At 33.2% G+C, this 49,954-nt stretch carries 46 protein-coding genes; 20 read left to right on the top strand and 26 right to left on the bottom strand.

Going from position 1 to position 49,954, the window contains the following annotated elements:
• Positions 1-135 precede the first annotated feature (135 nt).
• From guaB to tsf, 4 genes are all read right to left on the bottom strand, one after another.
• Complete coding sequence (gene guaB, locus QO190_RS09025) at positions 136-1,596, bottom strand: IMP dehydrogenase (protein WP_069798834.1); 1,461 nt, start codon at positions 1,594-1,596, stop codon at positions 136-138.
• Positions 1,597-1,695: 99 nt separating this feature from the next.
• On the bottom strand, positions 1,696-5,865 hold the full coding sequence (locus QO190_RS09020; RefSeq protein WP_371462547.1) for a gliding motility-associated C-terminal domain-containing protein: 4,170 nt from the start codon (positions 5,863-5,865) through the stop codon (positions 1,696-1,698).
• 53 nt (positions 5,866-5,918) lie between these two features.
• Positions 5,919-9,014: a choice-of-anchor L domain-containing protein gene (locus tag QO190_RS09015; protein WP_371462549.1), complete on the bottom strand. Its 3,096-nt coding sequence runs from the start codon at positions 9,012-9,014 to the stop codon at positions 5,919-5,921.
• A 100-nt stretch (positions 9,015-9,114) separates the two neighbouring features.
• Entirely contained in the window at positions 9,115-9,939 is an 825-nt protein-coding gene (gene tsf / locus QO190_RS09010) for a translation elongation factor Ts (protein WP_069798828.1), read from the bottom strand.
• 122 nt (positions 9,940-10,061) lie between these two features.
• Between tsf and QO190_RS09005 the strand changes: the two genes are divergently transcribed.
• The gene (locus QO190_RS09005; RefSeq protein ID WP_371462552.1) at positions 10,062-10,637 is read left to right on the top strand and encodes a DUF6759 domain-containing protein; all 576 of its coding nucleotides are present in this window, start codon (positions 10,062-10,064) and stop codon (positions 10,635-10,637) included.
• 36 nt (positions 10,638-10,673) lie between these two features.
• Here QO190_RS09005 and QO190_RS09000 read toward each other — a convergent pair whose 3' ends face one another.
• Together QO190_RS09000 and gltX are read right to left on the bottom strand one after the other, a co-directional pair.
• On the bottom strand, positions 10,674-11,630 hold the full coding sequence (locus tag QO190_RS09000) for an acetyl-CoA carboxylase carboxyltransferase subunit alpha (RefSeq protein WP_213189937.1): 957 nt from the start codon (positions 11,628-11,630) through the stop codon (positions 10,674-10,676).
• Between the two features lie 52 nt (positions 11,631-11,682).
• The gene (gene gltX, locus QO190_RS08995; RefSeq protein ID WP_371462554.1) at positions 11,683-13,194 is read right to left on the bottom strand and encodes a glutamate--tRNA ligase; all 1,512 of its coding nucleotides are present in this window, start codon (positions 13,192-13,194) and stop codon (positions 11,683-11,685) included.
• Between the two features lie 110 nt (positions 13,195-13,304).
• Between gltX and QO190_RS08990 the strand changes: the two genes are divergently transcribed.
• Positions 13,305-13,649: a phosphomannose isomerase type II C-terminal cupin domain gene (locus QO190_RS08990; RefSeq protein WP_104793905.1), complete on the top strand. Its 345-nt coding sequence runs from the start codon at positions 13,305-13,307 to the stop codon at positions 13,647-13,649.
• A gap of 31 nt (positions 13,650-13,680) precedes the next feature.
• Here QO190_RS08990 and rocD read toward each other — a convergent pair whose 3' ends face one another.
• From rocD to pdxA, 6 genes are all read right to left on the bottom strand, one after another.
• Positions 13,681-14,919 carry an ornithine--oxo-acid transaminase gene (gene rocD, locus QO190_RS08985; RefSeq protein ID WP_371462557.1) on the bottom strand — a complete coding sequence of 413 codons (1,239 nt, stop codon included), beginning with the start codon at positions 14,917-14,919 and terminating at the stop codon, positions 13,681-13,683.
• Between the two features lie 103 nt (positions 14,920-15,022).
• Positions 15,023-16,381, bottom strand: a complete 1,359-nt coding sequence (gene accC, locus QO190_RS08980; protein WP_104793907.1) for an acetyl-CoA carboxylase biotin carboxylase subunit — start codon at positions 16,379-16,381, stop codon at positions 15,023-15,025.
• Between the two features lie 96 nt (positions 16,382-16,477).
• Positions 16,478-16,963, bottom strand: a complete 486-nt coding sequence (gene accB / locus QO190_RS08975; RefSeq protein ID WP_371462559.1) for an acetyl-CoA carboxylase biotin carboxyl carrier protein — start codon at positions 16,961-16,963, stop codon at positions 16,478-16,480.
• 116 nt (positions 16,964-17,079) lie between these two features.
• A complete protein-coding gene (gene rpmF, locus QO190_RS08970) occupies positions 17,080-17,280 on the bottom strand; it encodes a 50S ribosomal protein L32 (protein WP_069797844.1) in 201 nt (66 codons plus the stop codon).
• A 31-nt stretch (positions 17,281-17,311) separates the two neighbouring features.
• Positions 17,312-17,836: a DUF177 domain-containing protein gene (locus QO190_RS08965; RefSeq protein WP_371462561.1), complete on the bottom strand. Its 525-nt coding sequence runs from the start codon at positions 17,834-17,836 to the stop codon at positions 17,312-17,314.
• A gap of 48 nt (positions 17,837-17,884) precedes the next feature.
• On the bottom strand, positions 17,885-18,973 hold the full coding sequence (gene pdxA / locus QO190_RS08960) for a 4-hydroxythreonine-4-phosphate dehydrogenase PdxA (RefSeq protein ID WP_371462563.1): 1,089 nt from the start codon (positions 18,971-18,973) through the stop codon (positions 17,885-17,887).
• A gap of 107 nt (positions 18,974-19,080) precedes the next feature.
• On the opposite strand from pdxA, the gene QO190_RS08955 reads away from it, so the two are divergent.
• The 3 genes from QO190_RS08955 to QO190_RS08945 are packed head-to-tail and all read left to right on the top strand — an operon-like array spanning position 19,081 to position 21,850.
• Positions 19,081-19,665: a riboflavin synthase gene (locus QO190_RS08955; protein WP_213189928.1), complete on the top strand. Its 585-nt coding sequence runs from the start codon at positions 19,081-19,083 to the stop codon at positions 19,663-19,665.
• Between the two features lie 51 nt (positions 19,666-19,716).
• Positions 19,717-21,120: a PAS domain-containing sensor histidine kinase gene (locus QO190_RS08950; protein WP_371462565.1), complete on the top strand. Its 1,404-nt coding sequence runs from the start codon at positions 19,717-19,719 to the stop codon at positions 21,118-21,120.
• 34 nt (positions 21,121-21,154) lie between these two features.
• Positions 21,155-21,850, top strand: coding sequence for a tRNA1(Val) (adenine(37)-N6)-methyltransferase (locus QO190_RS08945; RefSeq protein WP_371462566.1), 696 nt, complete (start codon positions 21,155-21,157; stop codon positions 21,848-21,850).
• Positions 21,851-21,853: 3 nt separating this feature from the next.
• On the opposite strand, the gene QO190_RS08940 is transcribed toward QO190_RS08945, so the two are convergent.
• Positions 21,854-22,564 carry a cell division ATP-binding protein FtsE gene (locus QO190_RS08940; RefSeq protein WP_069797856.1) on the bottom strand — a complete coding sequence of 237 codons (711 nt, stop codon included), beginning with the start codon at positions 22,562-22,564 and terminating at the stop codon, positions 21,854-21,856.
• A 179-nt stretch (positions 22,565-22,743) separates the two neighbouring features.
• Positions 22,744-22,899 carry a 50S ribosomal protein L34 gene (rpmH, locus tag QO190_RS08935; RefSeq protein ID WP_069797858.1) on the bottom strand — a complete coding sequence of 52 codons (156 nt, stop codon included), beginning with the start codon at positions 22,897-22,899 and terminating at the stop codon, positions 22,744-22,746.
• 290 nt (positions 22,900-23,189) lie between these two features.
• Between rpmH and QO190_RS08930 the strand changes: the two genes are divergently transcribed.
• The gene (locus tag QO190_RS08930) at positions 23,190-24,194 is read left to right on the top strand and encodes a bifunctional oligoribonuclease/PAP phosphatase NrnA (protein ID WP_371462567.1); all 1,005 of its coding nucleotides are present in this window, start codon (positions 23,190-23,192) and stop codon (positions 24,192-24,194) included.
• Positions 24,195-24,197: 3 nt separating this feature from the next.
• On the opposite strand, the gene QO190_RS08925 is transcribed toward QO190_RS08930, so the two are convergent.
• From QO190_RS08925 to hypA, 7 genes are all read right to left on the bottom strand, one after another.
• Complete coding sequence (locus tag QO190_RS08925) at positions 24,198-25,073, bottom strand: hypothetical protein (protein ID WP_371462569.1); 876 nt, start codon at positions 25,071-25,073, stop codon at positions 24,198-24,200.
• Positions 25,060-25,416 (bottom strand): hypothetical protein, encoded by a 357-nt coding sequence (locus QO190_RS08920; RefSeq protein ID WP_371462571.1) that lies wholly within the window; start codon positions 25,414-25,416, stop codon positions 25,060-25,062. The genes QO190_RS08925 and QO190_RS08920 overlap by 14 nt, the downstream gene beginning before the upstream one ends.
• A 58-nt stretch (positions 25,417-25,474) precedes the next feature.
• The gene (gene hypE / locus QO190_RS08915; protein WP_371462573.1) at positions 25,475-26,476 is read right to left on the bottom strand and encodes a hydrogenase expression/formation protein HypE; all 1,002 of its coding nucleotides are present in this window, start codon (positions 26,474-26,476) and stop codon (positions 25,475-25,477) included.
• 23 nt (positions 26,477-26,499) lie between these two features.
• The gene (locus QO190_RS08910) at positions 26,500-27,258 is read right to left on the bottom strand and encodes a nicotinamide mononucleotide transporter (RefSeq protein ID WP_371462575.1); all 759 of its coding nucleotides are present in this window, start codon (positions 27,256-27,258) and stop codon (positions 26,500-26,502) included.
• Between the two features lie 64 nt (positions 27,259-27,322).
• Complete coding sequence (locus QO190_RS08905) at positions 27,323-27,577, bottom strand: HypC/HybG/HupF family hydrogenase formation chaperone (protein ID WP_104793918.1); 255 nt, start codon at positions 27,575-27,577, stop codon at positions 27,323-27,325.
• 66 nt (positions 27,578-27,643) lie between these two features.
• Positions 27,644-28,513, bottom strand: coding sequence for a hydrogenase nickel incorporation protein HypB (hypB, locus tag QO190_RS08900; RefSeq protein ID WP_371462577.1), 870 nt, complete (start codon positions 28,511-28,513; stop codon positions 27,644-27,646).
• An 11-nt stretch (positions 28,514-28,524) separates the two neighbouring features.
• Positions 28,525-28,866 (bottom strand): hydrogenase maturation nickel metallochaperone HypA, encoded by a 342-nt coding sequence (hypA, locus tag QO190_RS08895; RefSeq protein ID WP_371462579.1) that lies wholly within the window; start codon positions 28,864-28,866, stop codon positions 28,525-28,527.
• Positions 28,867-29,108: 242 nt separating this feature from the next.
• Here hypA and QO190_RS08890 point away from each other — a divergent pair, with 242 nt between their 5' ends.
• From QO190_RS08890 to QO190_RS08840, 11 genes are all read left to right on the top strand, one after another.
• Entirely contained in the window at positions 29,109-30,245 is a 1,137-nt protein-coding gene (locus tag QO190_RS08890) for a hydrogenase small subunit (protein ID WP_104793977.1), read from the top strand.
• 11 nt (positions 30,246-30,256) lie between these two features.
• Positions 30,257-31,993: a nickel-dependent hydrogenase large subunit gene (locus QO190_RS08885; protein WP_371462581.1), complete on the top strand. Its 1,737-nt coding sequence runs from the start codon at positions 30,257-30,259 to the stop codon at positions 31,991-31,993.
• A 17-nt stretch (positions 31,994-32,010) separates the two neighbouring features.
• The gene (gene cybH / locus QO190_RS08880; protein WP_213189916.1) at positions 32,011-32,763 is read left to right on the top strand and encodes a Ni/Fe-hydrogenase, b-type cytochrome subunit; all 753 of its coding nucleotides are present in this window, start codon (positions 32,011-32,013) and stop codon (positions 32,761-32,763) included.
• Between the two features lie 72 nt (positions 32,764-32,835).
• The gene (locus QO190_RS08875) at positions 32,836-33,351 is read left to right on the top strand and encodes a hydrogenase maturation protease (protein ID WP_371462583.1); all 516 of its coding nucleotides are present in this window, start codon (positions 32,836-32,838) and stop codon (positions 33,349-33,351) included.
• A 94-nt stretch (positions 33,352-33,445) separates the two neighbouring features.
• A complete protein-coding gene (gene hypF, locus QO190_RS08870; RefSeq protein WP_371462585.1) occupies positions 33,446-35,848 on the top strand; it encodes a carbamoyltransferase HypF in 2,403 nt (800 codons plus the stop codon).
• 25 nt (positions 35,849-35,873) lie between these two features.
• Positions 35,874-36,500 (top strand): FKBP-type peptidyl-prolyl cis-trans isomerase, encoded by a 627-nt coding sequence (locus QO190_RS08865; protein WP_371462587.1) that lies wholly within the window; start codon positions 35,874-35,876, stop codon positions 36,498-36,500.
• Between the two features lie 66 nt (positions 36,501-36,566).
• Positions 36,567-36,968: a nickel-responsive transcriptional regulator NikR gene (gene nikR / locus QO190_RS08860; protein ID WP_213189912.1), complete on the top strand. Its 402-nt coding sequence runs from the start codon at positions 36,567-36,569 to the stop codon at positions 36,966-36,968.
• Positions 36,969-37,050: 82 nt separating this feature from the next.
• The gene (locus QO190_RS08855) at positions 37,051-39,306 is read left to right on the top strand and encodes a TonB-dependent receptor (protein WP_371462589.1); all 2,256 of its coding nucleotides are present in this window, start codon (positions 37,051-37,053) and stop codon (positions 39,304-39,306) included.
• Between the two features lie 37 nt (positions 39,307-39,343).
• The gene (locus tag QO190_RS08850; RefSeq protein WP_371462591.1) at positions 39,344-40,189 is read left to right on the top strand and encodes a Bro-N domain-containing protein; all 846 of its coding nucleotides are present in this window, start codon (positions 39,344-39,346) and stop codon (positions 40,187-40,189) included.
• A gap of 13 nt (positions 40,190-40,202) precedes the next feature.
• Positions 40,203-41,279 carry a hydrogenase formation protein HypD gene (gene hypD / locus QO190_RS08845; RefSeq protein WP_371462593.1) on the top strand — a complete coding sequence of 359 codons (1,077 nt, stop codon included), beginning with the start codon at positions 40,203-40,205 and terminating at the stop codon, positions 41,277-41,279.
• 106 nt (positions 41,280-41,385) lie between these two features.
• Positions 41,386-41,991: a hypothetical protein gene (locus tag QO190_RS08840; protein WP_371462595.1), complete on the top strand. Its 606-nt coding sequence runs from the start codon at positions 41,386-41,388 to the stop codon at positions 41,989-41,991.
• A gap of 3 nt (positions 41,992-41,994) precedes the next feature.
• On the opposite strand, the gene QO190_RS08835 is transcribed toward QO190_RS08840, so the two are convergent.
• The 3 genes from QO190_RS08835 to QO190_RS08825 all read right to left on the bottom strand — a co-directional run bounded on the left by QO190_RS08835 (position 41,995) and on the right by QO190_RS08825 (position 44,330).
• Positions 41,995-42,777 carry an alpha/beta fold hydrolase gene (locus QO190_RS08835; RefSeq protein WP_371462596.1) on the bottom strand — a complete coding sequence of 261 codons (783 nt, stop codon included), beginning with the start codon at positions 42,775-42,777 and terminating at the stop codon, positions 41,995-41,997.
• Between the two features lie 58 nt (positions 42,778-42,835).
• A complete protein-coding gene (locus QO190_RS08830; protein ID WP_371462597.1) occupies positions 42,836-43,339 on the bottom strand; it encodes a hypothetical protein in 504 nt (167 codons plus the stop codon).
• Positions 43,340-43,403: 64 nt separating this feature from the next.
• A complete protein-coding gene (locus QO190_RS08825; RefSeq protein ID WP_371462599.1) occupies positions 43,404-44,330 on the bottom strand; it encodes a YeiH family protein in 927 nt (308 codons plus the stop codon).
• 112 nt (positions 44,331-44,442) lie between these two features.
• Here QO190_RS08825 and QO190_RS08820 point away from each other — a divergent pair, with 112 nt between their 5' ends.
• Positions 44,443-44,829, top strand: a complete 387-nt coding sequence (locus tag QO190_RS08820) for a rhodanese-like domain-containing protein (protein WP_371462600.1) — start codon at positions 44,443-44,445, stop codon at positions 44,827-44,829.
• Between the two features lie 79 nt (positions 44,830-44,908).
• On the opposite strand, the gene QO190_RS08815 is transcribed toward QO190_RS08820, so the two are convergent.
• Complete coding sequence (locus QO190_RS08815; RefSeq protein ID WP_371462601.1) at positions 44,909-46,954, bottom strand: cytochrome c biogenesis protein CcdA; 2,046 nt, start codon at positions 46,952-46,954, stop codon at positions 44,909-44,911.
• Between the two features lie 109 nt (positions 46,955-47,063).
• Complete coding sequence (gene tilS / locus QO190_RS08810; protein WP_371462603.1) at positions 47,064-48,014, bottom strand: tRNA lysidine(34) synthetase TilS; 951 nt, start codon at positions 48,012-48,014, stop codon at positions 47,064-47,066.
• An 88-nt stretch (positions 48,015-48,102) separates the two neighbouring features.
• Between tilS and QO190_RS08805 the strand changes: the two genes are divergently transcribed.
• Both QO190_RS08805 and QO190_RS08800 read left to right on the top strand, forming a co-directional pair.
• A complete protein-coding gene (locus QO190_RS08805; protein ID WP_371462605.1) occupies positions 48,103-48,939 on the top strand; it encodes a flagellar motor protein MotB in 837 nt (278 codons plus the stop codon).
• Between the two features lie 115 nt (positions 48,940-49,054).
• Complete coding sequence (locus QO190_RS08800) at positions 49,055-49,699, top strand: O-methyltransferase (RefSeq protein ID WP_213189895.1); 645 nt, start codon at positions 49,055-49,057, stop codon at positions 49,697-49,699.
• The last annotated feature ends 255 nt before the right edge of the window (positions 49,700-49,954 follow it).

Here is a 49,954-nt window from a genome sequence, read left to right as displayed (position 1 = left end):
GCAATTGGAATTTTTGAAATTTTCTTCTTTGTTGACATATTATCTAATTTTTAGTCAACTTTTTTCAGGACAAGACAGATATAAAAAAATCTCTCAAAAATTTTTGAGAGATTTCTATTTTAAAGTTTCTAAGAATTATAGTGAATAATTCGGAGCTTCTTGTGTAATAATTACATCGTGAGGATGAGATTCTTTCAATCCAGAACCTGTAATCATCACCATTTTTCCGTCTTTTTGTAAAGTTTCGATATCTTTTGTTCCGCAATATCCCATTCCAGCTCTGATTCCACCAGTTAATTGGAAGATTACGTCTTCTAATTTTCCTTTGTATGGAACTCTTCCTTCGATTCCTTCTGGAACAAATTTTTTGGCTTCACTTTGGAAATATCTTTCTTTTCCACCACGTTTCATAGCAGAAAGACTTCCCATTCCTTGATAAGATTTGAATTTTCTACCTTGGAAAATAATTTCTTCACCTGGCGCTTCTTCCGTTCCTGCTAAAAGTGAACCGAGCATTACTGCACCAGCTCCAGAAGCGATAGCTTTTACAATATCACCAGAAAGTTTAATTCCACCATCTGCAATTACGGCTACATTATATTCTTTAGCTTTTTCGTAAACGTTATAAATCGCCGAAAGTTGAGGAACACCAACTCCAGCTACAACTCTTGTAGTACAAATAGAACCAGGACCAACTCCTACTTTTAATACGTTAGCTCCAGCTTTAATTAAAGCTTCAGCTGCATCTGCAGTAACAATATTTCCTCCTACAATATCTAAATCTGGGAAAGCATTTCTAATTTCTGTAATTTTATCGAGAACACCTTTAGAATGACCATGCGCAGAATCTACTGCGATAATATCTACACCAGCTTCTACTAATGCTGCAACTCTAGTCATCGTGTCATCTCCTACACCAACTCCAGCTCCTACGATTAATCTTCCGTTTTGGTCTTTATTGGCTTGAGGATATTCTAATTGATTGTCGATATCTTTTATGGTAATTAATCCTACCAAATGATTTTCTGAATCTACAATCGGAAGTTTTTCTATTCTGTTTTTAAGCAAAATTTCTTTGGCTTGCTCTAAGTTGGTAGATTTATCAGAAGTGATAAGATTTTCTTTGGTCATCAATTCTTCTACTTTTGCAGAAAGATTTTCTTGATATTTTACATCACGATTGGTGATGATTCCAATTAATTTATTGTCTGTATCTACTACTGGAAGTCCAGAGATTTTATATTTCGCCATAAGTTCCTTAGCTTCGGCTAAAGTATGATCTTTAGAAAGCGTAACAGGATCAGCAATCATTCCGTTTTCTGAACGTTTTACACGGTTTACTTGTGCCGCTTGTTCTGGAATAGGCATGTTTTTATGAATAAAACCTAAACCTCCAACTCTGGCAATAGCAATAGCCAAATCTGCTTCTGTAACGGTGTCCATCGCTGCGGAAACGATAGGAACATTAAGCGTGATTTTGTCTGAAATTCTAGATTTAAGAGAAACTTGGTTGGGTAAAACTTCTGAGTAAGAAGGGATAAGAAGCACATCATCGAAAGTGATGGCGGTTTCTACGATTTTGTTGTGAATAGACATCTTTACTTTCTTTGCAAAATTAAACGTTTTTTTCTAATCATGAAAATTAAATTTTCTTAATAGAAAAGCTCCCTAAATTTTAGGAAGCTTTGTGTCGTATTAATTCCTGTTTTTTACAATAATCCAGTTTTTATAAGTAACCTTAGTGTTGGTATCAGGTTCTGTCCATTCTAAAACATACCAATATGTTCCCGTGATAATACTTCTTCCGTTTTCTGTTCCATTCCAAATGTAATTGGATTGTTTTTCGCTGGAATACACTTTTTTCCCAAATCTATCAAAAATAGAAATTTTCACGTCTTTTTTCACTCGTAAATCTGAGTAATCTAGAACGTCATTTATTCCATCACCATTTGGAGTAATGGCATTAATAATATTAATAATGGCGAATTCATATTCAACAGGTGTACAAACATAAGCATCTCTTATGTATACTTTTTGTACTCCATGTCTCAGATTGTAAAACACATTAGAATTCTGCCAATTGATTTGGTCTAGAGAATATTCATAAGGTGCAGTTCCACCCGAAACATTTACGGTAATGCTGTTTCCTTGTTCTATCACGCTGTCAATTACAGGGTCTACTGCTTCTGAAATCGTAAAAGATTGTTTGTAAACACATCCATTTTTAGAAGTAAGTTCTACATAATGCGTTCCTATTCCATAAATAGCATTGTGGAGTGTTTCTCCTTCGGTTCCATTGCTCCATTTGTAATAGGTAAAATCAGTACCAGCGTCTACAACAGTAGTTGTATTCTTACAAATTGTTTCATTTTGAAGAGTAGTTGAAGCTTTTGGAGTTTTAATATTTACCGTAATTTTCGCCCAATTCGGACAAGAATTTGCTTGTTGTAATCTTAAGAAATAAGTTCCAGTGGAAGTAATATTTTGAGTGCTTGAAATAGGATTGATATTATTTTTCGCATCATTTTCAGAGTTGAAATAAGTTATGGAAACGCTATTATCCGTGGTAAAGAAAGATTCAAATGTTTTAAGATTTACAGATTTTATAGCGTCTAAATCATCATCACACACCTCTTGAGAAAGAGTAGAAGTCAATAAAGTTACTCTATTTCCAAATTTAAACTCTAAAGGATAAATTAGAGCAGGACAATAATCAGATTCTACTCTTACAAAAATAGTGGTGTCTGTAGAAAATGACCAAGAATTGTTTAAAACATTTGCGTTTCCAGCATTTGCATCGGTAATATTTGCGTAATATTTAACTCGATAGATTCCTGGATTGAGAAGAATTGCAGCAGTAACATTGTTGAGATTTACTTCGATGGTTCCATCTAAATTTTGGTCACAAACTGTAGTATTGAATTTGGAAATATCTATAATGGCTTTTGGGGATTCTACTACGCTTATTTTTTGGGTATAAGTACAATTGTTTTCAGAAGTCAAAATAACATAATAATCACCTTTTCCCACATTTTTAATTTGGTGAGAGGTTTCACCATTACTCCATAAGTATGCGGAGAATTCTAGTCCAGCATCAAGATTTGTGGTTTCTCCTTCACAAACGGTAATGACTGGAGGTAAATTTGATTTTTTAGGCTGTCCAAACTTAAATGTAAGAACAGCAATGTTATCACAAATTCCAGATTTTTTGATTCTTACATAGAAAGTAGTAGTTGCGGTTAAATTCTGTGAAGGAGCAATAGGGTTTTGTTCTAAATCTGCATCATTTTTGGTGAGATAAAATTGATGAGTATAACCTGTTTCTGAGGTAAGTTGAGGTAAATAATTGTCTAGATTTACCGCTTCTGTATTGTTAAAATCTCCATCACAAATTTGAGAAGTAGCATCTGTAACCGAAAGTTTGTTTCCAATTTTAAAATCCAAAAAGCCAGTTGCATTGGTACAGCCATTTCTAGAAGCTACTAAAATGTAAATTCGGGTTGGTGTAGTATAAGTCCAATTTTTTGGTAACGCAGGGAAATTAAATCCAGGGTTGTCAAAATAATAAATGTCAAAATCTGCTGAATTATTGACAATGGTTTTAGAAATTTCATCGAAATCAGGTTCGTAAAGTCCGTCAAAATCAGTATCGCATAAAGTTGAATCAAATTTTAGCGTATCAATATTGGGAATAGGATAAAAATTCAAATTTATTTCTGCCATTTCTGTACAGCCATAGCTGTTTGTCACTTTTGCATAAATGGTTTTTGGGATAGAGTTATAGCTGGTGAAATTGGAAATGTGATTAGAGAACGTTTTCGTTGCGGCATCATAATTTTCAAAATATTCTACCTTGGTAATGTTGGTATCATTAGAAACTTTGGCTTGTGTAAGGTCAAAATCCCCTGTTTTATCAGGTTTAATACAAGCAAGCGCTTCACCAGTGATGGTTTTTAATCTATTGACATTAATATTTACTGTTACAAATTCTGTATCTGGATAATTAGGGTCTGTGCCAGAAAAAGAATAGGTAAAAGTATCTGAAATTACAGTAGTATCCGTTAAAGTATAAGTTATTTCGCCTGTAGTAGCATCTATAGTAGCGGTTCCGTAAGATGGGGCTTTTGTAATTTTTATAGAGCTAATATCTATATTTTGGGTAGATGTAGAAAATTTAGGCGTTATTTTATAGGTAGGAGTACAGTCGCTTACTTCTATCGCTAATGTTGTTTTAAAAGGGCATCTTTGAAATTTAAAAATAGGAGAGTCTAGGCTTCCACAACTGGCTTTGGTAATTTTCACATAGTAATCTCCACTTTCTGTGGGAGTGATGATGTAGGTATTTGCTCCAGGTCCTGTATAAGGATTTCCGTTATAATACCATTGGTAACCATCATAAGTATTATCTACTTCTAGTGTTACGTTTCCTTTTTCGCAATCGCCTCCTTTGGAAATAATGGGAACGGAATTGAATCCTGCGAAATAACCACCATAACCTACTGCACCATTACCAGCAGCAATACCAGCCGTAACAGCTTTGTTGGATTTTATAGAAATATTATCAGATACGTTGGGAATAACATAAGTTTCCCAAGCTGAATTTCCACTTAACGCAAATGGTCCATAACTTGAGCTAATTGGAAGTCCGTTGATAGAAATTGTTGCGCCTTTTTCTGTAATAATATTAAGTTTTGTGTTTTTATATTTTGCAAAAGAATTTCTATATGGCATTTCATTTACATACCCAATTTCATCTATACTATTCGGAAGATAGCAACTAAGTGCAGGAATAAAATTAAAACCTCCTGTTGCAAATTCTGATGTACCATCACTACCGTCTGTTCCTGCTAAAAATTGATAAACATAAATAGGTTTTGTAGACTTTACGTACAAATTATAAACATTTGTACTTGGATTATTAAAGCCACCTCTTATAAAATGATATTGTCCTTTATTAAGGCTAATAGGTATATTACTTTCATTTACATAAACTTGGGTATTGTCTTCTGTTGCAATTACCAGAGTCTTTTCAGTGTAACCTTCATTTAAACCATTTGCAGTACCATTCCCTTTAAGGATTACATATTCTGTACCTATTCTTTCTACAGGGACTGATTGGTCCATTAATACATCATAATTAACTTTATTTTCGGCTACACTTAGAAAGTTTCCATTGGTGACAGATATAGGCTTATCAGAAGTTATAATGGATCCAATAAGCCCTTCTAGATTAGCGTTGGAATCAGCTACTAAAGTTTCGAATATATAAGATTCTCCTTTCTTGAGTACTATTACTTTTTCATCATCTGTGGTATTGTCTGAGAAAATAACGTCTTTATTATAATCACTTAGTTTTACAGTTGTATTATCTTCTGTTGCAATTACACTTACTACTGCGTTAATTCCCCTTATGTTTCTTATATCGCTAGGAATATATTGTTCTCCCATTCCAATAAAAAAAACATTTCCCAATGCGGATTTTCCTTTTGATGTTATAATTTCTGCATGATTAAAAACTGAGAATCTTAAATTAGCAAAAAATTTTTTCTCACCAATTACATGTAATCCTAGAGTGGTTTTTTTATTTATTTCTTCACTATTAGTAGTGATAATATAATCTCTAGGAATATAAAATTTTTGAGGATTTCCTTTACTAAGATTGCTAATAGTTCCAATAACACTATTATTGTTATAAATTTCCACATTAAATGGAGTGCTCTCATTAGTAGAAACGTAAATGTATTGTTGGGCTTCTGATCCTCCAGAGGCATCCGCTATTGGTGCAAACCAATGCTCTGTATCAAATTGAGCGAAAATTTTGGCAAAGAAAAATAAAAATAGTAAAAAAGTTAAAAATTTCTTCATTTGTGTAAAAAAAACTTAACAAATGTAAGTAATGTTTTTATTATGAGAGCATTCTAATTTCTATTTTTTAGAAGAATCCAATCTTTATTATTTATTTTAATGCCGGTATCGGGTTCTGTCCATTCTAGAATATACCAATATGAACCACTAGGAAGAGGTCTTCCGTTTTCTGTTCCATCCCAAATGTAGCTAGTAGAATTTTCATTGCTGAAAATTTTCTTTCCAAAACGGTCAAAAATGAGAATTTTCACCTCTTTTTTCACCCTTAAATCTGAGTAATCTAGGACGTCATTTAATCCGTCGCCATTTGGAGTTATGGCATTAAGAAGTTTAATGATGGAGAATTCATATTCTGTAATGGAACATTTTTTACTATCTCTTACGTATACTTTTTGTATGCCTCTATTGAGATTATAAAACATATTAGAAGTTTGCCAATTGATTTGGTCTAGAGAATATTCGTAAGGCGCAGTTCCACCCGAAACATTTACAGTAATGCTGTTTCCTTGTTCTATCACACTGTCAATTACAGGGTCTACTGCTTCTGAAATCGTAAAATATTGTTTGTAAACACATCCGTTTTCTGCTTTCAGTTCTACAAAATGGGTTCCCGCACCATAAGTAGCATTGTGGAGTGTTTCTCCTTCGGTTCCATTGCTCCATTTGTAATAGGTAAAATCAGTACCAGCGTCTACAACAGTAGTTGTATTCTTACAAATTGTTTTATTTTGAAGAGTAGTTGAAGCTTTTGGAGTTTTAATATTTACCGTAATTTTCGCCCAATTCGGACAAGAATTTGCGTGTTCTAATCTTAAGAAATAAGTTCCAGTGGAAGTAATATTTTGAGTGCTTGAAATAGGATTGATATTATTTTTCGCATCATTTTCAGAGTTGAAATAAGTTATGGAAACGCTATTATCCGTGGTAAAGAAAGATTCAAATGTTTTAAGATTTACAGATTTTATAGCGTCTAAATCATCATCACACACCTCTTGAGAAAGAGTAGAAGTCAATAAAGTTACTCTATTTCCAAATTTAAACTCTAAAGGATGAATTAGAGCAGGACAATAATCAGATTCTACTCTTACAAAAATAGTGGTGTCTGTAGAAAATGACCAAGAATTGTTTAAAACATTTGCGTTTCCAGCATTTGCATCGGTAATATTTGCGTAATATTTAACTCGATAGATTCCTGGATTGAGAAGAATTGCAGCAGTAACATTGTTGAGATTTACTTCGATGGTTCCATCTAAATTTTGGTCACAAACTGTAGTATTGAATTTGGAAATATCTATAATGGCTTTTGGGGATTCTACTACGCTTATTTTTTGGATATAAGTACAATTGTTTTCAGAAGTCAAAATAACATAATAATCACCTTTTCCCACATTTTTAATTTGGTGAGAGGTTTCACCATTACTCCATAAGTATGCGGAGAATTCTAGTCCAGCATCAAGATTTGTGGTTTCTCCTTCACAAACGGTAATGACTGGAGGTAAATTTGATTTTTTAGGCTGTCCAAACTTAAATGTAAGAACAGCAATGTTATCACAAATTCCAGATTTTTTGATTCTTACATAGAAAGTAGTAGTTGCGGTTAAATTCTGTGAAGGAGCAATAGGGTTTTGTTCTAAATCTGCATCATTTTTGGTAAGATAAAATTGGCGTGAGTAACCAGTTTCTGAGGTAAGTTGAGGTAAATAATTGTCTAGATTTACCGCTTCTGTATTGTTAAAATCACCATCACAAATAGTGGTAGAATAATTGGTAACTGAAATTTTATTCCCGAAAATAAATTCAATAGGTTGAATTTCTGGCGCGCAAACACCGTTTTCTACTCTTACATAAATGGTAGTGTCTGTATTGTAAGACCAATTGTTAGGCAAAGTATTGGCGTTACTAAGGGTAGCGTCTGTTAAATTTTGATAATATTTTACTACAAATTCAGGTTTGTAATTGGTAATGATAGTAGTATTTAAGTCATCTAATTTAATTGGAATATTTCCGTCAAAATTAGTATCGCAATTCGTGAATGTTATTTTGGTGGCTTTAGCTTTTTCAATGTATTCTACGGTGATAGCGCCTCTTAAATTACAGCTAGAAGATGAAATATTCACTTCATATCTGCCTTCCGAAGTTACAGTATAAGTTGCAGAAGTTTCTCCAGTCAATATATTTCCGTTTTGAAACCATTGATACGTTGCGCCAGAAACAGTAGCATCTAAAGTTAAAGTACTTCCTTCACAAAGCGGATTGTTGGTTGAAATTAATCTATCTGTACCAATATCTTTACTGCCTACAAAACTTCCTGCTTTCAGGAAAACAGCAGAATCATAGCGACCACTGGAGTCTCCATGGTCAGCAATTACAAGTTTTATGTGGTATTTTACACCTTTTTCAATGCTAGATTCTGCATTCAGTACTTTGGTTTGTCCATTGAAATTTGTCGGCGAGTTGTTCGGGTCGTCAATTCCTAGGTATCCTCCGAAATAATTAATGTTTTGTGGGCAGATGTTTGCTCCACTTATCGTAAGAGAGGTAACGGGCGATGTAGTGTTTGGTACAATTGCAATATTTCGATATGCTTCGGAGTTGTCGGCTTTTTTAATCAAAAAGGCAAATGCATCAGAGTATTTACAATTAGTTTTTTGATACTCTTCGGATAAAAACATATAATCAAAGCTTATCTTGTCAGTATTTGCAATAAAATCAAACTCTAAAGAAGTTGCGTTGAGTATGTTATCAGTCGGTAGATTATATTTTGTTAATATATCAATTAAATCTTGGTCTTCTCTCCAGTTCGTGGCGTAATAGTCTTGCAAGTTATCGTTGGGGCCTTGTGCAGCTTTGGCTTTTCCTGTAGATAGTATAATTCCTTCGTTTATGTCAAAATTGCTAGTTCCTTTTGTAAAAAAACCGTAACTTAAATCCCCCGTTCCTGTAGTGCCATCGCTTATGTTCCCTGTGTCAAAATTCCAGCCAGATAGCGTGACATTAGATACCGAAATACAAGTGTTATTAGCGCCTATTAATTTTTGTACGAGCTGGTCTTTATTGTATGAGGTGTTTACACTAATATATTGCGCTCTTACAGAAATTGTAATGAGTGTAAGTAGTAATAAAACGTATTTAGTCCAATTTTTAACCATTGTTTTCCGAGGAAATGGATTGCAAATTTAAGTATAATTAAATAAAAAAGAGACGATCTATAATAGACAGTCTCTTTAGATATTTTAAAAGGATTTTAAATTAAGAAAGAGCAACTCTCTTGAATCCTGTTACTTTTAAATCTCCGTTTACAGATTTTACGAAATCAGCTACAGACATACCTCCATCTTTAATGAAAGCTTGGTGTACTAAAGTGTTTTCTTTGTAGAATTTCTGCATTTTTCCTTTAAGGATATTGTCAATAATGTTTGCAGGTTTTCCTTCTTTAGTTAAGATATCTCTTTCGATTTCTAATTCTCTGTCAATAACTTCTTGAGAAACTTGAGTTTCGTCTAAAGCGATTGGGTTCATAGCAGCAACTTGCATAGCTACAGATTTAGCAGCATCTTCAGCACCTTCTACATTAGCAGAAAGAGAAGTAAGAGTAGCGATTTTATTACCAGCGTGGATGTAAGAACCTACGAAATCACCTGCTAATTTTTCAAAAGCACCGATTTCAATTTTCTCACCGATTACTCCTGTTTGTTCAATTAATTTTTCAGCAACTGAAATACCATTATAGTCAGAAGCTAAGAAATCTTCTTTAGAGTCAAAATTAAGCGCTCTTTCAGCGAAATCATGAGCTAATTTTACGAAGCTTTCGTTTTTAGCAACGAAGTCAGTTTCGCAGTTTAATGCGATTACAACACCTGCAGTGTGGTCAGCATTTACTTTAGCAATTACAGCTCCTTCTGTAGATTCTCTATCTGCTCTGTTAGCAGCTACTTTTTGTCCTTTTTTTCTAAGGATTTCAATAGCTTTTTCGAAATCTCCTTCAGCTTCTGTAAGCGCTTTTTTGCAGTCCATCATACCTGCACCTGTCGTGTTTCTAAGTTTAGCTACGTCTGCAGCAACTGGTGTATACATAATTGAAATTTTTTGTTTATTTATTTGGTAAATTTTTAGATTTGCAAAGATATGAAATTTCGTGTAAACTAAAAATAGGGTTTTTACGTTATATTTCTAAAAATAATTGATAATAAACTGAAATGAAAAACAAACTTTTACTTCTTATTTTGCTGGTCTTTTCCACCTTTTTGTTTTCGCAAACTTCTCAGGAATTAGACAAAGCAATGCTGAGTAAAGACCCTAAAGTGATTGCAGAATTTATTAAAAAGTATCCTAATAATAAAAACACTCCTTTTCTACAGAGAAAACTAAACAGTATGACTGGGAGTGGAAATGCAGCCGCTAAACCGAGTATACAACCGCTGAATACCGAGAAATTAGAAAAACAGGTAGAAAAAAGTGAGGCAAAAGGAGAACCAGATGCTAAAGCAAAACGTACTGCCGAAGTTCTTACGCATTTATTTAATAATGACCCCAACAAAAAAGATGCTTACGTTTTGATTAGAAATAAATCTGAATGTAACCTCATTGTAAAATTCGAAGGAAAAAAATTCTATAATCTAGATGTTCCTAAAATGGGTGAAAATTATATTCTGGTGCAGAAAGGAACGTACAGAATTACCACGATGATTTGTAATGCGCAATACGCATCGGTTAAAAATATAACACAAGATTTAGAAATCAACTTGAATGCAGCAAAAAAAGTCAGAAAATAATTTCTGACTTTTTTATTCAAATATTTTTTAGAAAAATTAACCTACAAATCTACCCATTGCAATAAATTTCTCTTGTCTGTGATTTACTAATTCATCACCAGTGAAATTTTTGAGCGATTTAATATTGGTTAAAATATTTTTCTTCACATTATTATAAGCTATTTGAGGATCATAATGAGCTCCACCAAGTGGTTCTTCTATAATACCATCGATGATTTTCTCTTTTAGCATATCTTGTGGAGTAAGTTTTAATGCATTGGCAGCAGTTTCTTTGTGCTCCCAGCTTCTCCATAAAATAGAAGAGCAACTTTCTGGTGCAATTACAGAATACCAAGTGTTTTCTAGCATGTATACTTTATTTCCTACGCCAATTCCTAAAGCACCACCAGAAGCACCTTCTCCAATGATAATGGTGATAATAGGTGTTTTCATTTGGCACATTTCATAGATGTTTCTAGCAATGGCTTCACCTTGACCTCTTTCTTCGGCTTCTAAACCAGGATAAGCTCCAGGAGTATCAATGAAAGTAACAACAGGAATTCTGAATTTTTCTGCCAATTTCATTAATCTAAGCGCTTTTCTGTAACCTTCAGGATTACTCATCCCGAATCTTCTGCGCTGTCTTTCCTTAGTAGTTCTTCCTTTTTGAGTTCCGATAATCATTACACTTTGACCGTCTATTTTTGCAAGACCACCTACCATTGCAGGATCATCAGCAAAATTTCTATCACCGTGTAATTCTACAAAACTATCTTTGTCTACAATTCCATTAATAAAATCTAATGTGTATGGTCTGTCTGGATGACGTGATAGTTGAACTCTTTGCCAAGGCGTAAGATTTCCGTAGATTTCTTTCTTTTTTTCGATGATTTTGTCTTCAATTTGGCTGCAAGCCAATTTCATATCTACACCGCTTTCTTCACCAACTAAAGAACAAGTTTGGTATTGTTCCATTAACTCCTTAATTGGTAATTCAAAATCTAAATATTCCATTTTTGTTTAGAATTAATCCTTCAAATGTAGTAAAATTTCTTGTTTGAAAGAATTATTTTATTTTTTCTATGGCTGATTTTAGCCTTGTTAAACTTTCTTCTTTGCCCAAAATTTCTAATAAATCTGGCACGTCTGGTCCTTTTAATTCCCCTACTAGAGCGAGTCTAAGTGGCATCATGACCTTCCCAAAACCTAAGCCTTTTTCTTCTACTAAATGATGAATTTCTTCCTTCAAAATTTCGGATTTAAATTCTATAGTGTTTAATTTTTCAGAAAGTTCTGTCATGATGGAAGTAGTTTCTTCGTTCCAAGCTTTTTTTACCGCTTTTTCATCGTATGCAGAAGGTGCTTCGAAAAAGAATTTTCCTTGTGTATAAATATCTTTCACGAAAGTGGCTCTTTCTTTCATTAAACCAATGATTTTTAATAATTTTTCGTCTGAAAGATTGATGTTTTTGGTTTCTTCTAGATTTTTAAAACTTTCTAAAAGCTCTTCATTAGACTGTTTTTGAAGATATTGATGATTAAACCATTCTGCTTTTTCTTTAGAAAATCTTGCGCCCGCTTTGTGAACTTTATGCAAATCAAATTCAGCAGCCATTTCTTCTAGACTTAAAATTTCCTTATCATCAGAAGGCGACCAACCCAAAAGTGCTAAGAAATTTACAAAAGCTTCAGGCAAATAGCCTTCTTCTTTGTAACCTTTATACGTTTCGCCGGTTGCTTCGTCATAGAAATTCATCGGGAAAACAGGGAATCCAAATTTTGCGCCGTCTCTTTTGCTTAATTTTCCTTTTCCTTCTGGTTTTAGAATTAGAGAAAGGTGGGCAAATTCTGGAGCAGTCCAACCCATTGCTTCATATAATAAAATGTGTAAAGGCATTGAAGGAAGCCATTCTTCACCACGAATGACGTGGGTGATTTCCATTTCGTGGTCGTCTATAATATTGGCGAAATGATAAGTTGGCATTCCATCATTTTTAACCAAAACTTTATCGTCTAGAGTATTGGTGTTTACAGAAGATTTTCCTCTGATGATGTCTTCTAGATTTACAATTCTATCAATCGGCATTTTAAATCTTACCACATAAGGAACGTTTTGATTGATGAGTTCCTGAGTTTCTTGTTCAGAAAGTGTAAGACTGTTTCTCATGCTATTTCTGGTGAAGTTATTGTATGAAAAAACTTCGCCTTTTGCTTCGTATTCTGCTCTTACTTTTTCTAATTCTTCGGGAGTGTCAAAAGCAATATATGCATAATCCGTTTTCAGGATTTCTGCGGTGTATTTGTCGTAAATATGTCTTCTTTCTGATTGTCTATAAGGTCCGTAGTTTCCTCCATGAATTGGGGATTCATCTGGAATAATGCCGCACCATTCTAGAGCTTTCATAATGTATTCTTCTGCACCTTCTACATATCTTGCTGTATCTGTATCTTCTATTCTCAGCACGAAATCTCCGCCTTTATTTTTGGCAAAAAGATAATCGTATAACGCTGTTCTTACACCACCTAAATGTAAAGGTCCAGTAGGACTTGGTGCAAAACGCACTCTTACTTTGCTCATTTTATGAAATTTTAAGTTGCAAATTTACGATTTTTATAGTTTTCTGATTATTATACAGTGCCTAAAATTTTTATTTCTTAATTTTGTAATATAATTTAAACTTTAAAAACATGCTAGAAATTGGTGAAAGACCTTGGGGAAAGTATTTTGTATTACAAGATGAACCTAATTTTAAATTAAAAAGAATAGAAGTTTTGCCTAATCAAAGACTTTCTTATCAGTACCATCATCATCGTCAAGAATTTTGGACAATCGTAGAAGGAGAGGCGGTAGTAGTATTAGATGGGGAAGAAAATTTCTTACAATATGGGCAGAGTATTTTTATTCCTCAAGGAGCTAAACATAGAATAGAGAATCGCAGTGATGAAGTTTTGGTTTTTGTAGAAGTACAAACTGGAACTTATTTTGGCGAAGATGATATCGTAAGAATAGAAGATGATTACGAAAGAAATTAAAATAGAAAATCCCGAAATACTCGGGATTTTTTTATTTTTTATAATTCAAGATTACTTTTTCTATAATAGCTACACATTCTAACAGTTGTTCTTTGGTAATTACCAATGGTGGAGCGAGTCTTATAATATTGCCATGAGTAGGCTTTGCTAATAAACCATTTTCTGCAAATTGCATACAAAGATTCCATGCAGTAGGTGATTCTGGAGTATCATTCACCAAAATAGCATTCAATAAGCCTTTTCCTCTTACTTGATAAATCAAATCTGTCTTAGCAATGATTTTCTGAATTTCTGCACGGAAAAATTTTCCTAATTCTTCTGCTCTTTCTGATAATTTTTCTTCTTCTACTACATCAAGGGCAGCTACTGCAACTGCGCAAGCTAATGGATTCCCTCCAAAAGTAGAACCATGCTGACCAGGATGAATAACTTGCATAATGTTATCATTTGCCAAAACTGCAGAAACAGGATACATGCCTCCAGAAAGTGCTTTTCCTAAAATAAGAATATCTGGCTGAACATTTTCATGATGACAAGCGATTAATTTTCCTGTTCTAGCAATACCCGTTTGAACTTCGTCTGCAATGAAAAGAACATTATGTTTTTTACACAATTCTGAAGCATTTTTTAAATATCCTTCATCTGGAACATAAACACCAGCTTCTCCTTGAATAGGCTCTACTAAAAATGCAGCGATGTGTTGTGCTTCATCTTCTAAAACCTTTGATAATGCTTCAATATCGTTATAAGGAATTCTTAAAAATCCGGGTGTAAATGGTCCGTAATTATTGTGTGCATCTTTGTCATTAGAAAAAGAAACGATGGTGGTAGTTCTTCCGTGGAAGTTGTTTTCACAAACGATTATTTTAGCATAACCATCTTTAATTCCTTTGACTTCGTAACTCCATTTTCTAGCGAGTTTAATGGCAGTTTCTACGGCTTCTGCGCCAGAATTCATCGGGAGAACTTTGTCAAATACAAAAAGAGAAGTGATTTTTTTCTCGTATTCTCCTAAGTTTGAATTGTAGAACGCTCTAGAGGTAAGAGAAAGTTTCTGAGCTTGTTCCGTAAGTGCTTTTACAATTTTAGGGTGAGAATGTCCTTGATTTACTGCAGAATATGCTGATAGAAAATCAAAATATTGTTTCCCTTCTACATCCCAAACATATACACCTTCACCTTTTTCTAATACAACAGGAAGCGGATGATAGTTGTGAGCACCATGTTTATCTTCTAAATCTATATAATATTGAGCGGTTTTTGTAGACATAAATATATTATTGAATTTTTACAAATTTACATTTTAATTTTAGAATTCATCACTAAAAAAAGTTGCCTTTTTCAAGACAACTTTTTCATTTATTTAAAACATTTTAAATAATGTTTTCGTAAGATTTATCCATTACAAAATCTTCCATAAATTTAGTGGTGTAGTTTCCTGCAAGATAGTCAGGATGTTCCATCAATTGTCTATGGAAAGGAATAGTCGTTTTAATTCCTGCAATATAGAATTCTTCTAAAGCACGTTTCATTTTTGCAATTGCTTCTTCTCTAGTCTGTGCTGTAGTAATAATTTTAGCAATCATAGAGTCGTAGTTAGAAGGAATAGTATATCCTTTGTAAACGTGAGTGTCTACTCTTACTCCGTGACCACCAGGAATGTTCAATTCAGTAATCTTTCCTGGGCTCGGACGGAAATCATTAAAAGGATCTTCCGCATTAATTCTACATTCTATAGAGTGTAATTTTGGATAGTAATTTTTACCAGAAATTGGTTGACCAGCTGCCAATAAAATTTGCTCTCTAATCAAGTCAAAATCTACTACTTGTTCAGTAATTGGATGTTCTACTTGAATTCTGGTGTTCATTTCCATGAAATAGAAATTTCTATGTTTGTCTACTAAGAATTCTATAGTTCCTACTCCTTCATAACCAATATATTCTGCAGCTTTTACAGCAGCTTCTCCCATTTTTTCTCTCAATTCTTCGGTCATGAATGGAGATGGAGTTTCTTCAGTTAGTTTTTGGTTTCTTCTCTGAACAGAGCAATCTCTTTCTGAAAGGTGACAAGCATTGCCATATTGGTCTCCAGCAATTTGGATTTCGATATGTCTTGGTTCTTCAATAAGTTTTTCCATATACATACCTCCGTTTCCGAAAGCTGCAGTAGCTTCTTGTACAGCAGAATCCCATAAATCTCTTAGGTTTTCAGCTTTCCAAACAGCACGCATTCCTTTTCCACCACCACCAGCTGTAGCTTTAATCATTACAGGATAGCCAATTTCTTCGGCTAATTTAGCAGCGGTTTCATAGTTAGGAACTAAGCCATCAGAACCAGGAACGCAAGGAACACCAGCTTCCTTCATGGTAGATTTAGCCGTAGCTTTGTCTCCCATTTTTTCTATTTGCTCTGGAGTAGCACCAATGAATTTTATTCCATTTTTCTCACAAATTCTTGAGAAATTTGCATTCTCTGATAAGAATCCGTAACCAGGATGGATAGCATCTGCATTGGTAATTTCTGCAGCAGCAATGATATTAGAAATTTTAAGATAAGAATCTTTACTTACAGGTGGTCCTATACAAACAGCTTCGTCTGCAAATCTCACATGCAAGCTGTCTTTGTCTGCAGTAGAGTAAACTGCTACAGTTTTGATTCCCATCTCTTTACAAGTACGAAGAATCCTCATAGCAATCTCTCCACGATTGGCAATTAATATTTTTTTGAACATCTTTTTAGAAATTTTAAATTTTAAATTTTTGAATTTTAAATTATTTTAAAATGAAAAAGATTCACTTAAAATCTATAATTTATAATTTAAAATTACTTATGATGGGTCTACTAAGAATAACGGTTGGTCATATTCTACAGGAGAAGCGTCATCTACTAAAATTTTAACAATTTTACCAGAAACTTCTGCTTCAATCTGGTTGAATAATTTCATTGCTTCGATTACACAAACTACCGTGTCATTTTTTACTTCACTACCTACATTTACGAATACATCTTTGTCTGGAGATGGTTTTCTGTAGAAAGTACCAATCATAGGAGACTTAATGGTGATGTATTTGCTGTCATCAGAAGTTGATTCAGCTTTTGTTTCGGTAGCAGTAGCAGCTGGAGCGGCAACTGGTGCAACTGCAGGAGCTGCAGGAGCTTGATAAGCTACAGGTTGAGGTACATAACTTACTGCTTCACTACCAGCAAGTGGAGTTTTTATGTTGATTTCGAAATCTTTTGTTTTGTATTTCACTTCAGAAACACCAGCTTTTGCTACGAATCTTATAAGATTTAATAATTCTTTAGAGTCCATATATATAATTTTTTACGGCTTCAAATATAGTAATAAAACAACAAAAAACCATTCAATTTTTCATAAAAATAGAATGGTTTTTTTATCGAAAAGAAAAAAGCTACGCTTTTTCTTAATTAGTCTTCAGTAGTTTCTACTTGTTTCTCTAATACTACTTTTCCTCTGTAGTATAGTTTTCCTTCATGCCAATGTGCTCTGTGATACAAGTGTAATTCACCTGTAGTTGCATCTTTTGCTAATTGAGGAACCACAGCTTTGTAGTGAGTTCTTCTTTTATCTCTTCTAGTAGATGACTGTCTTCTTTTAGGATGTGCCATTTTGTAATTCTTTAAACTTTATGTAAGATTTCTATTTTTTGTCTTTTAATTTTTTCAAAGCTTCCCAACGAGGGTCTATTTCGTGGGTTTCTTCTTCTTCAATTTCTTTGGGACTGAATTTTTCGATGAGTTCAAAATCTTCTTCTTTTACATTAGGAGAGATTTTTTTCATAGGAATAGATAATATTACTGCTTCATAAATTGCCTGAGAAATGTTAAAAGCACTATCTCCTTGTGGGATGGTAATTACTTCTTCATTACTATCATCATATTCTTCTCCGAATTTTACCAAGAATTTTATTTCATTTTCTATAGGATGAGTAAATGTTTCGCTGGTGATGTCACAAACTAAATTTACTGTTCCATGAACTTTAATCAGGAAATCTAAAAAAGTAGAATGCTTTTCTAATAATACATCTACGTCTATTTTAGCGCCTGAAAACTCTTGTTCAGTCTCGAATAAATCAAAGAACGCTTGTTCTACTTCAAATTTAAATTCGTGCTTTCCAGTCTTAAGCCCTGAAAATGCTACGTCATAATTTCTAAATTTGTCCATAAAAAATGGTGTGCAAAAATAAGTTAATTTTTTTAAATAACAAAAGTTTTATTCATTTTCTTCTGGTAAATCTTCATCTATACCATTGTCGTGAGCTAAAACTCTTGGTTTCAAGCGGTTTTCTATGAGGTCTTGATACTCGTTTCTATTTTTAAAAATTTTAATCGCTGTAAAAATAGCCTCAGAAAAAGATTGCTCATCTGCTAAATTTTTACCTGCAATGTCATACGCTACTCCATGATCTGGAGAAGTTCTGATGAAGGGCAATCCAGCAGTGTAATTCACACCTTCTTCATAAGCTAATGTTTTAAAAGGAGCTAATCCTTGATCATGATACATTGCTAGAACAGCATCAAATGAACTGTATTTCTCTGGTTGGAAGAAGCTGTCTGCAGGGAAAGAGCCAAAAGCTAAAATTTCTTCGTTAAATAATTCTTTGATAGCAGGTTCTATAATTTCTATTTCTTCTTTGCCAATTGCACCGCCGTCTCCAGCATGAGGATTAAGGCCTAAAATAGCAATTTTCGGTTTTTGGATGCAGAAATCTTCAATCAATGATTGATTAAGAACTCTTACTTGCTCCTTTATTTTTTGTTTAGAAATATTTTTAGAAATTTCTGAAACAGGAATATGGTGGGTAGAAACTGCAACTTTTAATTTTTCGGTAACGAGGAACATGAGTCCTTTTTTGCCGAATTTTTCTTCAAAATAACCAGTGTGACCAGCGTGTTTGAAGCCTTGCTTCATCATCTCGTCTTTATTGATAGGAGCGGTTACCAAAACATCTATTTCGCCTTTCATTAAAGCATCTGTAGCAGCTTCTAGAGAATCTATAGCCATTTTAGTAGATTCTTCAGTAGGTGTCCCGAAGTCTACATTTACATTGTCTTTCCAAAGATTTACAATATTGAGTTTTCCGTTAGCGGCTTCTTTGGCAGTTTGTACATAATTAAAAGTGGTGTTAATCTTAAACACATTCTTTTGGTAAGAAAATAATTTTCCCGACCCGAAAATTACTGGAGTGAAAAAGTCAGTAATGTTTTTGTCTTTCAGTGCTTTTAGGATGATTTCTACGCCTATTCCGTTAAAATCTCCCACTGAAATTCCTACCTTAATTTTATGGTGTTTAGAATTCATTTTTAATTATCTTTGAATTTTAAAAAAAGATTGTTACAAATTTAGTGATTTTTAATTTATAAATCTTTAATCTAATATTTTTAAACTTTAACTTATATAAACAAAATATGTTTACAGGAATAATTGAAGCGACAGGAAAGGTAGAAAAATTGGAAAAACAAGGGACTAATGTTGTCTTTACTTTTAGCGGTCCTTTTACACAAGAACTTAAAGTAGACCAGAGTTTGGCGCATAATGGTTGTTGTCTTACTGTGGAATCTATTGATGGTGATTTGTACACCGTTACGGCAATAAATGAAACGCTAGAAAAAACCAATTTGGGCGAATTGAAAGTAGGAAGCATAGTAAACTTAGAGCGTTGTATGAAAATGGATGGTAGGTTAGATGGTCATATTGTACAAGGTCATGTAGATAAAACTGGCTCAATTGTTGCTATCGAAAATATTAACGGAAGTTATTATTTAACATTTACTTACGAAGAAGATGGTTCTTTTACCACAGTTCCGCAAGGTTCTATTACTGTAAATGGAATTAGTTTGACTGTTGCTGATAGCAAAGAAAATCAGTTTTCTGTGGCGATAATTCCGTACACTTGGGAACATACCAATATGAATACTTTAAAAGTGGGAGACCGTGTAAATTTAGAATTCGATATTATTGGAAAATATGTAGCCAAGCTTATGAAGAGATAAAAGATGGCATTACATAGCTATAGCTTAAGAACTAAAATTTTTATAGGATTTATGGTAGTCTGTTTTTTCAGTATCATAGGTTCTACAGCTATGTCTTATCTTATCATCAAAAAATCTACAGATGAACAGAGCGTTACAGAGATGCAAAATAAGTTTGAAGCATTAATGAAAACGCTGGATTACGCGGTAAGCCATACTAATATTACTCAAGAAAAAGATTTAGTTAATATTCTCCAAAACGAAATTTACGAGATTTCAGATATTAATAAACATGATGTAATTCTTTATGATTTACAAGGCAATTATTTGGTTTCCAATAAAGAACTGAATCTTGTAGCGCAGAAAAAAATTCCTCATGAAACGTTAATGAATGTTTTGGAGTCTGACAAAAGAGTAGATGTACAAGAATACGATCAAAAAGTGGGCAGTAATGTCACCTCTTCTTATATGATTCTTAGGAATAACATGTTAGAGCCTATTGCGATTGTGTATTTCCCTTTTTATCACAATGATAATATTTATGCAGGTGCATTTAATAAATATGTTCAGTACATTATTTTGGTCAATCTTTTCCTCATTTTGTTGAGTATTTGGCTAAGTTGGGTGATTTCTAAAAATTTGACCAAAACAATTACAAGAATTTCTGAGCTCATTACCAGAACTACGCTTTTTGGTAGAGAAATGAAGCCGATTAAGTATTTTCAAAATGATGAATTAAGTGGTTTGGTAAAATCTTATAACAAAATGATTTACCAAATTGAAGATCAAAAAATGCTTTTGGCCAATAAAGAAAGAGAAGAAGCATGGAGAGAAATGGCAAAACAAGTTGCCCACGAAGTGAAAAATCCGCTCACGCCAATGAAGTTGCTCATTCAGAATTTTGAGAGGAAATTTGATAAAAATGACCCAGAAATTGATCAAAAAGTCAGAAATCTAAGTCGAAGTTTGGTTGATCAAATCGATTTAGTAGCTACTGTAGCAAGTGCTTTTTCAGAATTTGCCAAGTTGCCTCCCAAAAATGATGAATCTTTTAACTTAAAAGAAGAATTAGAAAATTTGGTGAGAGTTTTCAATGATGATGGTAATATTTATTTCCATGCGAATAAAGATATGATGCCGGTGAGAATGGATAGAATTTATCTTTCTAGGATTTTTACCAATATGATTACCAATGCAAAACAAGCAGTTTCTGAACAAAGAAAATCCATCATCAATATAGATGCAGAGCTTTTCAATAAGAAAATCATCATCGTTATAGAAGACAACGGAATTGGTATTCCTAAAGATAAGTTGGAGCAAATCTTCGAGCCTAATTTTACCACCAAAAATTCTGGAATGGGACTCGGTTTAACCATGGTCAAAAAAATGATAGAAGAGTATAAAGGCGATATTTCTGTGAAATCCGAAGAAGGAAAAGGAACCAAATTCACCATCATTCTTCCAACAAACGTTTAACTTTTTTACTTTTTTCATTGAGAATTTCTTTAAAATGAAACCTTTTCGATTTCAAAAATTTGATATTATACAGCATGAAAATGTTTTCCGAGTAGGAACAGACGGTGTTTTGCTAGGAGTTTTATGCAAGGTTGAAAACGCTCAAAAAATCTTGGAAGTAGGAACGGGAACAGGTTTGATTTCTCTAATGCTCGCTCAGCGAAATCCAAATGCTAAAATTACTGCTTTAGACTTAAATGAAGATGCGGTGAAATTGGCTCAAGAAAATTTTAAAAATTCCCCTTTTTCAGAAAGATTACAGGTTTTTCATCAAGATTTTAAAACTTTTGCATCGCAAAAAGAATATGATTTTGTGGTTTGTAATCCACCATTTTTTGAGGAAAATAATTCTGTAAAAGATGTTTTAGCGAGACAACAAGTAGAACTTACTTTTAGAAATTTAATAGAAAAAGCTTCGACGGTTTTATCTCCAGAAGGAATTTTTTCGGTAATTATTCCTTCGGAGTCTGCACAAGAATTTGAAAACTTAGCTGAAGATTTTGATTTATATTTGGTAAGAAAAGTAAATATTTTCGGTATTGAAAACGGTGCTTTAAAACGAAATGTTTTAGAATTTTCTAAGAAAAAATCAGCATTGGAAACTCTTGATTTTACGATAGAAAAAAGTCCGAGAAAATACTCGGACCAATATTTAGAACTCACCAAAGAGTTTCATGTTTTTGGAAAATAAGATTTATTCAAAAAGTTCTACGGTGTTCATCACCTTAACTCCGCCATCTTCGCATTTAATCGCTTCTCCAGGGAAATTTTGAATCATGTGATAATCGTGAGTCGCCATCAGAACCGCACAATTTCTTTCTAAAGATACTTTTTTCAATAAATTCATAATATCGTTAGATGTTTCTGGGTCTAGGTTTCCTGTAGGTTCGTCTGCAAGAATCAATTCTGGATGATTTAGTAAAGCTCTTGCGATTGCAATACGCTGTTGTTCACCGCCAGAAAGTTCATGAGGCATTTTGTGTTTTTTCGTTTTCATGTCTACACTGTCTAGAACCTCGTTTATTCTGTCGTCCATCAGATTTTTATCCTTCCAACCAGTAGCTTCTAGCACGAAACGCAGATTTCTTTCTACACTTCTATCCGTTAATAATTGAAAATCTTGAAAAACAATGCCTAATCTTCTTCTAAGGTTAGGAATATCTGATGCTCTTAATTTCTGTAAATCAAATCCTACTACCTCTCCGTTTCCTTCTTTTAGAGGCAAGTGTCCGTACAAAACTTTTAACAATGAACTCTTTCCAGAGCCTGTTTTACCAATAAGGTAACAGAAAGTACCTCTCTTAATATGTAAATTCACATGAGATAAAACGGTAAAGTTTTTTTGTACAATTTTCGCGTCTTGCAACGTAATAATGTCTTCTCCGTAGGTGTTATGATGCGGCATAATGATTATAAATGATGGTTGATTTTTCTTGGTTGATAAGAAGGCTTACTTTTTTATCAACTTTCAAAAATAAGGAAAACCTTTTTTTTATCCTAAATTTTAAGGAAATTTTAACAACAAAAAATGCTCGGAAAGTAAATTTCCAAGCATGTCTTTTATAATAAAATCAAAAGAAATTATTATCTCTTAGCTCTTGCGTCGCTAATAGTTAATCTCTTTCTGCCTTTTGCTCTTCTAGCAGCTAATACTCTTCTACCATTTGGAGTAGACATTCTTTCTCTGAAACCGTGTTTGTTTCTTTTCTTTCTTTCTGATGGCTGGAATGTTCTTTTCATTACTTCAATTTATAATGGGTCCGTAATTATTCTTCTTTTTGAGGTTGCAAAGATATGTTTTTTTTTATTTTCTGCAAATTAATTTTAGAAATAATTAAGTTTTTTTTGAGTAAATGGAATAAAACTTTTCTCAATAACTATTTTTAAGTGATTTTAATGATTGTACTTCTTCAAATTCTGTTTAATATGATTCTGAAAATCATTTTATAAATGTTGAGCGTTCAAACATCATCTTTGAGGTTTCGAGATTTTGGAGTAAAAAAATTATCTTTGCACCATAAATTTTTACAATGTTTACAGAAAACCAACTTACAGAAATCAAAAGCCTTTTGCAACCGAATAAAAATGTAGTGATTATCACGCACTACAATCCAGATGGTGATGCAATTGGGAGTAGTCTTGGTTTAAAACATTTTCTTAAAAATTTAGGAGTAGATGCTACGGTAATTGTTCCGAATGATTTCCCGAAATTTCTAAAATGGATGCCAGAAGCAAAAAAAATAGTCATTGCAGAGTATAAACGTAAAATTGCTGGCGAAGCGATTTATCATGCAGATGTAATTTTTTGTTTAGATTTTAATGCTCCTTCTAGAATTGGAATGTTAGGAGATTGGCTCACTAAATCTTGGGCAAAAAAAATCTTGATAGACCATCATCAGCAACCAGAACATTTCGATTTTGTGTATTCTAATACCAGTATTCCCGCAACTTGTCAAATGGTGTATCACTTCATTGAAGCTTTGGGAAAAGAGGATTTGGTAAATCAAGATGTGGCAGAATGTCTTTACACAGGAATTATGACTGATACTGGAGGTTTCCGTTTTCGTTCTACTTCTGCAGATACACATAGAATTGTAGCGAATTTAATAGAGAAAGGCGCCGATCCTTCTATGATTACGTCTAATACTTGGGATACTAATACCGTTTCTAGATTACATCTTTTGTCGTTGATTTTAGGAAGAATAGAATTGGTAAAAGATGGAAAAGTGGCGATTCTGTATTTAAAACGTGATGAATTAAAAGAATTTGGTTTCGAAAAAGGAGATACAGAAGGTTTCGTAAACTACGGATTGAGTATTGCAGGAACTAAAATGTCTGCTTTTTTCATGGAAGATTTATATGAAGATTTTATCAAAATTTCTTTCCGAAGCAAAGATGATGTAGATACCAATGCATTTGCGAGAGCACATTTCCACGGTGGTGGACATATCAATGCTTCTGGAGGTAAATATTTTAAAAATATCCACGAAACGATTGAAGATTTTAAAGAAAAAATTGAAGGGGAGGAGTTTTAAGAATTAATTGTAAACTAAAAACTCTAAAAATTCAAAATATCTTTTATCGTTTTTTAAATCATTCCAAACCTTGTTTATTGAGATAGTTTCGATTCCTTGAAATAAAAAATCTTTATCTTTACAGAACAAAATTTTAATATCAGAAACAAAATCTTTTAATTTTTTTGATTTTTCTAAAAGCAAATTTTTATCATTGGAATTAGTAATTTGACAAGCAATATTTTTACCGTTAGATGTTTGTCCAAAAACATCTACGTCAGCATAATTTCCGCCAGTTTTTAAAAATTGAAATTGAATTTTATAATCTTTGGGAGCGAGATTAGAACGCAACCATTCTAAGCATATTAATTCAACAAGGTTTGTAGAGATGTTTTTTAATGAAATTTCTGGTTTTTCGTATTTTTCCTCTGAAAAAAGCCAATGTATTAATTCTTTTCGCTGTTTTACTGGACTTAACGTAACTTGATGCGGAATGATGCTATTTAATATTGGGTATTCTAAATTTTCAAACTCTTTAACATCTTCTAATTTGTAAATTTTATATTCATTTTCTTTTCCTCTTTGTATAGATTTTGTGTTTTTGCTAATTTTTGCAATTTTAGTTTTCTTCTCGCCTAAATATTTTGCAATTACTAAAATATCAGAAGTTTGTAAAACTTCCTCCATTTTTTTCCATCGCTGGATAAATTGAATGTTTTTTGGCGTCTTTGTAACATTATTACTTTGGTACAAATAATTCCAATATTCTTTTTCATTATCTTGGTTTACCAATATTGCAATTTCATTATTTTTATAAAAATCTTTTATTTTCTCTTTATTGTCATGTAAGTTGATTCTGATAATATAGATAGGAAGATATTTACAATTAGAAGAATTCATAAGTGGTGTTTTCAAATGCATAATGAAATTTATATTTTAGTTTTTCAAATTCAATCTCTAAATTGTCATCATTAATATTGATGAAATTACCAGAAAAATCGTTTCCTTCTAATAATGAAATATAATTGTTGATTGTTTGTAAAAACTCAATTCTTTTGTAATAATTAGTGGTTTTCTTACGGTAAGCAAAATACTCATCCAATAGTTTTGATAAAAGACCTTCTGAATATATTCTATAAAGAAGGGAAATGTTGTTTTTAACACTTTTTAATTCTACATCAATAAACAAATTATTTTCAGGAAGACCATTTAGAATTTCTTCAATTGTAATTTTCTTTTTCATAATTTTTTGTCAAAGTTAAAGTAGTTAAGCGCCAAAGTAAGTCTTGTTAATTCTTTTTTTAACAAATCCTCGGTAATTGTTCCCCAATCAAAGGGTTTACTACGCGTTTTCCTCCAAAAGCACTTTCCATAATGACTTTTCCGGCGTGTTCTTCCGTGATGTGACCGATTTTAGAAGCGTGATGATTTACTCTTTGCAAAGTTTCTAAAACTTCGTCTGAAATTTCATTGTCACAAACGCATAAGAAAGTTCCTTCGTTGGCTACATACATTGGGTCTAAACCTAGCAATTCGCAAGCGCTTTTTACTTGTCTTTGCAATAGAATTTTTTCTTCAAAAAGATGAATTCCAAGGTTACTTTCCGAGGTAATTTCATTTAGAACAGAAGCTAAACCGCCTCTCGTTGCATCTCGTATGAAATGAATTTTTTCACCAAAATTCTCGATGAGTTTTTTAATTTCAAAATTGAGATTTTTAGTGTCGCTCAAAATTTCAGAATCAAATTTTAAACCTTCTCTTTCGCTCATAATCGCCATTCCGTGAGAAGCGATGTCTCTATTGATGATGATGGATTGGTTCGGTTTTATATATTCGATTCCGATTTTTGCATTATCGTAAATTACACCAATTCCGGAGGTGTTGATGTAGATTTTATCACCTTTTCCGCGTTCTACTACTTTAGTGTCACCTGTTACAATTTGTACACCTGCTTTTTCGGTGGCTAGTTTTATAGAATGAATGATTTTTTCAAAATCTTCCATTGCAAAACCTTCTTCAATGATAAACGAAAGCGATAAATATTTGGGTTCTGCACCGCACATCGAAATATCATTTACCGTCCCAAAAACTGCCAACTCACCAATATTTCCGCCTTTGAAAAATATAGGAGAAACCACGAAACTGTCGCTAGAAAATGCTAACCTTCCAGACATTTCTAGAAAAGCACCATCATGTTTTTTGTTTAATATTTCGTTTCCTAAATTTTTAAAAATAAGATTATTGAGAAGTTCGGTCATTTTTTCACCGCCACTTCCGTGTTGAAGGTTAATGCTTTCTGGCATGATGCTTAATTTTTAAATTTTAATTAAGATAATGCTGCTTTTTTTCTTACATCTCTGTTCCAAATCCAGTCTCCCAAAGTGATGGCAGCGTTTATCATATAGAAAATATATTTGGCAATATTTGCAATATTCAGTTGTAAAAATGCTTTAATCAGTTGCACAACGTTATAAATGGTCCAACTTAAAAATGTGGTTTCGTATTTAAGCGCCGAACTGAAATTGGCTCCTAAAGAAAGTCCGAAAGTGATAGAAACGATGTTGAAAAACAATAAATCGTCTCTTCCTCCGAAGATTTCTGTTCCTATGTAAACCAATAAGTATCCTAAAACTAAACCTACGCTATTGATGAGGTAATAGTTGAAGTCTATTTTTCTAATTTTTTCACCTTTTTTCCATTTAATCACAGCGAAATAAGTGATAATAAAGGTTAAAGGATAGGTAATTGCTGCGGAATGATTTCCTAAAAAATAATCAATGGCTCCCGAATTTATAGTGGTAAAAACGCCTATAATATTGCCCACATTATTTTGTTTGCCTACAAATCTGGTAGAAAGTAAAGAAAAAACGGCTCCAATTGTGGAGAAAATTCCTAGAGGAAAAGCGCCTTGTTTTATGAGTGCGATTTGCTCTGAAAAAGGAACGTCGAACTTTACATTTCCTTGAAAATAATAAGTGAGATGATATTGATTATAGATGCTGATAACGAGGACTAATGTTGCTCCAAATAGGTCTAAATATTTAGATTGCACAAAGGAACGAACTGCTTTTTTTAGTTGAATCATTTTTAAGTTTTATCACAAAATTCTTATAAAGTTTTAACAAAAATAAGAAAATCGTGATGATTACCTAGTTTTCGGGCTCTAATTCTAAATCTTCTCCCATTAATTTCAGGGCATCCATCGTTTTTTTGGCTTCATCTTCGTCTATAATTCCTATTGCGGCACCTACGTGAACCAAAACATAATCGCCAACTTTGGCTTCTGGAACCAAAGCAAGATTTACCTCCTTTCTGATGCCTTCAAAATCTACACTTCCTATTCTAAAGACTTCGTCTAGCTGAGAAGTAATGTTTTCTAATTTTCCTGGAATGGCTAAACACATAATTTTCTTTGTTAAGTTGATGATTTGTAAAGTTGTAAAACTGTAAAAAATAATTCTTTCGAGATTTTACGATTTTACAATTTTGCTTCTTAAAAACTCATACCAAGCTTCCATTCCTTCTCCTGAAGTAGCTGAAACTTCAAAAAATTGGATGTTTGGATTTACTTTTTTTGTGTTTTCTTTCAGTTTTTCTACATCAAATTTTAAGTATGGCAACAAATCAATTTTATTGATAATACAAATATTAGAACTGTAAAACATATCTGGATATTTCAACGGTTTATCTTCGCCTTCTGTGGTAGAAATAATGACTACTCTTTGGTTTTCGCCTAAATCAAACATAGCAGGACAAACTAAGTTTCCTACATTTTCTATCATGAGTATAGAATTTTGCTTCGGTTTTAGTTCTTTTAGAGATTTGGCAATCATTTCTGAATCTAAATGGCATCCTTTTCCAGTGTTGATTTGAAGAACAGGAACGTTTAACGCGTGTATTCTGGCTGCGTCATTGGTGGTTTGTTGGTCGCCTTCAATTACAGAAAATTCTATTTCACTTTTTAAGTCAGCGATGGTTTTTTCTAAAAGCGAAGTTTTCCCAGAGCCAGGCGAAGAAACTAAATTCATTGCGAAAATATTTAAAGCTTCAAAAAATCCACGGTTTCTTTCTGCGCCCAATTGATTTTGATGAAGAATATCTTTTTCTAGTTCTACAATATTTACATCATGATGATGGTGGTGGCCATGATTGTGGTCGTGATGATGTTCGTGGTCATGATTATGTTCATGATGGTGTTCATGACTGTGAGAGTGATCTCCATGATGGTGTTCGTGGGAATGAGTATGACCATCGTGATGATGGTGTGTATGATGGTTTTCTCCCATTTTTGTTAAAGTAATTCCGTTTTCGTTAGAACTACATCCGCAAGTTGAGCACATATGTTTAAATTTTAGCTGATAATTAATTTTTTTATTTTCATTTCTTGTCCTGTAATAATTTCCTTAAAAGGACTTCCGCAACGTTCACAGGAATCATAAATTTTAGAAATCTCGAATTCATGATTGCACTCTGCGCATCTGGCAAAACCATCTGGTTCTGTAATGTGAACTTTAGCATTTTCTAAAACACTATCCTTCATGCATTGTTCCCATGCAAATTCTAAAGAAGGAATTTCAATACCAGAAATTTTGCCAATTTCTAGGTAAATTTCTTCTACTTTTTTGCCTTTAATTTTCTCAACTTCTTGAGTGGCAGTTTTTAAAATAGAGGTTGCAATAGAAAGTTCGTGCATTTTTTTGTTAAATGATATGTAACAAATCTACACTTTTCTGATTAATTTTTTAAATGATTTTTGTGTTTTTAATAGGACTTTTATATGATTTTAATCAGTAACAAAAGTAACATATGTTTAATAAAGTCACTGTTTATGGGGTGTTTTGTTTAAAATAAATTTAAAATAATTATAAATAACGTAATGCTTTTCGTTTGTGTTTCAAAAATTTTCTAATTTTAGAAGGATTAATAAAAAATAATATGGGGACTAAAACTTCAACCAATGAAACTTACCTTCAGAGTATTGAGAGACAAGGATATTCTAGAAGAGATTTCATGAAATTTGTTGCCTTCATTGGCGCATACATGGGTATCGAAAGTTCAGCTCTTGGTCAGGTAGCCAAAGCGTTAGCTACTACACCAAGATTACCTGTAATATGGGAACATTTCCAAGAATGTACCTGTTGCAGTGAGTCTTTTATCCGTTCAGACCATCCTATCGTAGCGGATATAATTCTAGATAAGATTTCATTAGATTACACATTAACATTGATGGCAGCAAGTGGTCATCAGGCGGAAGCTGCGAAAAAATCTACCATGGAGAAATATAAAGGAAAATATATTCTTTGTGTAGAAGGTTCTGTTCCTCTAGGAGATGATGGTAATTATTGTGTAATTGCAGGAAGAACAGCTATAGATATTCTAAAAGAGTCTGCTAAAGACGCTGCTGCTATCATAGCATGGGGAAGCTGTGCAACTACAGGTTGTGTACAAGCAGCAAAACCTAATCCTACTGGTGCGGTTCCTATTAATAAAATTATTACAGATAAACCAATTATCAATGTTCCAGGTTGTCCTCCAATTGGTGAGGTAATGGCGGGAGTGATAGTACATTATGTAGCATTTGGTAAATTACCAGAATTAGATGCTGCAGGAAGACCAAAAGCTTTCTATTCTAAACGTGTTCACGATAGCTGCTACAGAAGACCTTATTTTGATGCAGGTCTTTTCGTAGAAAGTTTCGATGACGAAAATGCTAAAAAAGGATATTGTCTATATAAAGTAGGCTGTAAAGGACCATCTACTTATAATACCTGTGGTAATATGAAATGGAATGGTGGTATTTCTTACCCAATTCAGTCTGGTCACGGATGTCTAGGTTGTAGTGCAGATAAATTCTGGGATGCAGCAGATAGTTTCTATTCTAGAGACATTTCTGCAATAGGCGGTTTCGCAGAGAGCAATGCTGATACTGTTGGTAAAGTTGCTCTTGGTGGTGTAGTTGCCGGAGCTGCAATACATGCCGTAGCTTCTAATATTTCTAAGAGAAAAGATTTAGAAAGAAGAATAAAAGAAGCAGAAGAAAGTGAAAAAAAATTAGCTAAAGACAAGATTTAAAAATTTAAAAAATGGCAAATAGAATAGTAGTAGATCCTATTACAAGGATTGAAGGTCATTTAAGAGCAGAGGTAGAAATCACAGACGGAACCATCAGAGACGCATTCCTTTCATCAGGGATGGTACGTGGTTTAGAAAATATTGTAAAAGGCAGAAACCCAAAAGATGTTTGGGCTTTTGTACAAAGAACTTGTGGAGTATGTACTACTACCCACGCTATTGCTTCTATTAGAGCAGTAGAAAACGCATTAGGAATTAATGTACCACCTAATGCAGAAATGGTAAGAAATATAATGCTGGGTTCATTATATATACATGACCACATTGTACACTTCTATCACCTTCATGCATTTGATTGGGTAGATGTAGTCAATGGTTTAAGTGCAGACCCTGTAAAAACATCAGAATTAGCACAATCCATCTCTAATTGGCCAAAATCTTCACCAGGATATTTTGCTGATTTACAAAAACGTTTGAAAAAATTTGTAGACAGCGGACAATTAGGAATCTTTGCAAACGGATATTGGGGACACCCAGCTATGAAACTTCCACCAGAAGCGAATTTAATGGCAACAGCTCACTACCTTGAAGCTTTAGAATGGCAAAAAGAAATCGTGAAAATTCATGCTATTTTTGGTGGTAAAAACCCACACCCTAATTTCTTAGTAGGAGGTATGGCTTGCGCAATTAATGTAGATGATGCAAGTGGAATTAATGCAGAAAGATTGGCACTGGTTCAGAAATTATTAATCCAAGGAAAAGAATTCGTAGAACAAGTTTATCTGCCAGATTTATTAACGATTGCTAGTTTCTACAAAGATTGGGGTGCAATTGGTGGTTTCCATAACTTTATGGCATTCGGAGATTTCCCAATGGCGGGCTATGGTAACAAAGATATGAGTACCTACAAATTCCCATCAGGGGTAATTCTTAATAAAGATTTATCTAAAGTACATGATGTAGATTTAGAAAATCTGAAAACAGTAGAAGAACACGTGAATAATTCTTGGTATGATTATACAGGTGATCCAAACGCTGGAAAACAACCGTGGAGTGGAGAGACGAATATCAATTATACAGGTCCGAAACCTCCATATGAATTCTTAGATGTAGAAAATAAATATAGCTTTATAAAAACTCCTCGTTGGAAAGGTCAAGCGATGGAAGTAGGCCCATTAGCGAGAATGTTAGTTGGTTATGCTTCAGGAAGAGAAGATTTCAAAGAAGTAGTAGATTCTGCATTAACGAAATTAGATGTTCCTGCAGAAGCATTATTCTCTACTTTAGGCAGAACTGCAGCTAGAGGTTTAGAAACTCAACTAGTTGCTCAATGGAATTTAGAATTCTATGATAAATTAATTGAAAATATCAAAGGAGGAGATGAAAGAATGGCAAATATGGAGAAATGGGAAGTTTCTACATGGCCTGCTGAAGCAAAAGGTGTAGGTAGAGTAGAGGCTCCAAGAGGTGGATTAAGCCACTGGATTGTAATAAAAGACGGTAAAACAGAAAATTACCAACAAATTGTACCTTCTACTTGGAATGCTTCACCACGTGATCCAAAAGGACAGCGTTCTCCTTACGAAAGTACATTGATTAATACTCCAGTTGCAGACACAGAACTTCCATTAGAAATCATTAGAACGATTCACTCTTTTGACCCTTGTATTGCTTGTGCAGTGCATTTGTATGACGAAAAAGGAAATATCATCAAAGAAATTAATGACGTTTCTGTTTGTACCGTTTAATCTAAAAATATTTTAAAATGGAAAACACAACTCAAATTCAAGAAGGCGTTCCTATTAAAACGGTCACCTTCAGACGAGCGTACATTTGGCAATTGCCCGTTCGTTTTTTCCATTGGATTAATGGTTTTGCAATTACTTTTCTCATTATTACAGGGTTTTTAATCGCAAATCCTCCTGCAATTATGACCGCAAAAGAAGCGTCAGGACAATTCTGGATGGGACTAATCAGACAGGTACATTTCATAAGTGCTTATGCAATGGTTGCTGTAATGTTTATGAGAGTTTATTGGGCTTTTGTAGGAAACAGATTTGCCAATTGGAGACAATTTGTTCCTTTTGATAAAAAAGGAAGAGAAAAAATGTGGCACGTTATCAAGTACGATATATTTTTATTCAACGAAAAAGAATATAAATTCACCAATATTCCTATTGGTCATAATGCAGTTGCTGCAGCATCTTATTTGGTAATGTTCATTCTAGCAGTAGTAATGGTGTTTACCGGATTTGCATTGTATGCGCCTACATCTACATGGTTTTTCCCTAAGTTTTTTGCTTGGGCTACCTCGTTGATTACTACAGATGAATTTTTAATCAGAAGAATTCACCATATTGTAATGTGGGCATTTATATTGTTCATTGCAGTACATTTTTACCTAGTCTTATTCCACGATTGGTTAGAAGGTCGTGGTGAATCTTCGGCGATGGTAAGTGGTTATAAATTCTGTCGTACCGAAAGATTCGAGGATTATAAAGAAGAGGAGAAACATTAATATTAAACTAAACCGAATTCCCTGAAATAATGATCATTTTCGGGGAATTTTTTGCCTCAAAAATTTAAAATTTTGAAAAATAATACAGAAACTTTCCAATATACCGTAGACGAATTTCATTCTGACGGAAATGACATTCTCATTTTGGGAATCGGGAATTATTTGATGGGAGACGAAGGAATTGGTGTTCAATTTGTTAAAAATTTAGACACTTCTAGATTTCCAGAAGGTATCAGTTTTTTAGATGGAGGAACTGGCGGTTTTTCACTTGTTCCCTACATCGAAAGTCATGAGCATGTGATTATTGTAGATGCTACGATGGACGGAAAAGAAGAAGGAACGATTACCCTTCTTACCCCTAAATTTTCAGATGATTTCCCCGTTTCGTTGAGCGGTCATAATTTTGGATTAAAAGACATGGTAGATATTCTTACTTTTATGGATAAAATGCCTAATATTTATCTTTTCACGGTTACCATTTCTAAAATGGAGCCCATGTATTTAGAGCTTTCACCAAAAGTAGCCGCGGCTATTCCAAAAGTAACCGAAATGGCTCTAGAATTAGTTCAAAAAATTAGAAAAAATTAAACGCTCATAGATTTCATAGAAATGATCAAGTCAATTTTAAATTTTTATTAAAATAATTTCATCTGTGAAAATCCGTGAAATCTGTGCGAACAAAATGAAAACTACCGAAATACATATATCAGGACGAGTTCAAGGAGTGGGTTTTCGTCCTTTTATTTTCAATTTGGCCGAAAAATTCGGGCTAAAAGGCTACGTTTCTAATGATGAGTTGGGCGTAATTATTGTTTGCCAAGGTGAAAATTCTGAGCAATTTTTTAATGAAATTCATCATCGTAAACCAAAATCTTCCGAAATCATTTTTTCTGAAATCAAAGAAATTGAAACAGCAGAAATTTTTGATAATTTCTATATCAAGCCTACCGAAAAAAACATTGTGGTAGATATTCCGTTAACGCCTGATTTTGCAACTTGCGAATCTTGTGAAACTGAACTTTTTGATGAACATAACCCACGTTATTTTTATCCTTTTACCACTTGTACACAATGCGGACCGAGATATTCCATCACCAAAAAATTTCCTTTCGAAAGAGAAAACACAGCGATTGAAGTTTTCAAAATGTGCCCGAATTGTTTAGCAGAATACCAAAATTCAGATGATGTAAGGTTTCATTCTCAAACCAATTCTTGTCCGAATTGTGGTATTCAAATTTGGTTAAAAGACAACCAAGGAAACGAATTCAAAGGTTCAAATAAAGAAATTTTCGAAAAATTAGCCGAAGAATTATCTCAAGGAAAAATCGTAGCACTCAAAAACACAGCAGGTTATCTATTAATGTGCGATGCCACCAATTCAGAAGCCGTTTCAGAGTTGAGAAAAAGAAAACGCAGACCAACAAAACCTTTCGCCGTTTTATTTTCTGGAATCTCAACAATGCAGGAATATTTAGAGGTGTCAGAACTGCAAATTCAGCACTTCAAATCTTCTGAAAGTCCTATAATTGTTACTAAAATTAAGGAGGTAAAAGATTTGGCAATTGAAGAGATTTCACCGAATATGAATTCTGTTGGCGCGATGTTTCCCTATTCTGGCACGTTGAAATTGATTTCGAAAACTTTCGGAAAACCGCTCATCGCAACCAGTGGAAATTTTCATGGTTCGCCAATTTGCTCTACAACAGAAGAAGCTGAGCAAATTTTAGGTAAAATTGCAGATTATTTTTTACACAACACATTAGAAATTCAGCATCCTCAAGACGATTCTGTGATTAAATTTTCTCCAAAACATCACCAGAAAATTGTTTTTCGTCGTTCCAGAGGTTTTGCCCCAAATTATTTCTTTGCCGAAGAACTTTCGGAACTCAATAAAGAAAAAATCAAGATTCTGTGTTTAGGCGGAGATCTTAAAAATACTTTCGCCGTTGTTCCAAATAATCACGTTTACATTTCAGAATATATCGGCGATTTAGCCAATTTTGAAACCTACGAAAGATTTGAAAATACTGTAAAATCGTATCAAAAAATATTTAATTTTGAACCCAATTTAATTCTTTCCGATTTACATCCTAAATACGAAAACCAAAATATAATTTCAAAATTTTCAAAAAAAACTGCTCAATCTGCTCAATCAGCGAGAGTAGAAGAAATCCAACATCACAAAGCACATTTCGCTTCCATTTTAGGAGAAAAAAAACTCTGGAAAAGAGATAAAGTTTTGGGCATTATTTGGGACGGAATTGGCTTCGGGACTTCTACAGAAATTTGGGGCGGAGAATTTTTCCTTTTTGAAAATTTAGAAAAAATTAAAGAAAAGCAGAGCCACGAAGTGGCGAAAATCAATAGCATTGGGCAAAGCCCAATGAAAAATAACACGGAGAATTGCGAAGCTCTGAAAGAGCGAAATCCAAAAATAAAACGAATTGCCCAATTAGAAAATTTCGCTTGGATTTTAGGCGATAAAATGTCGAAATCTCCCAAAATTTCAGCACTTTCTATTTCGGAAAATAATGAAGATTTGAAATTTGCTTTTGATGAAAACGAATGGAAAATTTACACCAACTTAATTGAAAAATCAGAGATTAAAACTTCATCTATGGGAAGGTTTTTTGATGCGGTTGCTTTTGTTTTAGGTTATGAAAAACCTTTGTTTTTTGAAGGAGAACCTGCTATGTGGTTGGAGAAAATTTCGCAGGAAAAGTTTCCCACAGATTTCACAGATTTTCACAGATTGAAAGATTATTTGAAAAATGATGAATTTGAAAATATCCCTACAAAAAAACTGTTTTCTAAAATTCTGGAAGAAAAAAAATCAGGAAAAAGGACTGGAGAAATCGGTCTGAATTTTCATTATACTTTAATTAAAGCGATTGAAAAAATAGCACAGCGTTTTGCGGTGAAAGAACTCGCTTTTTCTGGTGGAGTTTGGCAAAATGCTTTGTTGGTAGATTTGGCAATAGAATTTTTGGGTGAAAAATTTGAGCTTCATTTCCATGAAAAACTTTCACCAAATGACGAGAACATCAGTTTTGGACAATTGAATTATTACTTAAACTTAAAATAAAAATCTAAAATTTAAAATTTCATAAATGGACATTTACGATTTATTAGGAAAAATAGACCACACCGAAGATCAAGACAAAGTTTCTTATTCTGCAGGTGTTGTTTTGGCGATGAGCTTGAAAGATATGGGCTTTGAAGATATTAAATACGATGATTTTACGGAAGGAATGAAAACTGTTTTCAATAATGAAATGGGAAAAATTTCGCCAAAAAAATCTATTGATATTTTCAACAATTATGTGCTCTTGCTTCGTGGTGAAATGTTGCAAAAAAATGCTGAAGAAGGACAAGAATTTCTTGAAAAAAACAGAGAAAATCCTAAAATTACAGAATTAGAAAGTGGTTTACAATACGAGATTTTAGTAGAAGGAAACGGAGAAATTCCAAAAATAACCGATGAGGTAGAAGTAGAATATGAAGGTTATTTGCTTGATAAGCAGGTTTTTGATTCTACAAAAGATATTGGCGCGCAAGTTTTCAGAATTTCTGAAATGATAGAAGGATGGAAAGAAGTACTCACCAAAATGCAGGAAGGTTCTCGCTGGAAAGTGTATATTCCGCCACATTTAGCTTATGGCGAAAACGGAGCGCCACCAATGATTCAACCGAATGCTACTTTGGTTTTCATTATTGAACTGAATAAAATCATCTAATTTCATTTGGAAGGTTTCTTCTAAAAAGAGTATTTTAGTGGCACAAAAAGATAAAAAAGTAACACGATGGCGCAAGTAAGATTTGGAGTGAGTTTAGACGAAGAAGTTTTGAAAGAATTAGACCAATTCGTTCTAGACAATCATTTGCCAAACCGTTCACAAGCGATTCGACACTTGGTAGAAAACCGAATTGTAGAAAAGAAATGGAAAGAAAATGATGTGGTTTCTGGTGCTATTGTGTTGCTTTTTGATCATCATAAAGGTGATGTAGGTGTAAAGATGAATGACATTCAGCATGAATTTTACAAAGAAATTCTTTCAGCACAACATTTTCATCTAGATCATGATAATTGCTTAGAAATTATTGCAGTAAAAGGGAATGCAAATCGTTTAACCGATTTAGCCAATAAATTAATTGGTTTAAAAGGGATTATTCATGGGAAATTGGTAACCAGTAAAATGATATAAACTAACCCTTTCAGAGTTTCAAACTTTGAAAGGGTTTTTAATTTGCAAAAAGTAACACGAAAATATAAAAAAGTAACACGATATGAGGTTGAAAATCTTTATTTTTTCATTAATTTTAATTTCAATTAATGATTTTTTTGCACAAAATTTAAAAGGAATTTATGTTTTAAATGAAATCACAAAAAAACCAATTTCATCAGTATTAATAAGTGATTTTAATGATGGTTTTCAAGAATTTTCTGACGAAAATGGTTTTGTGAGTCTTCAAAATTTCAATTCGGAAAATCAAAAAATTTATGTTTCAGGAATTGGCTACGAAAAAGAAGAATTTAACTTAAACTCCATCAAAAAAGAAAAAGATTTTGGTTACATTTTTCTCAACCCAAAAGTGGTAAGTATTGCGGAAGTTCAATTGAAAAATTCAGCAAAAAATAATATTTTTCAAACCATTTCAGACTTAGATATTCATCTTCGTCCGATTAATAATTCGCAAGAAATTTTGCGTTCTGTTCCAGGGCTTTTCATCGGTCAACACGCTGGAGGCGGAAAAGCGGAGCAGCTTTTTATTCGCGGTTTTGATGTAGATCACGGAACGGATGTAAGCCTTTCTGTAGACGGAATTCCCGTGAATATGGTTTCTCACGCTCACGGACAAGGTTATGCAGATTTGCATTTCGTGATTCCTGAATTTATTGATAAAGTAAATTTTGATAAAGGTCCTTATTTTGCAGAAAAAGGCAACTTTACCACTGCAGGTTTTGTAGATTTTAAAACCAAGGATTTTTTAGAAAATAACTTTGCGAAATTAGAATTGGGGCAGTTCAAAACGTACCGTGGTGTTTTGGGTTTAAATCTTTTGAAAAACAATAAAGAAATAAAAGACCAAAGCTTATTTTTAGCTACAGAAGCCTATTTTACAGATGGATATTTTGAGAGTCCTCAAGACTTTAACCGTTTTAATGGAATGCTGAAATATCACGGAAAATTGAATGATAACAATTTTTTAACAGTTTATTTCTCTGGGCTTTCCAGTAAATGGAACGCTTCGGGTCAAATACCTGATAGAGCGATAGAAGATGGAACAATTGGTTGGTTTGGTGCAATTGATGACAATGAAGGAGGCAAAACTTCTCGATATAATTTTAATGCAAATCTAAAATCTTACTTGAAAAATGGAGGGAAATTCACCAATCAAATTTTCTATTCTAAATATCTATTTGAGTTGTATTCTAATTTTACATTTTTCTTAAATGACCCAATTAACGGGGACCAAATTCGCCAAAAAGAAGATAGAAATCTGTATGGTTTTAATTCTACTTATGAAAAATCTACCCAGTTATTTGGCTTAAAGTCAGAGACTATTGCAGGAATTCAATTGCGCTATGATGATGTGAATGACTTAGAACTTTCTAGAACCAAAGATAGAAATATTACAACAGAACAATTGAAATTTGGTGATGTAGATGAAGTAGATTGGGGTGCTTTTTGGAGTCAAAAAATCGCTTTAAATCAAAATTTTGATATTACGCCTTCCATCAGATTTGATTATTTTGATAATCAGTATAATGACAAACTTCTTCAGCAAAAACTAAAATCAAATTCCAATATTTTCAGTCCAAAATTAAGAATGAATTATCGTTTCAATGAAAATGTGCAATTGTATTCTTATTTTGGAAAAGGTTTCCACAGCAATGACACCAGAGTTGCAGTTGTAGAAAACGGTAAAAAAGTTTTGCCTCCTGCTTTAGGAGCAGATTTTGGTGGAGTTTTTAAAATTGGCAAAAAACTCATTCTTCAATCGGCGGTTTGGTATCTTTGGTTAGACCAAGAGTTTGTTTATGTAGGAGATGAAGCGGTAGTAGAAGAAGGCGGAAAAACCGAAAGAATGGGAATTGACATCACTGCTCGCTACGAAATTTACCAAAATTGGTTTGCAGATTTTAATTTAAGTATAGCGAAACCGAGAAGTTTAAATGTTCCTGCTGATGAAAATTTAATTCCTCTAGCTCCGAAATTAGTAAGTACAGGCGGAATTACCTACAGAAAAGAAATGGGTTTCAACGGAAGTTTGCGTTACCGATTAATGGGAGATAGACCAGCAAACGAAGACAATTCTGTGGTAGCAAAAGGATACTTTGTTTGGGATGGAACGGTGAATTATACCACTAAAAAATGGGAATTAGGAGTTGCTGTTCAGAACATTTTTAATGTAAAATGGAAGGAAACCCAATTTGATACAGAAAGTAGATTATATAATGAAAGTCAACCTATTTCAGAGATTCATTTTACGCCAGGAACTCCGTTTTTTGGTAAATTAAGTTACACTTATTTCTTTTAGAAATGAGTATATTTGGTTTTGTAAAATCTAAAAACTGATGACACAGAAAAACGCTTTACAAATTTTTGAATCCAAAAAAGTTCGTACCATTTGGGACGACGAGCAAGAGAAATGGTATTTTTCCATTGTGGATGTAATTGAAGTTTTAACAAATAATGACCGCCCAAGAAAGTATTGGAGTGATTTAAAATCAAAACTTAAAAAAGAAGGAAGTGAACTGTCCGAAAAAATCGGACAGTTGAAAATGATTGCAACAGATGGAAAAATGAGAATAACAGATGTTGCAGATACAGAACAACTTTTCCGTTTAATTCAGTCTATTCCTTCGCCGAAAGCTGAACCTTTTAAACTTTGGTTGGCCAAAATTGCCAATGAAAGATTAGATGAAATGCAAAATCCTGAACTTACGGTAGAACGTGCCATGAAAGAATATTTACAATTAGGATATTCTGAAAATTGGATTAATCAAAGATTAAAAAGTATTGAAATTCGTAAAGAATTAACAGATGAATGGAAGAAGCGAGGAATGAAAGAAGGACTTCAATTTGCTGTTTTAACGGATATTATTACCAAAACTTGGTCAGGAAAATCAACCAAAGAATATAAAAAGTTGAAAGATTTAAAAAAGGAAAATCTTCGTGATCATATGACGAATACAGAATTGATTTTGAATATGTTAGCGGAAGCGTCCACGAAAGATATTTCTCAGTCATTTAATCCACAAAATTTTGAAGAAAATGTAGAGGTTGCCAAAAAAGGTGGGGATGTTGCAAAAGTTGCAAGAGAAAAATTAGAAGAATCTACAGGCAAAAAAGTAGTAACTTCTCAAAATGCAAAAGCTCTTTTAAATAAGAATAAACCACCAAAAAATCTTGAATCTTAAATCTTGACTTAAAATGAAATTTCTCACAGAATACCGCAATCCAGAACTCGTAAAGTTTTATTTAAACGAAATCGAAAAAATCGTCACAAAACCTTGGAATATCATGGAAATTTGTGGCGGACAAACCCATTCTTTAGTAAAAAATGGTTTGCTAGAACTGCTTCCAGACAAAGTGAGAATGATTCATGGTCCTGGTTGCCCAGTTTGTGTTACCCCGATTTCGTTGATTGATAAAGCCGTTGCTTTGATGGAAAAAGGCGCAGTTTTATGCTCTTTTGGAGATATGGTAAGAGTTCCAGGTAGTAAAAAATCCTTGCTTCAAGCCAAAGCTGATGGTGGAGATTTGCGAATTTTGTATTCTCCGTTAGAAGCGGTGCAAATTGCAGAAAAAAATCCTGAAAAAGAAGTAGTTTTCTTTGCCGTAGGTTTTGAAACTACAGCTCCAAGTAATGCTTTAAGCGTGGTTCATGCACAAAAATTAGGTCTTAAAAATTTCTCACTTTTGGTTTCTCATGTTTTGGTTCCGCCTGCAATGGAAGCCATTTTAGATGATGAATTTTGTAATATTGATGCGTTTTTAGGAGCTGGTCATGTTTGTACCATTATGGGAACTTCAGAATATTTTCCTCTGGCAGAAAAATATAAAATCCCGATTGTGATTTCTGGTTTTGAACCTGCAGATTTGCTTCAAGCGATTTATCACGCTGTTTTGCAACTCGAAAAAGGCGAACATAAAGTAGAAAATTGCTACGAACGTTTGGTAAAAGACGAAGGAAATATTCCTGCTCAAAAAGTGGTCAACGAAATTTTTGAAATTGGAACTCAAGAATGGCGCGGAATTGGCGAAATCCCAAATTCTGGTTTAGTCATGAAAGAAAAGTACAAAGATTTTGATGCTTCTAAAAAATTTGACATTGAAAATTTAGAGAAAAAAGAAGAAAATCTTTGTATTGCTGGTGAAATCCTGAAAGGCATTAAAAAACCAGTTGAATGTCCACATTTTGCGAAACTTTGCAATCCTGGGAATCCTTTAGGAGCGCCAATGGTTTCTTCGGAGGGAGCTTGTGCAGCGTATTATCACTACAGTTAATAGAAGCGAGATTCAAGAAGTGAGATTTCAGATTTTTCTTTAAAAAATTACATCTCATTTAATGATTATCTCATATCTAAAGTCTCATATCTCAAATCTTAAAAAAATGTTTAAAATATTTCTTACCATCTATTCAGGTTTAGAACACGCTTTTGAAGCCGACCATTTATTGGCGGTAAACACACTCGTTTCTCACCGCGAAAATCTGAAACAATCCATGAAAGATGGAATTTATTGGGGAATTGGTCATACCGCAACTATTTTTTTTATTGGGATTTTAATGATTGGGTTTAAGTTCAATATTGGGGAGGAAGTTTTTAAAAATTTTGAAGCTGGAGTTGGTGTCATGCTTATTATTTTGGGACTTTACAGAGTTTTTAAACTCTATTTTCCGAAAGAACATACCCATACTCATAACACTTCTAGAGCAGCTTTCGGTGTGGGATTAATTCACGGTTTGGCTGGGAGTGGAGCATTGGTTGTTTTGGTGATTTCTCAGATGAAAACACCTTTAGAAGGATTGATATACATTCTTATTTTCGGGTTAGGCTCTATTTTCGGGATGTTTTTAGCAGCCTACTTGTTCAGTATTCCTTACACTAAAAGTCTCTTGAAATCTAAAAAATTGCAAGCCAGTTTGGTGATTATTTCCTCTATACTTTGTATCGTTTATGGCGGAAAAGTGGTGGTTGAAAATTTAGGGTTGCTTTAATATTTAGAGTAAAAAATGTTTCGGCAGATTATGCAACAATTCTGTGTTGATAATTTCCGCACAAATCGTTGGTTTTTCCCAATGTCCGTTGTGCCCGCAATCTAAAACATACGTTTTGATGTTGGTCTTTTCTGGAATAATTTTGAGAAGATTTTCGGTTTTTACAGCATTGTCATATTTCCCAGCAATGATGAGGATTTTTGCATCTAAATTTTCTAAAATTTCAGTTCGGTCTGGTCTTTCTGCCATTCCTAATTGAGCGGCTTTTACGCCTTCTTTATTGGTAGCTTTCGCAATGTTTTTTGCCAATTCTATCTTGCCTTCTAAAATATCTTTTTCATTATTGCTAAAAAGATTGGGGATAGAAGTTTTGACGAAAGTTTCAAAATTTTCATCAATTACTGCAATACTTCTTTTACGGATTGCTTTTTTCTCTTCATCATCTGCAAGTGTAGTAGAGAAAAATAAAGTCATGCTTTCCAAAATTTCAGGAAATTTTTCAGCAAAAGCCAGAGAAACATAACCTCCCAAAGAATGTCCCAGCAAATTGATTTTCTCTAATTTTAGAGCATCAATTACTTCTTTTACTTTTTCAGCCATCAATTCTACGGTGTGAATTTCTTGATAAACTTTAGATTTTCCATGTCCAGGTAAATCTATTTTAATCAAAGTGAAATCTTTAGAAAGATGAGCTTCCATTTCGTCCCAGATGGTCGTGTTTTCCATAAAACCATGAAGTAAAACCAATGGTTTTTTGCCGTTTCCTGAAATTTCGTGATGTAGCATAATTTTATATTTTTTTTGAGATACGAGATTCAATATTGTACAAAATCTCTATCTGAATTTATTTCCAAATATCGATGTAATCTACAAAACCTTGAGCGTTTATTTTCTGTTGAAGTCTAAAAAAATCTCCTTTTCCTTCATCTCTGAACGTATTGCTGTTGCTCTTGGATTCTGTTTTACCATTGATGGTTTGTGTGATTTTTCCGTAAAAATTGATGTGTTTTGGCGATACTCTGTCCGCTTTTCCATCAATGATGAGTATGTTTTTCCCAGATTTTGCATTTCCTTTTACTTCGTAACCATCACTCATAATTTTAGTGAAATTCACGGTTCCAGTTAATGAAACGCCATCATCAGATACGAAAGTAAGTTTATGTTTTCCGCTTAAATCACTGTAATTATTTTTGTTGTTCAACGCTCTGATGCTGTCATTGTATTTCATTCTTACCGCATTGATGGAATCAATAATCTTAGTGCTGTCTACATCTTTAGCATTATTTTCTGCGGTTTTGTTGCACGAGAAAGCGATGAGCATCAAAGGAATAAAAAATAGTTTTTTCATGGTTATCTAATTAATTTGTATTGATTGAATACAAATTTAACCAAACTTTTTATTCTACCGATACTTACTTCAAAAATTGTAAAACAGCGTAAAGTGAAATACTAGAAATGAAAATCCAAAGAATAATTCCTAAAAGGAGAGGCTTGATACCTATATTTTTGAGATTTTGTAAAGATAATCCTGCTCCAATTAAGAAAAGAGCAACCTTGAGTGTGTCTCTAGAAATTTCAGAAATAATAGTATTGAAATTTTGTAAAAAAGGAAGATAAGTTCCTGCTAAAATCGCTAAAACAAAGAAACCAATGAAATAAGGAATCTTAATTTTCCCTTCACTTTTGGTAAAAATAGAAATAAGAAAAGCCAACGGAATAATCCATAAAGCTCTTGCTAATTTTACGGTGGTGGCAATTTGTAACGATTCGTTACCGTATTTACTTGCAGCGCCAACTACAGAACTCGTATCGTGAATAGCGATAGCGCTCCAAATGCCAAATTGATTTTGAGTTAAATTAAAAAAATGCCCAATTTCTGGGAAAATAAACAGCGCAACAGCATTCAAGACAAAAACAATTCCTAAAGCCACAGAAGTTTGTTTGCTATTGGCTTTTAAAATGGGTGCAACTGCTGCGATTGCGCTTCCTCCACAGATTGCGGTTCCTGCGGAAATGAGTTGAGCGATGGTTTTGTTAATTTTTAAAATTTTGGCTAAAAATAAACCAAAAATCATGACCAAAGCAATTGTAGAAACGGTAAAAAGAAAACCTTGGCTTCCTGCTTCTATTGCGGTGTTCAGATTAATTCCGAAACCTAATCCTATAATAGAATACTGCAATAATTTTTTGACAAAACTATCTGTCTCTAGAACTTTTCCGAAAATATTCACAAAAAGAATTCCGAATAATAAAGCAATTGGCGGAGAAACAAGTGGTGAAAAAGATAATACAGCGAGTGCTAAAAAGAGGAGTTGAAGAAGTAATTTTTTTTGAAGCATGTTCTTTCTGAATTATCGAACGCGAAATTATTCAAAACCAAAATTTGCTTTTGTAACTTTTGTTACATAAGAACTCTCGCTAATGAAATAGTTTTGTAAAAAATAGAAAAAAATGAAAAAGTTAATATCAATATTGAGCTTTGGAGCTTTAGTTATTATAGGAACACAGTGTTCTTCTCCTAAACCTGCAGAAAGTAATGCTCAAACTGAAGCCCAAAAAGAAGTTTCGATTAAAGAACAAGTTGCAAACGGAGCATTTTTAGTAGATGTAAGAACGCCACAAGAATTTGCAGAAGGAAGCGTAAAAGGAGCCGTGAATATTCCGCTTGATGAAGTAGAAAGTAGATTGAATGAATTCAAAGGAAAACCATCTGTAATTGTTTTTTGTAGAACAGGAAACAGAAGCGGACAAGCGAAAGCGATTCTAGAATATAATGGAATAAAAAATGTAACCAACGGAATCAATACCAAAACGGTAAACGAAGAATTAGCAAAATAAAATGTTCTAAACAATTTACTTATAAAAAAAAGCTTTCAAAATTTTGAAAGCTTTCTTTTTTATCCATGAAATGATGATTTTATTTCTGTTTTTTATAAAACTCAATTCCACATTCTAAGAATTTTTTGAAATCTTCTTTCGGCATATAACCAGAAACAGGAGTGTTAATCACTTTTCCTTCTGGAGTTACCAAAACGTAATGCGGTTGAGAATTATTATTAAAATTCACTTGCTGAAACATACTCCATTTATCACCAATGGTTTTAACGCGTTTCATTTGTCCGTTTCCTAGATCTACTTTGGTTTGTTCTGCTTCTGGCAATTCTTCTTTGTCGTCTACATAAAGAGAAGCGAGAATAACCTCGTTTTGTAAAGTAGGTAAAATGTCTGGTTCACTCCACACAAATTCTTCCATCTTTCTACAGTTTTCGCAACCATAACCTGTGAAATCTATCAAGACTGGCTTGTTTTCTTTCTTTGCCAATGCTATAGCTTTGAAATAATCATGTTCTGGATGCATTCCTAGAATTCCGTCTTTTTCATCATGAAGATAACTCACATTAATTGGAGGCAAAATCCCTGAAAGCATTTGTAGTTTTGGTCTTTCTGCAGGAACTAATCCTTGAACTAAATATACTAAAAATCCAATTCCTAAAACTCCAAAGATTTTTCGGGTAACAGAGATTTTTTGGTTTTTATCATCATGTGGAAATCTAATTTTTCCAAATAAATAAAGCACTAAACCGATGGTAATAATTATCCAAATCGCGATGAAGAGTTCACGTTTTAGTAAGAATGTTTTAGAAACTAAATCTGCTTTTGATAAAAATTTCAATGCTAAAGCTAATTCTACGAAACCAAGAACTACTTTTACGGTATTCATCCAACCGCCAGATTTTGGCAAACTCTGTAACGCTTGCGGAAATAATGCCAATAGTCCGAAAACAATTGCCCAACTTAAACCAAATCCTGCCAAAGCAAAGGTTAATAACATCGGAACATTTGCAGAACCTGTAACAGCGCTTCCTAATAAACTTCCTAAAATTGGTCCAGTACAAGAAAATGAAACAATGACCAAGGTTAAAGCCATAAAGAAAATCCCAATGATTCCTCCTGCTTCTTCTGCTTTTGAAGATTTATTGGCGATAGAACTTGGCAATGTAATATCATAATATCCGAAGAAACTTCCTGCGAAGAATAAGAAAATCAAGAAAAATGCAATATTTAAGCTAACTGATGTAGAAATTTGATTGAAAATATTTCCTGCAATTCCGTCAATAATATGGAAAGGAACGCTCAATAAAACGAAAATTAAGAGAATGAAAAATCCGTAAATAAAAGCGTCTCGTTTTCCTTTTGCTTTGTCTTTTTGTCCTTTCGTGAAGAAAGAAACGGTAAGCGGAATCATAGGGAAAACACAAGGTGTTAATAGTGCGATTAAGCCGCCTAAAAATCCTAAAAATAAATAAGTAAGATAGTTTTCAGATTTTTTTTCTTTAGAAACTCCACAATCAGTTAAAGGGTTTTCAAAATCCAAAGAAGCTACTTTTAACCCTTCTTGTTTTGTTGAAATTGATGGATTTGCAGTTGCAGAAGCTACAGAAGTAGCAGATTCTACAGAGTCTTTATTACTATTTTCTTTTGTTTTTTCTTCTGTTTTTGCTAGAGCAGAACCTTCTATTTTTTTCTCAAATTCTATGGTTTCTGGTGCAAGACAAACTTTATCATTACAGGTTTGATATGTGAATTCAGCACTTACAGTTGTTGGTTTTTCAGGGTTTTTAACTTTAAATTTTTGTTTGAAAGTAGAAGTTCCTGAAAGAAAAGTTAAATCTGCGCCGAAAGCTTCAGAAAATTCAGTTTTTCTGCTACCTGTTTCTACAGGTTTTCCAATCAGTTGAATGTCTTTAGAATTCAGTTTTAGTTCTGTGGGAATCGCTCCAGATTCGGGGTCGATGTCTTTAGAGTAAATATGCCATCCTTTGTCAATATTAGCGGTAATTACTGCTTCGTATTCGTTATTTGGGAGTGATTTTACATCGTATTTTATCGTGACGTGTTTCTGAATTTGAGCAGAGAACAATGAGGTAACAGCGATAAAAAGTAAAAGCAAAAACTTCTTCATTATTTAATTTTTAGAGGTACAAAAATATAAAATTGTAGGTCTTAAAAAGATATAAATAGTCTGATTTAACTTATTTTAAGAATTAATTTTATCAATTTCTTGTAAAATTTCATTTTTTTCTTTTGGTGCAAACGATTTCTTTTCTTTTGATAGAAATTTCATAAGTGTTGCTTCGGAAAAATTTACCGTTTTCAGCATTCATGATTTTTTCGATTTCAATTCCAGTGAAACCGAGTTTTCTAATGATTTCAATGATGAGAACTTTCGGTTTTCGGAATAAAATTTCTTTGTTCAAGGTAAATCCTTCTTCATTTTCTTCTGTTAAAATTTCTTGAAAGGTCTTTTCGATTTCGTTTTGATAAAACTCGTTAACCGAACTTAAATAAGACAGACTTTCCCCGAATTGTTCTAGAAACTGTGGAAAAATCTCTAGAATTTTTGGGGTGAGTTGATTGCGGATTTTATTTCTGAGATAATCATTTTTTTCATTGGATTTATCTTCTCTGAAATCGATGTGGTTTTCTTCTGCAAAAGCATAAATTTCTGCTTTGGTAAACTTCAGAAGCGGACGAAGAATGCTGTTTTCGTTTTTCGGAATTCCGCTTAATCCTTTAATTCCCGAACCACGAGAAAGATTGATGAAAAAGGTTTCCAACTCATCATTGAGATGGTGTGCTGTAACAACATAATCCAGATTTTCTTCTTCTAAAATTTTGAAAAAGAAATCATACCTCAATTCTCTCGCCCAATTTTGAAGCGATTTCATTTGAGTTTTTTCTTCTTCGGAAACATCTTTTAGATGAAATTTGATGTCATTTTTTTTGCAAAAATCTTCTACAATTTTTTGATCAAGATTAGAATCTTCTCCTCTGAAATGATAGTTTACATGAGCTACTTGGAACTCTAGACCTTTGTCATTTTGAGCGGAGTCGAAAAATCTAAACAAGTGCGAAAGCACCATAGAATCGGCACCACCCGAAACAGCCAAAAGAAATTTTTTAGAAAAAATATCTTCTCCTAAAACTTCTAAATTTTCCTTAAAATTGTTAAAATCTAACAAAACTGCCTATTTTTAGGCAAATATAATTCTTCTTTTGGAATGATTTTTGTAATTTTGGTAACAATAATTTTAAAAAGACAAAAGCTTTATGAAAATTTTAAAAATTTTTGCTTTAGGAGCAATCGCACTTACGCTTACTTCATGTGTGAGCAAAAAGCAATATGATGCATTAAATCTTAATTACAAACAATGTATTGAGAATGCAGGAGAGAGACAAAGACAAATTCAAGATTTACAAGCAGCAAATGCAGGTTTGACCAGTGAAAACAATTTATTAAGAGACCAAAACGGTGCCCTTAAATCTTCACTAGACGCTTGTTTGTCTAACGCAGGAAAAGGTTCTGCTAATATTGATAAATTAATCGGAGAGATTAATGCTTCTAACTCTTACATTAAGCGTTTGATTTCTACCAATTCTAAAAATGACAGTTTAAATTTAGCTTTATCTAATAAATTAAAAAGAAGTTTAGATAATGTAGCAGATGCAGATGTAGACGTAAAAGTTTTAAAAGGAGTAGTGATGATTTCACTTTCTGACAAAATGCTTTACAAAACAGGAGATTACAACATTTTACCAGCTGCTCAAGAAGTGCTAGGAAAAGTGGCTAAAGTGATTAATGATTATGATACTTACAGCGTTCTCATCGAAGGTAATACGGATAACGTTCCTTTAGCAAGTGCTAATTTACCAAAAGACAACTGGGATTTATCAGCGCTTAGAGCTACTTCTGTTGCGAAAATTTTACAAACACAATTTGGCGTAAATCCTAACAGAATTACAGCAGGAGGTAGAAGTGAGTACAATCCTAAAACGACTAATGCTTCAGTTTCTGGACGTGCAGAAAACCGTAGAACAGAAATCATCATCATGCCTAAGCTAGATGAATTCATGAAATTAATGGACATCGCTCCAGTAAAAAAATAATTTTGCTTTTTTGCAATGAACCAAACCTTCAAGGATTCTAAATCCTTGAAGGTTTTTTATTTTCAAAAAATCATTAGAAATTCTGTAATTTTGTAAAAAATCATCACATCAATCCATGAGTTATTTCGAAGAATTGCATCCAGAAATGGATAGATATTTAGAAGATACCGCTTCTGCAGAACCAGAAATTTTGAAAAGATTGCGCAAAGAAACTTTTCAGAAAACTACACAACCACACATGATTTCGGGATATCTTCAAGGTAGATTGCTTTCTTTGATTTCAAAAATGATTTCTCCGAAAAATATTTTAGAAATTGGCACTTTCACAGGTTATGCAGCGCTTTGTTTGGCTGAAGGTTTACAGAAAGACGGGAAATTAACCACTTTAGATGTTAATGAAGATTTGGCTTATTTACCTCAAAAATATTTTGCCCAAAGTGAATTTGCTTCTCAAATAGACTTTAAATTACAAGATGCTAAAGAATTTTTGAAAAATTCTAGCGAAACCTTTGATTTGATTTTCATTGATGCAGACAAAGAAAACTATCCTGAATATTTACAATTGGTAAAACCCAGAATGAAATCAGGAAGTGTTTTGATGATTGATAATGTACTTTGGTACGGAAAAGTGCTCGATGAAAAGGGAAATAAGCAAACCGAACAGATAAAACTCGTGAATAAATTGGTTGCTGAAAATGCGGATTTTGAAAATGTAATTTTACCTTTGCGAGACGGAATTCATTTAGTTCGTAAAAAATAAACTCTCGCAGATTGAGCAGATTTTGCTGATTTAAAAATTATAATAGAAATAAATCTGTTTTCACATTATGAGTTAAATTAAAAACTCTTGCAGATTCAGTGGATTTGGCAGGTTTTGAAAGTTGTAGTAGAAATAAATCTGCTTTATCAGCAAAATCAGCGAGAGAAAAAATTGAAATTCTCGCAGATTGAGCAGATTTTGCTGATTTAAAAATTATAATAGAAATAAATCTGTTTTCACATTATGAGTTAAATT

It is taken from the genome of Cloacibacterium sp. Arc13 (assembly GCF_041431305.1).
GTDB classification, from domain to species: domain Bacteria; phylum Bacteroidota; class Bacteroidia; order Flavobacteriales; family Weeksellaceae; genus Cloacibacterium; species Cloacibacterium caeni_B.
This window is presented reverse-complemented; position numbering and strand designations above follow the sequence as displayed.

Excerpts from the sequence above, each read along its gene's own strand:
- QO190_RS08865 (WP_371462587.1), top strand. The coding sequence starts at position 35,874 with ATGGACATTTACGATTTATTAGGAAAAATAGACCACACCGAAGATCAA.
- pdxA (WP_371462563.1), bottom strand. The coding sequence starts at position 18,973 with ATGAATTCTAAACACCATAAAATTAAGGTAGGAATTTCAGTGGGAGAT.
- QO190_RS09000 (WP_213189937.1), bottom strand. The coding sequence starts at position 11,630 with ATGGAATATTTAGATTTTGAATTACCAATTAAGGAGTTAATGGAACAA.
- QO190_RS08920 (WP_371462571.1), bottom strand. The coding sequence starts at position 25,416 with ATGAAAAAGAAAATTACAATTGAAGAAATTCTAAATGGTCTTCCTGAA.
- QO190_RS08805 (WP_371462605.1), top strand. The coding sequence starts at position 48,103 with ATGAAAATTTTAAAAATTTTTGCTTTAGGAGCAATCGCACTTACGCTT.
- QO190_RS08830 (WP_371462597.1), bottom strand. The coding sequence starts at position 43,339 with ATGAAAAAACTATTTTTTATTCCTTTGATGCTCATCGCTTTCTCGTGC.
- QO190_RS08955 (WP_213189928.1), top strand. The coding sequence starts at position 19,081 with ATGTTTACAGGAATAATTGAAGCGACAGGAAAGGTAGAAAAATTGGAA.
- QO190_RS08925 (WP_371462569.1), bottom strand. The coding sequence starts at position 25,073 with ATGAATTCTTCTAATTGTAAATATCTTCCTATCTATATTATCAGAATC.
- rpmH (WP_069797858.1), bottom strand. The coding sequence starts at position 22,899 with ATGAAAAGAACATTCCAGCCATCAGAAAGAAAGAAAAGAAACAAACAC.
- QO190_RS08840 (WP_371462595.1), top strand. The coding sequence starts at position 41,386 with ATGTTTAAAATATTTCTTACCATCTATTCAGGTTTAGAACACGCTTTT.
- QO190_RS08910 (WP_371462575.1), bottom strand. The coding sequence starts at position 27,258 with ATGATTCAACTAAAAAAAGCAGTTCGTTCCTTTGTGCAATCTAAATAT.
- hypD (WP_371462593.1), top strand. The coding sequence starts at position 40,203 with ATGAAATTTCTCACAGAATACCGCAATCCAGAACTCGTAAAGTTTTAT.
- hypB (WP_371462577.1), bottom strand. The coding sequence starts at position 28,513 with ATGTGCTCAACTTGCGGATGTAGTTCTAACGAAAACGGAATTACTTTA.
- guaB (WP_069798834.1), bottom strand. The coding sequence starts at position 1,596 with ATGTCTATTCACAACAAAATCGTAGAAACCGCCATCACTTTCGATGAT.
- QO190_RS08905 (WP_104793918.1), bottom strand. The coding sequence starts at position 27,577 with ATGTGTTTAGCCATTCCAGGAAAATTAGAAAACATTACTTCTCAGCTA.
- QO190_RS08930 (WP_371462567.1), top strand. The coding sequence starts at position 23,190 with ATGTTTACAGAAAACCAACTTACAGAAATCAAAAGCCTTTTGCAACCG.
- QO190_RS08820 (WP_371462600.1), top strand. The coding sequence starts at position 44,443 with ATGAAAAAGTTAATATCAATATTGAGCTTTGGAGCTTTAGTTATTATA.
- QO190_RS08890 (WP_104793977.1), top strand. The coding sequence starts at position 29,109 with ATGGGGACTAAAACTTCAACCAATGAAACTTACCTTCAGAGTATTGAG.
- QO190_RS08850 (WP_371462591.1), top strand. The coding sequence starts at position 39,344 with ATGACACAGAAAAACGCTTTACAAATTTTTGAATCCAAAAAAGTTCGT.
- accC (WP_104793907.1), bottom strand. The coding sequence starts at position 16,381 with ATGTTCAAAAAAATATTAATTGCCAATCGTGGAGAGATTGCTATGAGG.
- QO190_RS08990 (WP_104793905.1), top strand. The coding sequence starts at position 13,305 with ATGCTAGAAATTGGTGAAAGACCTTGGGGAAAGTATTTTGTATTACAA.
- hypA (WP_371462579.1), bottom strand. The coding sequence starts at position 28,866 with ATGCACGAACTTTCTATTGCAACCTCTATTTTAAAAACTGCCACTCAA.
- QO190_RS09015 (WP_371462549.1), bottom strand. The coding sequence starts at position 9,014 with ATGGTTAAAAATTGGACTAAATACGTTTTATTACTACTTACACTCATT.
- accB (WP_371462559.1), bottom strand. The coding sequence starts at position 16,963 with ATGGACTCTAAAGAATTATTAAATCTTATAAGATTCGTAGCAAAAGCT.
- QO190_RS09020 (WP_371462547.1), bottom strand. The coding sequence starts at position 5,865 with ATGAAGAAATTTTTAACTTTTTTACTATTTTTATTTTTCTTTGCCAAA.
- cybH (WP_213189916.1), top strand. The coding sequence starts at position 32,011 with ATGGAAAACACAACTCAAATTCAAGAAGGCGTTCCTATTAAAACGGTC.
- tsf (WP_069798828.1), bottom strand. The coding sequence starts at position 9,939 with ATGTATACACCAGTTGCTGCAGACGTAGCTAAACTTAGAAACACGACA.
- hypE (WP_371462573.1), bottom strand. The coding sequence starts at position 26,476 with ATGCCAGAAAGCATTAACCTTCAACACGGAAGTGGCGGTGAAAAAATG.
- gltX (WP_371462554.1), bottom strand. The coding sequence starts at position 13,194 with ATGAGCAAAGTAAGAGTGCGTTTTGCACCAAGTCCTACTGGACCTTTA.
- QO190_RS08945 (WP_371462566.1), top strand. The coding sequence starts at position 21,155 with ATGAAACCTTTTCGATTTCAAAAATTTGATATTATACAGCATGAAAAT.
- hypF (WP_371462585.1), top strand. The coding sequence starts at position 33,446 with ATGAAAACTACCGAAATACATATATCAGGACGAGTTCAAGGAGTGGGT.
- QO190_RS08855 (WP_371462589.1), top strand. The coding sequence starts at position 37,051 with ATGAGGTTGAAAATCTTTATTTTTTCATTAATTTTAATTTCAATTAAT.
- QO190_RS08825 (WP_371462599.1), bottom strand. The coding sequence starts at position 44,330 with ATGCTTCAAAAAAAATTACTTCTTCAACTCCTCTTTTTAGCACTCGCT.
- rpmF (WP_069797844.1), bottom strand. The coding sequence starts at position 17,280 with ATGGCACATCCTAAAAGAAGACAGTCATCTACTAGAAGAGATAAAAGA.
- QO190_RS09005 (WP_371462552.1), top strand. The coding sequence starts at position 10,062 with ATGAAAAACAAACTTTTACTTCTTATTTTGCTGGTCTTTTCCACCTTT.
- QO190_RS08800 (WP_213189895.1), top strand. The coding sequence starts at position 49,055 with ATGAGTTATTTCGAAGAATTGCATCCAGAAATGGATAGATATTTAGAA.
- QO190_RS08835 (WP_371462596.1), bottom strand. The coding sequence starts at position 42,777 with ATGCTACATCACGAAATTTCAGGAAACGGCAAAAAACCATTGGTTTTA.
- QO190_RS08885 (WP_371462581.1), top strand. The coding sequence starts at position 30,257 with ATGGCAAATAGAATAGTAGTAGATCCTATTACAAGGATTGAAGGTCAT.
- QO190_RS08815 (WP_371462601.1), bottom strand. The coding sequence starts at position 46,954 with ATGAAGAAGTTTTTGCTTTTACTTTTTATCGCTGTTACCTCATTGTTC.
- QO190_RS08940 (WP_069797856.1), bottom strand. The coding sequence starts at position 22,564 with ATGCCGCATCATAACACCTACGGAGAAGACATTATTACGTTGCAAGAC.
- nikR (WP_213189912.1), top strand. The coding sequence starts at position 36,567 with ATGGCGCAAGTAAGATTTGGAGTGAGTTTAGACGAAGAAGTTTTGAAA.
- QO190_RS08950 (WP_371462565.1), top strand. The coding sequence starts at position 19,717 with ATGGTAGTCTGTTTTTTCAGTATCATAGGTTCTACAGCTATGTCTTAT.
- QO190_RS08965 (WP_371462561.1), bottom strand. The coding sequence starts at position 17,836 with ATGGACAAATTTAGAAATTATGACGTAGCATTTTCAGGGCTTAAGACT.
- rocD (WP_371462557.1), bottom strand. The coding sequence starts at position 14,919 with ATGTCTACAAAAACCGCTCAATATTATATAGATTTAGAAGATAAACAT.